48 protein-coding genes, 1 tRNA gene and 1 pseudogene (2 of these 50 running past the window's edge) are annotated in these 57,671 nt (G+C 47.6%); 30 read left to right on the plus strand and 20 right to left on the minus strand.

Features of this window, described 5'->3' with window-relative positions; genetic code table 11:
- A protein-coding gene (locus SPI9445_RS0111095) for an adenylate/guanylate cyclase domain-containing protein (protein WP_017304818.1) crosses the window boundary here: on the plus strand, window positions 1–830 show its final stretch. 1,108 nt of this gene lie to the left of the window's left edge; 830 of the gene's 1,938 nt are visible here — the last part of the coding sequence; its start codon lies off the left edge, out of view; its stop codon occupies window positions 828–830.
- Window positions 831–980: 150 nt separating this feature from the next.
- On the opposite strand, the gene SPI9445_RS0111100 is transcribed toward SPI9445_RS0111095, so the two are convergent.
- A complete protein-coding gene (locus tag SPI9445_RS0111100; RefSeq protein ID WP_017304819.1) occupies window positions 981–1,802 on the minus strand; it encodes a hypothetical protein in 822 nt (273 codons plus the stop codon).
- Between the two features lie 235 nt (window positions 1,803–2,037).
- Between SPI9445_RS0111100 and trpD the strand changes: the two genes are divergently transcribed.
- The gene (gene trpD, locus SPI9445_RS0111105) at window positions 2,038–3,090 is read left to right on the plus strand and encodes an anthranilate phosphoribosyltransferase (RefSeq protein ID WP_017304820.1); all 1,053 of its coding nucleotides are present in this window, start codon (window positions 2,038–2,040) and stop codon (window positions 3,088–3,090) included.
- 304 nt (window positions 3,091–3,394) lie between these two features.
- Here the strand turns inward: trpD and SPI9445_RS0111110 are convergent, their stop codons facing one another.
- From SPI9445_RS0111110 to SPI9445_RS0111120, 3 genes are all read right to left on the minus strand, one after another.
- Entirely contained in the window at window positions 3,395–4,009 is a 615-nt protein-coding gene (locus SPI9445_RS0111110; protein WP_026079706.1) for an alpha/beta hydrolase, read from the minus strand.
- Between the two features lie 58 nt (window positions 4,010–4,067).
- Window positions 4,068–4,697, minus strand: a complete 630-nt coding sequence (locus SPI9445_RS0111115) for a Crp/Fnr family transcriptional regulator (protein WP_017304823.1) — start codon at window positions 4,695–4,697, stop codon at window positions 4,068–4,070.
- A 149-nt stretch (window positions 4,698–4,846) separates the two neighbouring features.
- A complete protein-coding gene (locus tag SPI9445_RS0111120) occupies window positions 4,847–6,118 on the minus strand; it encodes a uracil-xanthine permease family protein (protein WP_017304824.1) in 1,272 nt (423 codons plus the stop codon).
- A 173-nt stretch (window positions 6,119–6,291) separates the two neighbouring features.
- Between SPI9445_RS0111120 and SPI9445_RS0111125 the strand changes: the two genes are divergently transcribed.
- The gene (locus tag SPI9445_RS0111125) at window positions 6,292–6,942 is read left to right on the plus strand and encodes a protein kinase domain-containing protein (protein WP_017304825.1); all 651 of its coding nucleotides are present in this window, start codon (window positions 6,292–6,294) and stop codon (window positions 6,940–6,942) included.
- A 70-nt stretch (window positions 6,943–7,012) separates the two neighbouring features.
- On the opposite strand, the gene SPI9445_RS0111130 is transcribed toward SPI9445_RS0111125, so the two are convergent.
- Window positions 7,013–10,450: a response regulator gene (locus tag SPI9445_RS0111130; RefSeq protein WP_017304826.1), complete on the minus strand. Its 3,438-nt coding sequence runs from the start codon at window positions 10,448–10,450 to the stop codon at window positions 7,013–7,015.
- Window positions 10,451–10,575: 125 nt separating this feature from the next.
- The gene (locus SPI9445_RS0111135; protein ID WP_026079707.1) at window positions 10,576–10,713 is read right to left on the minus strand and encodes a photosystem II reaction center protein K; all 138 of its coding nucleotides are present in this window, start codon (window positions 10,711–10,713) and stop codon (window positions 10,576–10,578) included.
- Window positions 10,714–10,870: 157 nt separating this feature from the next.
- On the opposite strand from SPI9445_RS0111135, the gene SPI9445_RS0111140 reads away from it, so the two are divergent.
- The 7 genes from SPI9445_RS0111140 (at window position 10,871) to SPI9445_RS0111175 (ending at window position 17,020) form a co-directional block, all read left to right on the plus strand.
- Window positions 10,871–11,347 (plus strand): SAM-dependent methyltransferase, encoded by a 477-nt coding sequence (locus SPI9445_RS0111140; RefSeq protein WP_017304828.1) that lies wholly within the window; start codon window positions 10,871–10,873, stop codon window positions 11,345–11,347.
- Between the two features lie 69 nt (window positions 11,348–11,416).
- Window positions 11,417–12,268, plus strand: a complete 852-nt coding sequence (locus tag SPI9445_RS0111145; RefSeq protein ID WP_017304829.1) for a Uma2 family endonuclease — start codon at window positions 11,417–11,419, stop codon at window positions 12,266–12,268.
- 33 nt (window positions 12,269–12,301) lie between these two features.
- On the plus strand, window positions 12,302–12,853 hold the full coding sequence (locus tag SPI9445_RS0111150; protein WP_017304830.1) for a Uma2 family endonuclease: 552 nt from the start codon (window positions 12,302–12,304) through the stop codon (window positions 12,851–12,853).
- 94 nt (window positions 12,854–12,947) lie between these two features.
- Window positions 12,948–13,361 carry a ribbon-helix-helix domain-containing protein gene (locus SPI9445_RS0111155; protein ID WP_017304831.1) on the plus strand — a complete coding sequence of 138 codons (414 nt, stop codon included), beginning with the start codon at window positions 12,948–12,950 and terminating at the stop codon, window positions 13,359–13,361.
- Entirely contained in the window at window positions 13,361–14,938 is a 1,578-nt protein-coding gene (gene lnt / locus SPI9445_RS0111160) for an apolipoprotein N-acyltransferase (protein WP_017304832.1), read from the plus strand. The genes SPI9445_RS0111155 and lnt overlap by 1 nt, the downstream gene beginning before the upstream one ends.
- 391 nt (window positions 14,939–15,329) lie before the next feature.
- Complete coding sequence (locus SPI9445_RS0111165; RefSeq protein WP_017304833.1) at window positions 15,330–15,530, plus strand: hypothetical protein; 201 nt, start codon at window positions 15,330–15,332, stop codon at window positions 15,528–15,530.
- 452 nt (window positions 15,531–15,982) lie between these two features.
- Entirely contained in the window at window positions 15,983–17,020 is a 1,038-nt protein-coding gene (locus tag SPI9445_RS0111175) for a cysteine hydrolase family protein (protein ID WP_017304835.1), read from the plus strand.
- Between the two features lie 96 nt (window positions 17,021–17,116).
- Here the strand turns inward: SPI9445_RS0111175 and SPI9445_RS0111180 are convergent, their stop codons facing one another.
- From SPI9445_RS0111180 to SPI9445_RS0111195, 4 genes are all read right to left on the minus strand, one after another.
- A complete protein-coding gene (locus SPI9445_RS0111180; RefSeq protein WP_017304836.1) occupies window positions 17,117–18,502 on the minus strand; it encodes a UDP-glucose dehydrogenase family protein in 1,386 nt (461 codons plus the stop codon).
- 77 nt (window positions 18,503–18,579) lie between these two features.
- On the minus strand, window positions 18,580–19,515 hold the full coding sequence (locus SPI9445_RS0111185) for a UDP-glucuronic acid decarboxylase family protein (protein ID WP_017304837.1): 936 nt from the start codon (window positions 19,513–19,515) through the stop codon (window positions 18,580–18,582).
- A 209-nt stretch (window positions 19,516–19,724) separates the two neighbouring features.
- Window positions 19,725–20,717: an arsenosugar biosynthesis radical SAM (seleno)protein ArsS gene (arsS, locus tag SPI9445_RS0111190; protein ID WP_017304838.1), complete on the minus strand. Its 993-nt coding sequence runs from the start codon at window positions 20,715–20,717 to the stop codon at window positions 19,725–19,727.
- Between the two features lie 110 nt (window positions 20,718–20,827).
- A complete protein-coding gene (locus SPI9445_RS0111195) occupies window positions 20,828–21,730 on the minus strand; it encodes a cell division protein FtsX (RefSeq protein ID WP_026079708.1) in 903 nt (300 codons plus the stop codon).
- A gap of 152 nt (window positions 21,731–21,882) precedes the next feature.
- Between SPI9445_RS0111195 and def the strand changes: the two genes are divergently transcribed.
- Window positions 21,883–22,443, plus strand: a complete 561-nt coding sequence (def, locus tag SPI9445_RS0111200) for a peptide deformylase (RefSeq protein WP_017304840.1) — start codon at window positions 21,883–21,885, stop codon at window positions 22,441–22,443.
- A gap of 26 nt (window positions 22,444–22,469) precedes the next feature.
- A complete protein-coding gene (locus tag SPI9445_RS0111205; protein ID WP_026079709.1) occupies window positions 22,470–22,670 on the plus strand; it encodes a hypothetical protein in 201 nt (66 codons plus the stop codon).
- 133 nt (window positions 22,671–22,803) lie between these two features.
- Here the strand turns inward: SPI9445_RS0111205 and glgB are convergent, their stop codons facing one another.
- The 5 genes from glgB to hemH form a co-directional block, all read right to left on the minus strand.
- Window positions 22,804–25,077 carry a 1,4-alpha-glucan branching enzyme gene (gene glgB, locus SPI9445_RS0111210; protein ID WP_017304842.1) on the minus strand — a complete coding sequence of 758 codons (2,274 nt, stop codon included), beginning with the start codon at window positions 25,075–25,077 and terminating at the stop codon, window positions 22,804–22,806.
- Window positions 25,078–25,306: 229 nt separating this feature from the next.
- Window positions 25,307–26,131, minus strand: coding sequence for a DUF6816 family protein (locus SPI9445_RS0111215; RefSeq protein WP_017304843.1), 825 nt, complete (start codon window positions 26,129–26,131; stop codon window positions 25,307–25,309).
- The gene (locus tag SPI9445_RS0111220; protein ID WP_026079710.1) at window positions 26,125–26,364 is read right to left on the minus strand and encodes a 2Fe-2S iron-sulfur cluster-binding protein; all 240 of its coding nucleotides are present in this window, start codon (window positions 26,362–26,364) and stop codon (window positions 26,125–26,127) included. The genes SPI9445_RS0111215 and SPI9445_RS0111220 overlap by 7 nt, the downstream gene beginning before the upstream one ends.
- Window positions 26,365–26,582: 218 nt before the next feature.
- The gene (gene dusA, locus SPI9445_RS0111225) at window positions 26,583–27,575 is read right to left on the minus strand and encodes a tRNA dihydrouridine(20/20a) synthase DusA (protein ID WP_017304845.1); all 993 of its coding nucleotides are present in this window, start codon (window positions 27,573–27,575) and stop codon (window positions 26,583–26,585) included.
- A gap of 9 nt (window positions 27,576–27,584) precedes the next feature.
- Window positions 27,585–28,748 carry a ferrochelatase gene (hemH, locus tag SPI9445_RS0111230; protein ID WP_017304846.1) on the minus strand — a complete coding sequence of 388 codons (1,164 nt, stop codon included), beginning with the start codon at window positions 28,746–28,748 and terminating at the stop codon, window positions 27,585–27,587.
- 83 nt (window positions 28,749–28,831) lie between these two features.
- Between hemH and SPI9445_RS0111235 the strand changes: the two genes are divergently transcribed.
- The 4 genes and pseudogenes from SPI9445_RS0111235 to SPI9445_RS25215 form a co-directional block, all read left to right on the plus strand.
- Window positions 28,832–29,455 carry a class I SAM-dependent methyltransferase gene (locus SPI9445_RS0111235; protein ID WP_017304847.1) on the plus strand — a complete coding sequence of 208 codons (624 nt, stop codon included), beginning with the start codon at window positions 28,832–28,834 and terminating at the stop codon, window positions 29,453–29,455.
- 635 nt (window positions 29,456–30,090) lie between these two features.
- Window positions 30,091–31,698 carry a 2-isopropylmalate synthase gene (locus SPI9445_RS0111240; RefSeq protein ID WP_017304848.1) on the plus strand — a complete coding sequence of 536 codons (1,608 nt, stop codon included), beginning with the start codon at window positions 30,091–30,093 and terminating at the stop codon, window positions 31,696–31,698.
- A 159-nt stretch (window positions 31,699–31,857) separates the two neighbouring features.
- Window positions 31,858–32,736 carry an adenine-specific DNA-methyltransferase gene (yhdJ, locus tag SPI9445_RS0111245; protein ID WP_017304849.1) on the plus strand — a complete coding sequence of 293 codons (879 nt, stop codon included), beginning with the start codon at window positions 31,858–31,860 and terminating at the stop codon, window positions 32,734–32,736.
- Between the two features lie 96 nt (window positions 32,737–32,832).
- A pseudogene (locus tag SPI9445_RS25215) lies at window positions 32,833–33,273 on the plus strand (restriction endonuclease); the annotation flags it as partial.
- A gap of 161 nt (window positions 33,274–33,434) precedes the next feature.
- On the opposite strand, the gene SPI9445_RS0111255 reads toward SPI9445_RS25215, so the two are convergent.
- On the minus strand, window positions 33,435–34,670 hold the full coding sequence (locus SPI9445_RS0111255) for an RNA-guided endonuclease InsQ/TnpB family protein (RefSeq protein WP_017304851.1): 1,236 nt from the start codon (window positions 34,668–34,670) through the stop codon (window positions 33,435–33,437).
- 213 nt (window positions 34,671–34,883) lie between these two features.
- On the opposite strand from SPI9445_RS0111255, the gene SPI9445_RS0111260 reads away from it, so the two are divergent.
- Window positions 34,884–36,320, plus strand: coding sequence for a dihydrolipoyl dehydrogenase family protein (locus SPI9445_RS0111260; protein ID WP_017304852.1), 1,437 nt, complete (start codon window positions 34,884–34,886; stop codon window positions 36,318–36,320).
- Here SPI9445_RS0111260 and SPI9445_RS0111265 read toward each other — a convergent pair whose 3' ends face one another.
- Window positions 36,321–36,710, minus strand: coding sequence for a DUF4359 domain-containing protein (locus tag SPI9445_RS0111265; RefSeq protein ID WP_017304853.1), 390 nt, complete (start codon window positions 36,708–36,710; stop codon window positions 36,321–36,323).
- Between the two features lie 101 nt (window positions 36,711–36,811).
- Here SPI9445_RS0111265 and SPI9445_RS0111270 point away from each other — a divergent pair.
- Window positions 36,812–36,884 (plus strand) — tRNA-His (locus tag SPI9445_RS0111270).
- Between the two features lie 410 nt (window positions 36,885–37,294).
- On the opposite strand, the gene SPI9445_RS31115 is transcribed toward SPI9445_RS0111270, so the two are convergent.
- The gene (locus SPI9445_RS31115; protein ID WP_017304854.1) at window positions 37,295–40,684 is read right to left on the minus strand and encodes a pentapeptide repeat-containing protein; all 3,390 of its coding nucleotides are present in this window, start codon (window positions 40,682–40,684) and stop codon (window positions 37,295–37,297) included.
- Window positions 40,685–40,799: 115 nt separating this feature from the next.
- Between SPI9445_RS31115 and SPI9445_RS0111280 the strand changes: the two genes are divergently transcribed.
- The 4 genes from SPI9445_RS0111280 to SPI9445_RS0111300 all read left to right on the plus strand — a co-directional run bounded on the left by SPI9445_RS0111280 (window position 40,800) and on the right by SPI9445_RS0111300 (window position 45,176).
- On the plus strand, window positions 40,800–41,903 hold the full coding sequence (locus tag SPI9445_RS0111280) for a hypothetical protein (protein WP_017304855.1): 1,104 nt from the start codon (window positions 40,800–40,802) through the stop codon (window positions 41,901–41,903).
- A gap of 226 nt (window positions 41,904–42,129) precedes the next feature.
- Entirely contained in the window at window positions 42,130–42,882 is a 753-nt protein-coding gene (locus SPI9445_RS25220) for a PEP-CTERM sorting domain-containing protein (protein WP_017304856.1), read from the plus strand.
- 262 nt (window positions 42,883–43,144) lie between these two features.
- Window positions 43,145–43,894 (plus strand): PEP-CTERM sorting domain-containing protein, encoded by a 750-nt coding sequence (locus tag SPI9445_RS27550; protein ID WP_052646632.1) that lies wholly within the window; start codon window positions 43,145–43,147, stop codon window positions 43,892–43,894.
- 157 nt (window positions 43,895–44,051) lie between these two features.
- On the plus strand, window positions 44,052–45,176 hold the full coding sequence (locus SPI9445_RS0111300) for a glycosyltransferase (RefSeq protein WP_017304859.1): 1,125 nt from the start codon (window positions 44,052–44,054) through the stop codon (window positions 45,174–45,176).
- A gap of 622 nt (window positions 45,177–45,798) precedes the next feature.
- Here the strand turns inward: SPI9445_RS0111300 and hpsE are convergent.
- Both hpsE and SPI9445_RS0111310 read right to left on the minus strand, forming a co-directional pair.
- On the minus strand, window positions 45,799–46,779 hold the full coding sequence (gene hpsE, locus SPI9445_RS0111305; RefSeq protein ID WP_017304860.1) for a hormogonium polysaccharide biosynthesis glycosyltransferase HpsE: 981 nt from the start codon (window positions 46,777–46,779) through the stop codon (window positions 45,799–45,801).
- 125 nt (window positions 46,780–46,904) lie between these two features.
- Window positions 46,905–47,717, minus strand: coding sequence for a radical SAM protein (locus SPI9445_RS0111310; RefSeq protein ID WP_017304861.1), 813 nt, complete (start codon window positions 47,715–47,717; stop codon window positions 46,905–46,907).
- 181 nt (window positions 47,718–47,898) lie between these two features.
- Here SPI9445_RS0111310 and SPI9445_RS0111315 point away from each other — a divergent pair, with 181 nt between their 5' ends.
- The 8 genes from SPI9445_RS0111315 to SPI9445_RS0111350 form a co-directional block, all read left to right on the plus strand.
- Entirely contained in the window at window positions 47,899–48,978 is a 1,080-nt protein-coding gene (locus tag SPI9445_RS0111315) for an amino acid ABC transporter substrate-binding protein (RefSeq protein WP_017304862.1), read from the plus strand.
- Window positions 48,979–49,060: 82 nt separating this feature from the next.
- Window positions 49,061–50,131: an amino acid ABC transporter substrate-binding protein gene (locus tag SPI9445_RS0111320; RefSeq protein WP_017304863.1), complete on the plus strand. Its 1,071-nt coding sequence runs from the start codon at window positions 49,061–49,063 to the stop codon at window positions 50,129–50,131.
- Between the two features lie 139 nt (window positions 50,132–50,270).
- A complete protein-coding gene (locus SPI9445_RS0111325; RefSeq protein WP_017304864.1) occupies window positions 50,271–51,359 on the plus strand; it encodes an amino acid ABC transporter substrate-binding protein in 1,089 nt (362 codons plus the stop codon).
- A 339-nt stretch (window positions 51,360–51,698) separates the two neighbouring features.
- The gene (locus tag SPI9445_RS0111330) at window positions 51,699–52,874 is read left to right on the plus strand and encodes an amino acid ABC transporter permease (RefSeq protein ID WP_017304865.1); all 1,176 of its coding nucleotides are present in this window, start codon (window positions 51,699–51,701) and stop codon (window positions 52,872–52,874) included.
- A 5-nt stretch (window positions 52,875–52,879) separates the two neighbouring features.
- Window positions 52,880–54,097: an amino acid ABC transporter permease gene (locus tag SPI9445_RS0111335; protein ID WP_017304866.1), complete on the plus strand. Its 1,218-nt coding sequence runs from the start codon at window positions 52,880–52,882 to the stop codon at window positions 54,095–54,097.
- Between the two features lie 119 nt (window positions 54,098–54,216).
- Complete coding sequence (locus SPI9445_RS0111340) at window positions 54,217–55,005, plus strand: ATP-binding cassette domain-containing protein (protein WP_017304867.1); 789 nt, start codon at window positions 54,217–54,219, stop codon at window positions 55,003–55,005.
- Between the two features lie 132 nt (window positions 55,006–55,137).
- Window positions 55,138–57,261 (plus strand): glycogen debranching protein GlgX, encoded by a 2,124-nt coding sequence (gene glgX / locus SPI9445_RS0111345; RefSeq protein ID WP_017304868.1) that lies wholly within the window; start codon window positions 55,138–55,140, stop codon window positions 57,259–57,261.
- A 225-nt stretch (window positions 57,262–57,486) separates the two neighbouring features.
- Window positions 57,487–57,671, plus strand: the beginning of a protein-coding gene (locus SPI9445_RS0111350; protein ID WP_017304869.1) for a mechanosensitive ion channel family protein. It continues 661 nt past the right edge of the window; the window shows 185 of its 846 coding nt (coding positions 1–185); it begins with the start codon at window positions 57,487–57,489; the stop codon falls past the right edge of the window.

A 57,671-nucleotide genomic window follows, 5' to 3' on the forward strand; every position in this document is an offset into this window, starting at 1 on the left:
AGGACTTAGCCACCCTTGAAGCGAGAAGTTATCAAGGTCTGCCATTAATTAATTCAATGGGGGAGGTTATTGGTCATCTGGCGGTATTAGATACTTACCCCATGCAGGATGATCCTATTCGGGAGTTAGTCTTGCGGATTTTTGCCGCCAGAGCAGGAGCAGAACTAGAACGGCAGCTTACAGATGCGGCGTTAAAGGAGAGTCAAGAACAATCGGAACAGTTGTTATTAAATATCCTACCCAGTGCGATCGCCCAACAATTGAAAACCAATACAGGGGTAATCGCCCAATCCTACAACGATGTGACCATTCTCTTTGCAGATTTAGTGGGTTTTACTGAGCTTGCTTGTCAAATGAAGCCCATCGAATTAGTAAATTTACTGAATGAACTTTTTTCGAGTTTCGACAGCCTCAGTGAACAATATGGCCTAGAGAAAATTAAGACCATTGGGGATGCTTATATGGTAGTCGGGGGACTTCCGACACCGCGACCCGATCACGCCCAGGCGGTAGCTGAGATGGCGTTAGAGATGCAAAAGGCGATCGCCCAGATTTCCACCCCCTACGAATCCCTACAAATCCGTATCGGCATCAATAGCGGCCCCGTCGTTGCCGGAGTTATTGGCGTGAAAAAATTTATTTATGACCTGTGGGGAGATGCGGTTAATATTGCCTCCCGCATGGAGTCTTCTGGAGAACCGGGTAAAATACAAGTCACAGACACCGTTTATGAACGCTTAAAACATCAATATCATTTTGAACAACGGGGAACCGTGGAAGTCAAAGGACGAGGAGAAATGCTCACCTATTGGCTCAACAGTAAATCGTAACAAGCCAGTTCTAATTCCTTAGCTGTGATAGTTCTATCCCTCCCCTCCATCATCCCCCTGATTCGTTACAAATTTCCTGACGCACCGTTTATCTAAAACCTGCCACAATATAATTATCCTGAACCTGTAGAATGTCAGTATTAACCAGTGTCAACCATCAGATTCATTCGACACCGATAAAGCTAAACATTCCTTTCCTCCCGGTAAATTAGCGCCCACCACATAAAAATCTTGGGGATAAATCCAATGGGTATCTAACGGCCCATGAATCTGAATCCCCGTCATAACCGCATAGTTAAACACCGAACTATCCAAAGAATTTAACAGCAGTTCCACATCCTCAGAAATCAGCCGACTCGCTAACTTCGTCATTTCAATCAGATTCGGTTTGTCCCCATATTTCAAAGCAGAAATAATCTTTTGACGAATAATAGACTGCTCAATATCCTGCATATCTGTCATTAACTTAAGAGAGCCTAATTCTAACTCATGCACAATAGCCTCCAACGCTCCACAAGCATGGGAAGCCTTGTCAATTCCAGAACGATAAACCTTGCCAATTTCTCCATTTTTAGAAATCGCAATATGGGGCATAGCATAAAATGTAAACCGTCGAATTCCATCAATAATGGGAGTATGATCTGTTGCCGCCGCTAATCCCGTTCTGCCCATCATAACAAAGCCCGCCAAACTGCAACAATTAAAGGTTTTTCCCCAATATCTAATCACTTCATCCATTAAAATATCGGTAATTTCATCTCGACAAATAGAAACCATGCCGATGGTTTTTCCTGTATCAAAACCATATTTTTTGAGTTGATTATAGGTCGTTTTAATATAATCTTTCATGGGCAAACTACCCGGGAAATGTTCCCGCATTGCTTCATGAAACCTTGGATTACTGTTGATATCATACCCATCGACCGCCTGTAAAATTTCATCTCGGAGACTGTCAAAATAATTAGGATTCATAATGATTGATGATTGTTTTTAGAACAGTTAATCCCTTGATATTTGCAAATTTCCCTGGATATCATCCCACCTGCGCTCCTCTACGGGCAAATGGACAAACGCAATGACCTTGATAGATTGGTTGCAGCGACAGCAAAACCTAATAACTCACTGTAGCAAGATATTTCCCCAACATCTAGCCGAATCGAGAATTGATTGTAGTAGGGTGGGAAAGGACATCTCAACAGAAACAACCATGACATCCGAACAACTCTCATCCACCGACTGGTCAAATTTACTGCAACAACTCCTTGATCGGCAATCTCTCAGCCAAAACCAAGCGGCTCAACTGATGACAGGATGGCTAGAGGAAGCCATTCCCCCTGTTCTCTCCGGGGCTATTTTAGCTGCTCTGCGAATGAAAGGGGTTTCTGGGTCAGAATTAGCCGGGATGGCCGAAGTTCTCAAGTGCCAATCTTTACAACAAGCCAGCTTAAACTATGAGACTCCTGTCATTGATACCTGTGGCACGGGGGGGGATGGGGCGCAAACCTTTAATATTTCTACAGCCGTGGCTTTTGTCTGTGCGGCGGCTGGGGTGAAGGTGGCGAAACATGGCAACCGTTCAGCTTCGAGTAAAGTAGGATCGGCAGATGTTCTCGAAGGCTTGGGCGTTCATCTCGGAGCCCATCCCGAAAAAGTGCAAGCGGCGCTGTCTGAGGTGGGGATTACGTTCTTGTTTGCCCCCGGTTGGCATCCGGCGATGAAGGCGGTTGTTCCCTTGCGGAAAACGCTCAAGGTGCGGACGGTGTTTAATCTGTTGGGGCCGCTGGTGAATCCTTTACAGCCTACAGGCCAGGTGATTGGGGTATTTAGCAGCGAATTTATCACCACAATGGCAGAGGCGCTGAATCAGTTGGGTGTGGGACGGGCGATGGTGTTACATGGTCGGGAAAAACTAGATGAGGCGGGATTAGGAGATTTAACGGACATTGCGCTGTTACGGGATGGGGTGGTACAGACGACGAGTTTAAATCCCCATAGTTTGGGGTTAACTCACGCGCCTTTAAGTTGGCTCAGAGGGGGGGAATTGGCGGACAATACGGCGATTTTGAGTCAGTTACTCCAAGGGAAGGGAACCCAAGCGCAGCAGGATGTGGTGGCGTTAAATGCGTCTTTGGCTCTACAAGTGGGGGAGGTTGTGCCTTGGGAAGATCATAGCCGAGGTGTTGAGATGGCTAAGGATATCCTACACAGTGGGGCGGCTTGGTCGAAGTTACAGGAGTTAGTGCGGTTTTTGGAAGGGTGAATCGGGGAATAGGGAACGGGGAGGTAATAGGTAGGACTTGCTGAATAAGTCCGAGAGTTGGGGAATCGGGAGTCGGGAGTCGGGAGTCGGGAGTCGGGAATAGGCAATCGTGCCAGTTTTAGATGATCTGTTCCCTGTTAAGAGTTCCCTGTTCCCTTGTTGAGCCTAGCATAGGCGTGTTATTCAGCAGACCCTAGGTAATAAGTCTTAATTCCTTGTCTCCCTCTCTCCCCCTCCCCCCGACTCCCTAGGGCGCAAGCATTGCGCCCCTACACCGATTCCCGACTCCCGATTCCTATTCCTATCAATTTTCAATTTCCCGATCTAAAAATTGCTGAAGGGCTTGGATAACGGGGTGTTGGATTTCATGAGCCATGTTGAATTCATGGTAGTCCAGTTTAACACCGAGTTGGGTGAGGAGGGTGCGGGCTTGTTGGGCTTGTTGGATGGGGACGACTCGATCTAAACGACCATGAGCCATGAAGACGGGGGGGAGGGGTGGGGTGACTTGTGGGGGGGCGTGGAGATAACCACTGAGGCTACAGAGGGCGGCACAGGGCAGGGCTAAACCGACATCTAAGGTCATGGCTCCTCCTTGGGAGAAGCCACAAAGGACGATGCGGGAGGGGGGAATTTGGGTGGTTTGGCTGGTTTCCTGTAACCACTCTAGAAGCTGCTGACGGCTTTCTGGGAGTCCGGTGTAGTCTTCTGCTTCTAGGTCGTACCAAGACCGCCCAGAAGGGCTGTAAGGGTGGGCATAGGGGGCGTTTGGGAAGAACATCCCATAGTGGGGGAGATGGAGGAAGGCGGCGAGGGAAACGAGGTCATGGGCGTTGGCTCCCCAGCCATGAAGGGCGATGAGGAGATGAGTGGGGGGATTGCCACTGTTGGGGGGGAGATATAGGGCTTCTAAAGACAGATTGAGAACTCCTTAAGCGAAAGGGACAGGTTTCTTAAGGATAGTGTATGGCTTGAGCTTACAACAGGGCTTGATCGAAAAATTTGGGCTGGTGAATGACTAAGTGGCGATCGCGATTAAAACAGATTTGCCCTTCTTTTTGCAGTTTGCCCATGAGTCGCGTAATGGTGACGCGGGTAGTCCCCAGAGCATTGGCCATGTTTTGATGGGTTAAACGAATGGGTAGGGTAATCCCTTCAGGGGTGGTTTCTCCCAGTTCGTCTTTAAGCAGTTTGAGGAAATAGTAAAGACGTTCTTCTACCCGTTTTTGTCCGGCAATGGCTAATAAAGCCTCACTTTGGCGGATGCGATGGGTTAATTGCTTAAAGACTAATTGGGCAAGGTGGGGGGATTGCTCAAGTTCCGACAAGAAAAACCAGCGTAAATAGACATCGGATAAAGCCCGCGCTTCACAGACTTGGAGACGACTGAGGGATTGACCAAAAAAACCGTTGGGTTGCACCCAGCCTAACATGACTTCCTCGCCACTCATTTGGGTGGCGCTGAGTTGGACATAACCCCGGTAGACCTGCCATAAACCTTGATTGTTTAGGATAATGCGATCGCCTCGATGATGGAGATGTAGCCGACGCTCTTCGGGGGAAATAATGTGAGGAGATTCGGAACGGGTGGATTGGACTAAATACATAGGAAACCAAGGGAGAGGAGGACTGGATAAACCATTTCTCCTCTAGCCTAGGGGGTGGAGGTAAAGGCGCGGTAAACATTGGGTAAATAGTGAACAGTCACGATGGCCCTAGGGGTAATTCATGAATCACCCCTACACCCCAAACCCCCTTATTCCTCCGTCTGTCCTTCAGGAATCAATAAATTCAACACCACACCCAACACGGCGGATAAACCAATCCCTTCTAAGCCGAAATTCCCGGTTTTCACGGCTAAACCCCCAACCCCTAAGACCAAAATCACCGCCATAATCACTACATTCCGGGACTTTAACAAATCTTGCCCTGACTGGGCTAGGGTATTAATCCCAATCACGACAATAGTTCCAAAAAGAATCACTACAATTCCTCCCATAACAGGGGTGGGAATGGTGCTTAAAAATGCTCCCAATTTGCCCACAAAGGCCAATAAAACCGAGCATAACGCCGCCCAGGTCATAATGGCCGGATTAAAGCTTTTGGTTAGGGCAACAGCCCCCGTCACTTCAGAATAGGTGGTATTGGGCGGCCCCCCGAAAAAGGCGGCCAAACTGGTGGCTAAACCATCTCCCAACAGGGTGCGATGGACACCGGGATCTCGAAAATACTCTTTTTTCGCCACAGCCCCAATGGCCAAGATATCGCCAAAATGTTCAATCGCAGGTGCGATCGCCACAGGGACCAGAAACAAGATGGCCGGCCCATGCACCACGGGAAAAGTAAAATTAGGCATGGCAAACCAAGGCGCCTCGGCCAAGGGGCTAAAATCCACCATACCAAGGGGTAAGGCCACTAAATATCCGGTCAAAATCCCCACCAAAATGGGAACAAGATGTAGCCATCCTCGACTAAATAAGGCCGTGATCATGGTCGCTAACAACGAAGCGGCCGCCACTCCCAAGGCCATGGTTGCCGTATAGCGATCGCCCGCTTCCGAGGCCATATTCACCGCAATGGGAGCCAAAGATAGACCGATCACCATAATCACAGGTCCGGTGACAATGGGAGGCAGTAAGCGCAATAAAAACCCTGGCCCTCGCCAAAAAATTAGCAAACTGAGGACTAAATACAACCCTCCAGCCGCCATTAATCCGGATAGAGTTTGGGGTAAGCCATATTGTTTAACCCCCAGTTGAATCGGTGCAATAAAGGCAAAGGACGAGGCTAAAAAAACGGGGACTTTTCCCCCCGTCACCAATTGAAACACTAAAGTCCCTAACCCGGCTGTAAAGAGAGCCACATTAGGATCCAATCCCGTAAGAATCGGCACTAAAACTAAAGCACCAAAGGCCACAAACAGCATTTGTAGACCTAGGACAATATCCTGCCACCGCCATTGATAGGCTGTCGGATCAGGAGTGACAGCGAGATCCGTTTCTGGATCGAGATGGGGATCTTGAGTCATAGTTTTCTGTCTTGTTTTTGCATCATTGAGGCTAATTGACGGATTATTGCTTCCCAGTTAGTATGGGACAGCGTTAATAAACGAGATGAAAAAGTTCCTAGACTGTGCTAGTGAAACAATCCTAACTCGGTTCTTGCTGTGTTAATGATCTATAGGCTACATCCCATTCAAAAATGAAAGATAATTATAAATGGTATACTCAAGTTGCAACCAATACCCCTTTAAGTTACCGTTTACAAAGAGGGCAGAACGCTGTCATCTCTCTTTACGGTGAAGAAAACGGTAAAAAGTGGCTTCTAAAAACTCCAAGAGTAGGAGAAAATCCTAACATTATTGCTAATGAAATTGAGATTATTCGGCAATTACAAGATTCAAGTATAGTCCCTGAACTGCATCCAGAGTATTTAGATGATAGTTGGGGAGAATCAGAAGAATACGCCATGTTGATGATTAACAATGCCGCTTCTCTTGGGGATTATGCTGAAGCCGCTTTGGCTGGAGAAATTCCCCTAGAAACCTTGGGAGAAATATTAAAGGTCAGTTTGGAATCTATCGACCAGCTACATAGATATAACATCATTCATAATGACCTACATGGAAATAACCTTGTTATTTCTATTAATACCCAAGGCGAATGGCAGGTTTACATCATTGACTTCGGATGGAGTTATACCCAGAATGATCTACCGAACTGGATAGCCTATGAAAGAGCTTGGATTGCCCAAGAACCAGAAGATGATATGAACTATCTAGCCAACGACCTAGAAGGTCGCAGTCAAGACGAAGCATACATCTCGTTAATCGGTAAATTCTTAAGACCTTAAATTATTCAGATGTCCTTCATGAAACTCTGCCGAAAGAAGGGGTTGCAGACTTAAAATATTCCTGCGGACTTCAATTTTCCATGATCAATTCCCCCATCTGACCACGGCTGACACGTTGGAGATAAAACTGGACTAAACCATCCTCTGGATTAATCTCTGCAATGTCTTGTAACAAAGATTCTGCTTCCGTCAAATGGCCTTGATAGAACAAAACAACGGCTTGTTCAAACTGGGTTTTGGTTTGTTTCTTCAAGTTACGCTGGGGGGGATCATCCCCATTAAACACCTCAAACACAGCGACCGGGGCATTTTTCCCTTTCACCCGCACCCGATCAACAAAACGATAATCATATTGACCAATATCCGTCAATTGACTAAAGACTGTCCCACTGATCAAAATACTGGCGTGATAGAGTTTGGTGAGTCCCTCCAAACGAGAGGCTAAATTAACGGCATCGGCGATTACCGTGCTTTCCATCCGTTGCTTTTCCCCAATTGTCCCTAACATCAATGTCCCGGTATGGACACCGACACCGATAGTAATGGGGGGGTATCCGCGATCGCACTGTTCTTGATTAAATACCTTCACTCGTCCCTGTAAGGCGATCGCACCCTGCACCGCATCATTCACCGACTGGGTAAACAGTGCCATAATTGCATCCCCAATATACTTATCAATAAACCCATTGTTATCCCGAATTGCTGGACTCACTAGACTCAAATAACGGTTAATAAAGTTAAAATTCTCCTCGGGAGACATCCCCTCAGAAAGGGTCGTAAAGGAACGAATATCCGTAAACAAAATACTCATTTCTTTTTGAATATGATCCCCTAATTTTACATCTATAATGCTTTCATACCCCAAAAAATGTAAGAAGTCATGGGGAACAAAACGACCATAAGCTGCCGTAATTTTGGCTAACTTAATATGGGTTTTAATCCGGGCGAGTAACTCATTTTTAGAAAAGGGTTTAGTCAAATAATCATTAGCACCTGCCCCAAATCCTTCCACCAAATCCGTTACTTGATTTTTGGCTGTTAACATCACGATCGGTAACTCACTAGCAGAAAACTTTTCTCGTATCTTTTGACTGACTTCATATCCCGTCATACGCGGCATCATCACATCCAATAACATTAAATCCGGCACAAAGCCATTTTCAATAATTCTTAAAGCCTCTAAACCATCCGTTGCTTGAGTAATCGAGTAACTTTGCAAGGAAAGATTATTTTTTAAAACCTGTAAATTAACTGGCTCATCATCAACAATTAAAATTTTTAGTTCTTCCTCCATTTCTTCTCTTTCATTGGTCGTGATAGATTGAATTTCAGAAACTAATAAGGACAGTTCAGAGGCCGTAACTTCTGATGATTCATTTTCCGTCAACTTAGATAAAATATTTCCCTGAGTTTTGGAAAAATTTTCACCACTGGAAGACAGTTTTTGATCCAGCGCAATAGGTAAAGTAAAGGTGAACTTTGATCCCACATTGACTTGAGAAGTAACCGTAATTTTACCCCCATGTAATTCGACTAACTGTTGCGTCACTGCTAACCCCAAACCCGTCCCCCCATAAGCCCGCGCTGTTGAACCATCCCCCTGTTCAAAGGCCTCAAAAATGCGCTCAACTTTATCCGTAGGAATACCAATCCCAGTATCAGAAATCGTAATCGCTAAACAAGAATCTGGCTGAATTAAATCAGCTAAATAGTCTTGATACTCAATGGCAATTGCTTCATCCGTCGTTAATACTTTTGCCGAAATACAGACCTCCCCTTTTTTAGTAAACTTAATAGCATTGCCGATTAAGTTATATAAAATCTGCTGTAATCGGTTCTCATCAGCCGCCGCTAAAGGCAAGTCATCTGTAATCTTATTTTGTAACTCAAGGGGCTTGCCTTGCACCAAAGGACGGGATAAATTCAAGACCATTTGAGCAATTGATTTAAGATTCACCGACCTAACTTGTAACTCAAGGCGATGATGGCGTAACTTAGAAAAATCTAACAAATCATTAACTAAATTAGACAACCGTTGACCACTGGCTGAAATCATCGCTAAATTGGTTTTAGTTTCCTCGGGTAACTCTCCCGTTGCCCCATCAATAAGGGATTCTGCCAAGCCAATAATTCCATTTAAAGGGGTGCGTAACTCATGGGATGTATTGGCTAAAAATTCATCTTTTAAACGATTTAATTGTTGTAATTCTGTGTTCTTTTCTTCCAGGACATGAAACGATTCTTGCAGTTGATGCGCCATCCGATTAAAAGCGGCGGCCAATACCCCTAATTCATCAGTACGATCTAACTCTACCGTTGGGCTAAAATCTCCCTCCGAAAGACTCGAAGCCGCTTGTTTTAAGTCTAAAATCGGTTGAGTAATCCAACGAGTGGTAATAATGCCCAAAATGACCGCAACGATTAACGCCCCCAAAGAGAGTAAAATTGTGGTGCGTCGATTGGCATTAATTTCCGCCATAAAATCGGATTCTGGTACTACTACCACAATAATCCAATTAATTCCCCGAGGATCAGAAAAGGGGACGACTTGGATATATTGGGTTTCTTGGTTTAAGGTAAAATCCAGATTTTGACTAGCTTTGATATAGCGAAGATTGCCAAAGTATTGGCTTAAAAATTCACTGGTTTTCTGGGTAACTAAATCTTGGCTTGCTTTGGCATCAAGACGTTGTGGATTTTGTTGTTCATCAATCAAAAAAGGCAATTCCTCTGTAGAAGTGGCTACTAACTCTCCCGAGGTTTCTAGGATAAAGGTTTTTCCCGATGGGGTAAGGGTTAAACTTCGTAAAAAATCACTAATATCCGCGAGGACTAAATCTGCCCCTAAAACCCCTTTTAATTCCCCTTCTGGGTTGAAATAAGGACGATTGGCACTAATGGTTAGTTTTGGCTCGGAATAATAGGCATAAATTTCACTCCAGCGCGATTGTCCGGTACTACGAGGAACTGTATACCAAGGTCGCTTTCTGGGGTCATAACTAGGGGTAATTTTAACTAATTCTTGTCGGTTTCCTTGTTCATCTGCTAGGTAAGTGTAGCCATCCCTGTTGGTGTTTTCGTCGGTCACTTCTACGCGAAAAACGCCGTCCTCCCAGCGTTCAATGCCGATATATTCCCCTTGTTCATTGCCGAAATAAATATAACTAATCTGGTCAAACTTCTGCATTTGTCGCCAAAAATGCAGTTGAAGCCCTGTTAAGTCGTTAACTTCTAATAAACCCAGATCCAAAATATCTTGATTCAGGTGATTAATGGTGTGGGGAAGTTCTAAATAATGGGTTAAGGTTTGGGCAATTTGACCACTAATTTGATTACGCAGTTGATCGGCTAAACTGGTGACAGCACTTTGTCCGTTGCGATAGGACAACCAGCCAATTAAGCCCACCGTACCAAAAATTTGGACGGTGAAGGGGACAATCAAGATCACTCGTAGGGGAATGCGACCTAGGAGGTGAGTCAGCCAACGAACGGATAACTTAACTGACATATATTTTGGGAGTCAAAGTAGAGGAGGATATTAAGGGACTGCTAATCCAGATTAACCGCTAACCACGAAAAAGGACACCTGTCAAGCAGATGCCCTTTTGCTTATTTGGTTTTTCAGGGTGGAGTTTATTTGAAACCCACGGCAGCCTGCCACACAAAGGCGAGTAACAGGAAAAACAAGGGAATCAGGGGGAGAACATCCACGAGGGGGTCGAAAATCCGGTAAGCTTCGGGTAGTTCAGCCAACAGCATTGCTATGTTCATTGATTAATTGACCTTTCCAATACAGCGTTTTCAGAATTGACAAGAATTTTAACATAACTCGTGATCCGTCTTGGCAATCCCAAAAGAGAGATAGGGTTGTGCGGGAAGGATACGTGATAATAATTGTCTATTCGCGACGGCCTATCTCCTATTCCCCATGTCTAAACGAAAACCTGATATTGCCTACATTCCCACCCCCTATGATGCGCTGGAAGTTATGCTAGAACTGGCTCAACTGAGGGGGGAAGATGTGGTTTATGATTTGGGCTGTGGGGATGGGCGCTTTTTGATTACGGCTGCCCAGCGCTATGGTTGTTCTGGGGTGGGAATTGATCTAGATGGCGATCGCATTGCCCAAGCCCAAACCCGCGCAAACCAAGCCGGAGTAGGGAATCGCGTCACTTTTATTCAACAGGATTTATTCGAGACAGATTTTCGCCAGGCCACTGTTGTAATTCTCTATTTACTCCCCCACCTCAACCTAAAACTCCGCCCCCAACTGTTCCAACAATTACAAAAAGGCGATCGCATCCTCTCCCATCAATTCGACATGGACGACTGGCCCCCCGATCAAGTGATCCATCTCCCCCACTCCGAAGAAGAATCTACTGTTTATCTCTGGGTTATCACTTAACCCCCACACCCTCCGCCCAATTCGGTACAATTGTTTTAAGCTAGTGAGAGAACAATAGCGCTTTCGTCTATGGATACCACCCGCGAAATCAGTTCACCCCCAGAAACCCTTGAATTCAAAGAATCTGAGGCTTGGAGTCCTCCCCCTCCCCCCACTGATTTAATTTTTGACGACGGAGAACCCTTGGAAAGTAATCGCCATCGCATCGCCATGAACGTCCTGATTGAAGCCGTTCACCAAGCTTATCGAGGACGAGAGGATTATTTTGTCGGTGGGAATATGTTCGTTTACTACAGTAGCGAACAAGCCCGCAACCGAGACTTTAAAGGCCCTGATTTTTTTGTCACCTTAAATGTAGACAGTACCCGAGAACGTCAAGGCTGGGTCGTTTGGGAAGAAGCGGGACGTTATCCTGATGTGATTGTTGAGTTAATGTCTCCCTCCACAGCACGCCAAGACAGAGGGGAGAAAAAACAACTCTACGAACAAACCTTTAGAACGTCTGATTATTTCATTTATGACCCTTTCACCCCCCAATCCTTGCAAGGTTGGCATTTAGGAGAAGATGGCAGCTATCACGACATTTTACCCAACCCACAAGGCCATCTGTGGTGTGCCAGATTAGGGTTATGGTTAGGACTCTGGCAGGGAAAGATTTTAAAGGAAACAGCCCCCTGGTTACGCTTTTATGATGCACAGGGTCATTTAATCCTGTTAGGGGAGGAATTAGCGCAACAAGAGCGAGAACGTGCCGAACAGGAACGGGAACGGGCCGAACAGGAACGGGAACGTGCCGAACAGGAGCGAGAACGGGCCGAACAAGAGCGAGAACGGGCCGAACAGGCCGAACGGGCATTACAGCAACTGCAAGCCCGTTTACAAGCCCTTGGGATTGACCCAGAGCAACTCTCCCCAGATTAGGGCTTTTTGCCCTACCACTCACCCTTAAAGAGTATGATTGCAACCCCCTATAAATGGACTCTAGACCACTATCATCAAGCCGTTACCGCCGGAATCTTCAACAACCAGCCCCTTGAACTGTTAAAAGGTGAACTGATCGTTATGTCGCCAGAACGTGAACCCCATGCCTACGTTAACAGCGAGATAGGGGATTTCCTGCGTCGTTGTTTAGGAGATCAGGCCAAAATCAGAGAAGCACATCCCATCACCCTCCCTAACGATTCTGAACCTATTCCCGATCTGGCTATTGTACGCCCCTTGGGGAGAACCTACTCCTCCCGCCATCCCTACCCCTCGGATATTTTCTGGCTGATTGAAATTACCTATAGCAGCCTGAATCAAGACCTGACCACAAAAGCCGCTATTTACGCCGAGGCAGGCATTGGAGAATATTGGGTAGTGGATCTCAACAGTCTGCAACTCATTGTGATGCAGCAGCCTGTAAACGGACAATACAGCCAGCCAGCAACTTATACTAAGGGAACAATCTCCCCTCTGACCTTCCCACATCTCGAAATTCCTGTTTCACAACTGCTCATCCTGTAATGGGGGTTAGGAGAGCAGGGGAGGATGTCAGTATAAGACGGGGGCAGAGATTCTAAAATAGTCCTGAATGCTTGTTCACCTTTGTTCTAAATCCATGACCTTAAAAAACATTGGGGTAAAGTTGCCAGAGGACTGGCTGGCGGAAGTGGATGATTTTGCCCAACGCCACGGACTCACCCGGAATGATGTGATGAAAATGGCGATCGCGCAGTTTTTGGGCAAAACTAAAAAATCATCCACCGACGAGAAACTGGAAAAACTAGCGAGGGCCCTCACTAAACTCAATGGTAAAATCACCTCCCTTAACGACAAAGTGAACGATTTAGAGCAACAAACCGTTGTTCATGTCCTCCCCCCGGAACCCATCTCCCCCCCCAAACAAATCCCCCCAGCCTCCAATCGTCGCCTTCCCTCCATCCCCCTAGATGCCCGGGCGCAACAAATCGGTTTAAGTCCCCAAGAGTTATTAGAACTCTGTCCTTGGTTGTCACCTTGGGAGGATCGTTAATGGGGCGCAAAAGATTTACCCGATGGGGACAAGCGTTAAAAGGCGATTTAGGCTGGGTTCTCTGTGGGGGCTTATTAATGGGCTTCACCCCCGCCCCCCTCGAAGCCTTTCCCTTCGCTTGGATTGCCCTTGCTCCCCTGTGGTGGGCGGTGGTGCGAGGAACCCCCCGACAAGCCCTCCTTTATGGTCTGGTTTGGGGCTGTGGTTATCACGGTTTAGCCCTATTTTGGATCACCGGAATCCACCCCATGACTTGGATGGGAGTCCCTTGGTTGGCCAGTTTGCTCATTGCCCTGTTTTGTTGGCTGTTTATCACCGCTTGGGGGGCTGCCCTTGTGGGGAGTTGGGCTTTCGGGATGGCGTGGTTAGACCGGGTGCATCCCTCCCCCAAAATGAGCCGATTTGCCGCAATTTTGCCCCGTTTAGCCTCGTTTAGCCGTATTTTGACCGGAATTGCCCTCTGGTGTGGTTTAGAGGCGCTCTGGCGTTCCGGGGATTTGTGGTGGTCGTCCTTAGCCTATACCCAAAGCCCCCATAATCTATTGATCCTGCATCTGGGGCAACTGTCGGGATCGGGCATGGTGACGGCGGCCATTGTTTTAGTGAATGGAATCCTCGGCGAGGGTTTACTCTCTCGTCGTTGGCAAGCCTTGGGCTGGGCGCTCAGTGCTTGTCTGTTGCTGCATGGGGTAGGATTGACGCTTTACAGTCGCCCTCTGAATAACCAAAATCCGCTCACCCTTGGCATTATTCAGGGCAATGTTCCCAACGAGATTAAACTCTATCCGGCGGGCTGGCAAAAGGCCATTGAAGGCTACACCCAAGGCTATTTAGATTTAACTCGTCAGGGGGTGGACGCGGTGTTAACCCCAGAAACGGCCTTACCCTTTATTTGGAATGAGTCCTTTCGCCAGACTCGTTCCTTTTATCAAGCGGTCTTAAACCAAGGGGTGTTAGTGTGGATGGGGGGATTTGGTCAAAACGGCGATCGCCTCACCAACAGCCTATTCACCCTCAGCGGCACAGGAGAAATCTTACACCGCTACGACAAAGTGAAATTAGTCCCCCTGGGTGAATATATCCCCTTTGAGTCCCTCTTAAGTCCCTTTATCAACCGTCTTTCCCCCCTCGACGCTCATTTAGCCTTTGGGGAACCCGATCAAATTGTCCAGACTCCTTTCGGTCAAGCCATTGTCGGTATTTGCTACGAATCCGCCTTTGCTGACCATTTCCGCCGCCAAACGCGACAAGGGGGAGAATTCATCCTCACCGCCTCCAACAACGCCCATTACAGCGAAGTCATGCCCGCCCAGCACCACGCCCAGGACGTAATGCGCGCCATTGAGAATGATCGTTGGGCAGCCCGTGCCACCAATACGGGATATTCCGCTTGGGTTGATCCCCACGGCCGCACCCTCTGGATTTCCGGCATTAACCGCTATGAAACCTACATCGGCACCTTATACCGTCGGCAAACTCAAACCCTTTATGTCCGTTGGGGGGATTGGTTAACTCCAGTGTTATTAGTTTTGATGGTTGCGTTTCAAGGGGGAAGATGGGGAATAGGGAATAGGTAGGGCTTGCTGAATAAGTCCGAGAGTTGGGGAATCGGGAGTCGGGAGTCGGGAGTCGGGAGTCGGGAATAGGCAATTGTGCCAGTTTTAGATGATCTGTTCCCTGTTAAGAGTTCCCTGTTCCCTTGTTGAGCCTAGCATAGGCGTGTTATTCAGCAGACCCTAGGTAATAGGGAATAATTCTCCCCTGCTCCCCTGCTCCCCGTTCCCCAACAAGCCCGAGGGAATAGTGACACAGATCGCCTAAAACCCTAATCTAGATCGCAGAAATCCCCAAACCTGCATCACTCCTGACGTTGATCAAGTTTACAAACCTTGACAGAAGCATATCACTGGAGAAACCGGGAAAAAAAGAGATAGTAGGAACATAGCAAACCAAGACCTCCTAAAAACAATGTTTCCCCAACTTCAACTTATCCCCGGTGCCATCTCTGAAATCCTCGCCGCTAGTGCAGAAACCAAAACTTTAACATTAGGCGATCGCTACGGCCTCCTCGCCGCCGTCACTAACGAAGAACTCGACGAAGAAGAAAGACGCGCCGTAGACCGCCTCCTGAGAGCCTACCAACGCGGACGAATTCACCTCGCCGCCTAACCCCCCCTCTTCCTTGCTCGACACATTTTAGGAGGACAAGCAAGGTTAACTTAGTTCTGAAGTTATGAAAACATATTGCTAGTAAAACAAGGGATAAAACGCCCTTGTTTTTTCTTTAGCCCTTAAATTTTCTAATTATATAAAATCCCTGTGATTCTTATCACAGCTTAATTCTATTTCAGGTCACAACAAAACTGTGTGTTAATTCACGCCTCAATAGAGATAGAGATCAATGTAAAACCCGATTATTTTTAGCATCATATTTATAGAACAAGACGATAACTCCCGACAGAGTTTCAACATCATTAAGACCTCTTTACCTCAGTTGACCCACTGAGGTTTTTTATTGGCTTGGTTGACAGTCCCCGCGAAGTAAACTCCCCCAAGGGATGGGGAATTCTCGACAATCTTGTTAAAATTTAGGGCAATTTCCACACCAACCCTGAGCCACCATGCCAGAATATCCCATCCCCTCCTTCTTCAACCCCCAAACAGTGGGCGAAGTGTGGCGCGTCCCTTACCAACAACGCGCCCTTGAAGCCCAACAGTGGGCGAAAGCCCATCAAATCACCCCCGCTCACACCGATCAAACCCGCATTTGTTTACTAATCATTGATGCACAAAATACCTTCTGTTTACCCGATTTTGAACTATTTGTCGGAGGGGCTTCCGGTCGAGGGGCGATTGAAGATAATACCCGCCTCTCTGCCTTTATTTATCGCAATTTAGGCATCATTACCAACATTACCCCCACCTTAGACACCCATAGCGCCATGCAGATTTTTCACCCTGTATTCTGGGTGAATCAGCAGGGGGAACACCCCACACCCGCCGCCACTCAGATCACCCCCTCAGACCTAGAACAAGGGATCTGGCAAGTCAACCCCGCCATTGCCCCCAGTCTGGGGTACAATCTCCTAGACTTAGAACGCTATGCCCGCCACTACGTCCAACAACTCACCGCCGATGGCAAATATCCCCTCACCATTTGGCCCTATCACTCCATGTTAGGGGGCATTGGTCACGCCCTCGTTGCCGCCATTGAAGAGGCCTGTTTTTTCCACAATATCGCCCGCCAGAGTCAGACCCATTTTGAACTGAAAGGGGGAAATCCCCTCACGGAAAATTACTCAGTCTTACGGCCGGAAGTCCTAACGGGAGCCGACGGTCAACCTATCGCCGAGAAAAACAAGGCGTTAATGCAAAGACTACTTGAATTCGATGCCGTGATTATTGCCGGACAAGCTAAGAGTCACTGTGTCGCTTGGACGATTGATGACCTATTGACGGAAATTCAAGCCCAAGACCCGAAACTTGCTCAAAAGGTCTATTTATTGGAAGACTGTACCTCTCCCGTCGTGGTGCCGGGGGTGGTAGACTTCACCGAGGCCGCGAATCAAGCCTTTAATCGGTTTGCAGGGGCTGGGATGCACCTAGTCCAATCCACTACCCCCTTGGAGACTTGGCCGGGAATTCTCTATTTGTTTTAGAAATACCTGTAGCCATTTTCTGACCTCACGGTTGAAACCGGGTTTCTGTCGAGGAAACCCGGTTATTGACATCCAAAACCGTGGAACATTCAGGACTTAATGACCAATCCCGACATAGCGGAAACCAGCCGCTTCTGCGGCCTCGCGGTCTAAATAATTCCGACCGTCGATGATGATTTTAGTGTTGACTAAACTGGCTAATTTCCCATAGTCGAGATGGGCGAATTGTTTCCAATCTGTCACCAAGACTAGCGCATCACAACCATCAGCCAAGCGTTCGGGGTCAGTTTCTACAATTACATGGGATAACCCGCTACTCATGCCAGATTGAGACACAATGGGGTCGTAGGCCTTCACTTTCGCCCCCAAACGGTTCAACTGTTCAATTAAGTCTAAAGCGGGTGCGTCGCGCATATCGTCGGTGTCGGGTTTAAAGGTTAACCCCAAGAGTCCTACGACTTTTCCTTTGAGGATTTTTAACTCATGTTGCAGTTTCTCAATGATAATCAGCCGTTGCCGTTGGTTCACACTCACGGCCGCTTTGAGTAATTCGGCATCATAACCGTAGTCGTCGGCCGTATGAATGAGGGCGGAAACGTCTTTGGGGAAACAAGATCCCCCCCAACCTAACCCCGCTTGGAGGAATTTTGTCCCAATGCGGGAGTCTAAACCAATGCCTTGGGCAACTTGGGTTACATCGGCACCGACGCGATCGCAAATATTGGCAATCTCATTGACAAAACTAATCTTAGTCGCCAGGAAGGAATTCGCCGCGTACTTAATCATCTCGGCTGAATTCAAATCCGTTAACACCACCGGAACCGGGGGTAAACTCTTATCCTCAGCAAAGCTGCGGTCTACCAAAGGCTGATAGAGTTCCTGCATCATTTCTAGGGCTTTTTGGCTATTACTGCCCAAAACAATGCGGTCGGGGTTAAATGTATCATAAACCGCCGAACCTTCCCGCAGGAATTCCGGGTTACTCACCACATCAAACTGGGCTGTAATTTCCGTGGTTTCATCCCCACCTCCCCCAGCGCCAACAAGGGTTTTCTGGCGTTCAGCCACCCCATCTAAAACAATCATCCGCACCCAGTCCCCCGACCCAATGGGAACCGTGGACTTGTTGACAATCACCTTATAACCGTCGTTGAGATGGGTTCCAATGCCCCGCGCTACCGCTTCCACATAGCGGGTGTCACTTTCCCCATTCGGTAAAGCGGGAGTTCCCACAGCGATAAAGAGAATATCGCTATTTTGTACCCCACGCTCTAAATCTACAGTAAATTCCAAACGACCCGCCGCCATACAGGACTGCATTAACTCCGAAAGTCCGGGTTCATAGATGGGGGTTTGCCCCGCTTTCATGAGTTTGACTTTATCTTCATTGTTATCTATACAAATCACATTATGGCCAATTTGAGAGAGACAGACTCCCGTCACTAAACCGACATAGCCCGTACCGATGACACAAACGCGCATAAGATTAATCCTCAAAAAAAGTGGGTAGATTTGTAAGGTTGAGTCCCCTAGAAGTGGGGCGAAAGCTCGTTTTTGGGTTAAAGGTCTTGGTTTAGGCGATCGCGGAAATAATCAATCGTCTGTTTTAAGCCCTCTTGTAGATGCACCGTCGGCTCCCAGCCCAATAAATTTTTAGCACGAGTAATATCCGGCTGACGTTGTTTAGGATCATCTTGGGGCAACGGTTCATAAATCAATTCCGCCTCCGGATTAATCATGCCCTGAATCGCTTGGGCTAACTCCAAAATGGTATACTCCCCCGGATTACCGATATTCACCGGATCCGTATAATCACTATTCATCAGTCGGATAAACCCTTCAATCAAATCCGACACATAACAAAAACTGCGAGTTTGGGAACCATCCCCATACACCGTCAGAGGTTTACCCTGTAGCGCCTGCACAATAAAATTACTCACCACCCGCCCATCATTGGGCAACATTCGCGGGCCATAGGTGTTGAAAATCCGCACCACCCGCACATCTACCCCATTTTGCCGATGATAGTCATAGGTCAGGGTTTCCGCTACCCGTTTCCCCTCATCATAACAAGCCCGGATTCCGTTACAGTTCACATTCCCCCGATAGTCCTCCGTTTGGGGGTGGACTGTGGGATCTCCGTACACTTCCGAAGTTGAAGCCAAGAAAAAGCGCGCTTTCACCCGTTTAGCCAGTCCCAACATATTCAAAGTCCCCATGACATTGGTTTTAATCGTCTTGACGGGGTTGTATTGATAATGGACTGGAGAGGCCGGACAAGCTAAGTGGTAAATCTGATCTACCTCTAACCGAATCGGTTCTGTAATATCATGGCGCACCAACTCAAAATAGGGATTGTCTAGCCAGTGCAAGATATTCCGTTTCCGCCCGGTGTAAAAATTGTCCAAGCAAATGACTTCATGACCTGCTGCCATCAGACGGTCAATGAGGTGGGATCCTAAAAAGCCAGCACCACCTGTAACAAGGATTCTCATAAGGTTGATTTTTGGGACTTTGAGTTTAATCTTAAGGCAATTTTGCCCCGGTCTACTATTTAGATTCTCTACAACGATGTAAAGTTTTTGTTAAGAATGGATGAGAAATCTAAGAAGCAGTCCTCAAGGGTCAAGACTCCAAGATAATTGATGAAGAGCTAAGGCAAGGGGAAAAGCCTTAGCCCTTGATTGATGATTGATTCTTCGCCCTACAATAACGCCCCCCCACAACTGGAACCAGATCCGGCTGTACAACCATAACAATAGGCGGCGGTTTGAATCGTTTTAATTAGGTCTAGGTTGTTCAATTCGAGAAGCTTTTGAACCGTTAATTTTTGACCGTTGCTATCCCGTGCAGGTAAATTTTCCATCTGATTAAAGTCACAGTCATAAATATTGCCCAAATAATCGATCGACAATTCATTCCGACACATCAAATTGCTAACAGTGTCTGGGTTATAATTATCCTCTAAGAATTGCACATAATCGGGGGCTAATTTACGCCGTTCTAAATATTGCTTTGTGCGACCAATCGGCAAGTTGGTAATAGTCAAAAGCTGATTAAAGTCAATAGCAAAATGTTCCTTTAAATAGGCTTTGTAATCCCGTTCTAACTTTTTTTGTTCTGGGGGTAATGTAAAGTGATTTGATTTGGGTAGGGGAGGATTATAGACTAAATCAAGGATCAGATTGGGATGAGTGCCATAGCCTTGTTCATTCAAGCGTTTTAGTGCCTCAATCGACTTTTGATAAACCCCTGCTCCCCTTTGCCCGTCTACATTGGCTTCTAAATAACAAGGCAGAGAAGCCACCACTCGCACCTGATTCTCCGCAAAATATTCTGGCAGGTCTGTAAATTCCGGTTCAAAGAAAATTGTTAAATTCGACCGTACAATAATTTCTTTCTCATATCGTCTTGCTTGTTCCACTAGAGGGCGAAAACCATAGTTCATTTCCGGTGCGCCCCCGGTTAAATCAACGGTTTGAATTTGGGGGAAGCGGGCAATGAGTTCTAGGAGTTGTTGACAAATTTCTGGGCTAAGTTCTTCTGTGCGTTGAGGCCCTGCTTCCACATGGCAATGAGTACAGGCTAAATTGCAGCGTTTGCCGAGGTTAATTTGTAAAACGGTGATGGTAGATTTTGTCAGGGGCGAGCAGAGTTTTTGCTGAAAGGGGGTAAGGGTTTTGAGAGATTGAATCATGGAGGTTTCGGTCTGTAATTTCTGGATTAGAAACGGTGATAACTTATTTTAACAAACCCAAAATATCTGAATTTTTTCTGAGTGAAAAGTAAACTGTTCCTGAACTCACTCTAGCGTAGTGCTAGACGGCGGAGGGCGAGATAACTACTGATTAAGCCAATTCCGCCCCCTAAGCTTAACAAAATGAGGGGGAGGATGGACATTTGTAGGGAGGTCAGGGTGAGTTGTTCGGTGAGAAACCGTAAAAATTCTTGGTCTGTAAAGAGAAATTGAGCGATTAATGTTCTTAAGGTTGTGATAAGGATGAGAGATAGAGTCCCCCCGGCTAATCCGAATAAAATACCTTGACAAATAAAGGGGATTATGATCCAAACTTTGGTCGCTCCAACCAGTTGCATAATTTCTAGTTCATTGCGTCGAGCAACGGCGATGAGGTGGAGGGTGGTGGTGACAACGGCGATCGCCGTAATTGATAAAATACTAATCAAAGACAGGCTGACCCAGCTTAGACCCGCTTGTAATTGTTCAAACTGTTCTCGCGCTTCATTGACATAGACACAATAATCCACTTGAGGTAATGTCGTTAAGCGTTCGACGAGATTCGGCACGGCTTGGGGGGAAAAGGCCATCACTTTTAATTCATCCACTAAGGGATTTCCTTCTAATTGTTGGGTGGCCTGTTCTGGGTCTGAGACGCGCAATTCGTAGAGTAGAGACTGCCAAGCTTCCTCCTTCGACACCACACGCACCTGTTGCACCGTGGGAAGAGCTTGGACTTGTTCTAGCACATCTTGACCGGATACATCGGGCTGAAGATAGACCGAAATCTCTAACTGACTGCCAAAATGGGCTAGGAGGGCATCCAGTTGCCAACTGGTTTGGAGGGAAAGACCAAACAGGAATAACGAGACGGTGACGGTACTAATGGCCGCCCAATTCATCCATCCCCCTCGTTTTAGACCCGAGAGGGTTTCTCGGCAAAGATAACGGAGTTTCGTGAGAAGTTGCAACATGAATGGTGGAACGCGATGGGCTAATCGTACAAGACAAGGGCGAGAAATGACCAAAATTTTAGGCCAATTGCTCCCACTGAACCGACCTCTCTCGCGAAGTAGCTGTTAAGATCGGAGAAGTTCTTAAAATACTGTCCCTGTCTGATAATTCTATGACTTCTGCTGTTCTGGTTGAAAAGAAAAAGTTAAAAAAACCCCCTTTAGAGATTCACTATCTTGGCGATCGCGTTTTACGTCAACCCGCCAAACGCATTAATCGGGTCGATGAAACAATACGACAAACGGCGCGGGAAATGCTGCAAACCATGTATAGTTCCGATGGCATTGGTTTAGCGGCCCCCCAAGTGGCGATTCACAAACAGTTAATTGTCATTGACTGTGAACCTGACAATGCCGCCACCCCTCCCCTCGTTCTCATTAATCCCCAAATTGTCGGCGCTAGTCCAGAACTCTGTACGGCGGAAGAAGGGTGTTTGAGTATTCCGGGGGTGTATTTAGAAGTGGTGCGGCCTCAAGTGATTGAAGTGAGTTATAAAGATCAACAAGGTCGCCCCCAACGGATGAAGGCCAAGGGATTGCTCTCTCGGGCGATTCAACACGAAATGGATCACCTAACAGGGGTTTTGTTCGTGGATCGAGTCCAAAATGGGTTAGTCTTAGCAGAAGCATTGAACAAGCACCATTTTTCAATGCAAGCTGTTCGTCCCATTTAGTGAGGGGAAGAGAAATTAACATGGGCATGACACCGAAAAGCGGCGTTTTTTTGATGGGGTCTTGTATTTGTGCGATCGCCGCCGTAGGTTCTATCTTTGAACTAGCCTACGGACACCCCACCTATGGCGTGGCCGCCACCACCGCCATTTTAATCGCCAGCATTCCCCTAACCGCACTCTTTTTCTGGGTCGCGGTACAAGACACCAAAGCCAATCAAAATCAATAATCAGCCTTGTTGTTCACTCTCCAATCAAAAGTGAGTCGTTAGATTGCGCTGGCACTGCACCCAACCGACAGATAACAATAGAAAGGGGTAAGGTTGAACCTTACCCCTTTTTCTACTCAACTAAATCTAGAACCTATTCAACCGAGTCTAACTTTTTCTCCCGGTCTAACTTCAGGACTAACACACCCAAAGGAGGCAGACATAAATCCAGAGAATAAGGACGGTTATGGAAAGACCAATCCTCCGACCATTTACCGCCTAAATTCCCCATATTACTGCCGCCAAATTCTCCCGAGTCACTGTTGAATAACTCCGCGTAGAAACCGGGTTCCGGGACTCCAACGCGATAGTGGCTGTGGGGTTGGGGCGTGAAGTTACAAACAGTGATTAACCAGTCACTGTCATCCTTACTGCGACGCATAAAGGACACCACACTATGGCGGTTATCGCTACAGTCAATCCACTCAAACCCAGACTCTTCATAGTCTTTTTCGTATAAAGCAGGCTGGCTCTTATACAAGGCATTTAAGGACGAGAAGAAGTGTTTCAACTGTTGGTGAGCGTCATATTGCAGTAAATGCCATTCTAAATCCGCCCAGACGTTCCATTCATTCCACTGACCAATTTCCATGCTCATGAACATGGTTTTCTTGCCGGGGTGACAGAACATATAGGTAAAGAGGGCGCGGACATTGGCATATTTTTGCCACTCGTCACCGGGCATTTTACCCAACATACTGCTCTTACAGTGAACCACTTCATCATGAGACAACGCCAACATATAGTTTTCGCTGTGGTTGTACCACATACTAAAGGTGACGTTGTTTTGATGGAACTGCCGGAACCAGGGGTCCATGTGGAAATAGTCCAGCATATCGTGCATCCAGCCCATGTTCCATTTCAGGTTAAAGCCTAACCCGCCTACATAGGTCGGCCAGGATACCATCGGCCAGTCGGTAGACTCTTCAGCAATGGAAAGGATACCCGGATAGTAGCTAAACAGAACACTGTTCACCTGACAGATAAAATCACGGGCGGCGAGGTGTTCCCGGCCGCCGTATTCGTTGGGAAGCCATTCTTCCCGGAAATAGTCGAGGTAGAGCATGGAGGCCACCGCGTCCACGCGCATTCCGTCGATGTGGTATTTATCAAACCAGAACAGGGCGTTGGCTACGAGGAAGTTCCGAACTTCGTTCCGGGCATAGTTAAAGACGAGGGTTCCCCATTCTTTGTGTTCTCCAATGCGCGGGTCGGCGTATTCGTAAAGATGGCTGCCATCAAAGAAGGCGAGGCCGTGACCATCTTTGGGGAAGTGACCGGGTACCCAGTCAATTAAAACACCAATGCCGTTCTGGTGACATTGGTCTACAAAATACATGAAGTCTTCGGGGGAACCGAAACGGGAGGTTGGGGCGTAGTACCCTGTGACTTGATAGCCCCAAGAGCCATCAAAGGGGTGTTCGGCGACAGGCAAGAGTTCAATGTGGGTGTAGCCGAGTTCTTTAACGTAGGGAATCAGTTCTTCTGCCAGTTCGTAGTAGGTCAGGAAACGCGCACCGGGTCGCAGTTCTGCGACTTGTACGGGGTCGCCTTCTCCCCGTAGATAACGGGCGGGTTCTTCATAGGCACGATGAAGCCAAGAGCCAAGATGCACCTCGTAGACGGAGATGGGTTCTTTGAGGGTTTCGGTCATGCGCCGTTTTTCCATCCAGGCTTCATCGTTCCATTGGTAGGAGTCGAGGTCAGCGACGATGGAGGCGGTTTGGGGACGGACTTCATGCTGGAAACCGTAGGGATCGGCTTTTTCGTAGATATGTCCTTCCCAGTTTTTGACTTCGTATTTATAGATGGTGCCGGGTTTGACTTCCGGGATAAAGAGTTCCCAGGTGCCGTTTTCCCGTTTGCGCATTTGGTGCTGACGACCATCCCAATCGTTAAATTGTCCAATGACGGAAACGTTGCGGGCATTGGGAGCCCAAACGGCGAAGTAAACCCCTTGAACGCCGTTCATTTCCATGGGGTGGGCGCCCATTTTCTCATAGATCCGATGGTGGTTGCCTTCGGAGAAGAGATGGAGGTCAAAATCAGTCAGGACGGGGGAACGGAAGGCGTAGGGGTCATACATGACGCGATCATGCCCTTCTCCTCGAATGCGCAGTTGATAGTTGGCGAGTTCATCGACCTCAATTTTGCACTCGAAGAAGTTGGGATGATGCACGGATTGCATGGGGTATTCTTTCCGGTTGGTGGGACAGATTACCCAAGCTTTTTCCGCTTGAGGCAGGTAAGCGCGAACAATCCAACTTTTGACTTTACCATTTTCCTCTAAAGGGTGGGGGCCTAGCACTTCAAAGGGGTCATGGTGCTGATTCCAAACGATTTTGTTAACTTGTTCAGGGGCTATCATCGTTGACTTCACTCTATAAGCTGTGCCTATTCCAACCAACTAACGACTGGCATATTTTGTTAGTCTCATTGGTAATGCCATATATTTTGACATACTCCCTCCTTTACACAACGTAACGGGCGGAAATAACTGGGATTTATTGTTTTTGGGCGCGTAGTTCCTCTACTGTGCAACGGCCTAGGACATCGGAAGACCAGGCTGTACCAACGGTTAGCGCTGGCTAGTTCGCCTACTGTTTAGCGTCTTGGGTGGGCAGGGGTTCTAGGTGCAGGTCATAACGATAGAGGGCGACGGGACGGCCTAGGGCTTCAAAGTAGTTGGGATCTTGGGGGGAGAGGTAGATGGCGGTGATTTGGGTGGCGAGGATGTCTCCGGTGGGTTGGAGGCTGTAGGCGGTGGTGGTTTCTACGTCGTTGATATAGACTTGGGAGTTGGTGCGGAAGACTTGATTGGTGAGTTCTGTGGTGACGAATTCTTGGGAGGAGGGGTGTTCGGTTGTGCGTCCGGTGACGGTGGAAATGAGTTCTCGTTCTCCTCGCAGTTGGGTAATTTGGCGGTTGGGGTTGTCGGGATCAATGTGAACGGCGAGGACGGCGCGATCGCCTAAATAAGCCTTGGCAATCTCCCAACCATTAAAGGCACGGTCGGCAATAATATTAGGAGAGGCTTGGGTGGAGAGGGGAAGGGGAGGACGGGTGAGATTGAGGGCGACGGGAATTTTGGGGGTTTGGGGAATAAAACGCACGCGGAAATAAATCGGTTCGTTGAGATATTTGCGATTGCCTTCAAATCCGGGGGTGACGATTTCGGGGGAGAGGGGGGCGACTAAATCAGTGAGGGGACTATTAACTTGCCAGAGTCCGGCCATCCAGTCGGGATAAATTAAGTCTCCTTGGGCGGTTTGGACGGGGGGTTTTCCTAACCAATTGGGATATTGGTTGATGCGATCGCGCAGCGTTCCGTGAGAACCGCGCCATTCTCCCGCTACGGCACGATCTCCCCAGCACAACCACAATAAAATCAACAAACCAACACAAAGGCAAATTTTCACCACGCCGGATCTGAGTAAAGATTGATCTTCAGGTGTTTTTGACCCGCCGGAATCGATGTGATACAAGCACAAATGGGAGTCCCATCTTCTAACTCCACCTCGCAGGCATGACACGACCCCATTAAACACCCTGTCGGTATAGTAATTCCCGCCCGCTTGGCTACTTGCAGCATCGGTTCTCCAACTGCTGCTTCTACTGTAACACCGTTGGGCAAAAACTCGACTTGTACACTCATATTGCTCAATTGAAAATTAGGGAACGGGGAACGGAGAGGGGGGGAGGGGGAGAGGGGGAGAGGGGGGGAGGGGGGGAGGGGGAGAGGCAATCTCCTGACTCCTGACTAGATTGCTTCGTACCTCGCAATGACATTACTTCCGATTCCCGACTCCCGACTCCCGACTCCCGACTCCCGATTCCCGACTCCCGACTCCCGATGCTTTGACTTCTAACTTGTTAAGGTTGGACTTTGGCTAGGGCGGCCTCTACCACATCCACCCCAGCGCCGGGGAGGTGGGCATTTTCGCTTAAATGACGTTTCCAAGCTTTGGTTCCCGGTTGTCCGGCAAAGAGTTGTAACATGGGACGGATTAGGCTATTTAATTTAACCCCTTGTCTGACCCAAGTTGCCAAATAGGGTAACATCCTTTGCACGATTTCCGAACGGGAGGGGAAAGGGTCTAGTTGTCCATAAAACATCTGATCTACTTTAGCAAATAAATAGGGGGTGTCGTAGGCGGCGCGTCCAATCATTACACCATCTACGGCTTGCAGTTGGCTTTGAACTTCGGCTAGGGTTTTGATGCCTCCGTTAATTTCAATAAACAGGTGGGGGAATTCTTGTTTTAAACGGTGAACGGTTTCGTATTGTAGGGGGGGGACTTCCCGGTTTTCTTTGGGGCTTAAACCTTGTAACCAAGCTTTGCGAGCATGGACGCTAAACTGTTGACATCCAGCCTCGGAGACGATTTGCACAAAGCGGCGGAGGTCTTGGTAGCGATCGCACTCATCCACCCCAATCCGATGTTTCACAGACACCGGAATCTGTACGGCTTCAATCATGGCCGCTACAGCGCGGGCGACTTTTTCCGGTTGCAACATCAAACAGGCCCCAAAATTGCCATCTTGCACCCGACTACTGGGACATCCCACATTGAGATTCACGCCATCATAGCCCCAATCTTGGGCAATTTGGGCGCAGGTGGCGAGGTCTTGGGGATGATCCCCCCCTAACTGCAACACGAGGGGATGTTCTTCCGGCGAGAAATCTAACAGTTTCCCCTTGTCCCCGTGCAGAATCGCCTGGGTGGTGATCATTTCCGTATAGAGCAAGGTATGGCGCGTAATTTGGCGCATAAAATAACGGAAATGGCGGTCAGTGCGTTCCATCATGGGAGCAACACTGACCGGGTGTTCTAGGCGCGTTTGGGGGACTGGGGAAAGCAACATGGGCTAGGTTTAAAGTAAACCAACGAAATGTAACGGACCATTGCCACTAATTAATTCTAACAACAGGGCTAAAAAGCCCAACATGGCCAAGCGTCCGTTCCAGACTTCGGCGGTGGTGGTGAGGCCCCATTCCCAACGTTCTTGGGGGTACATTTTGACCCCTTTTTCTAGGTGCGTGACTTCGGCGAACTGTTTTGGGGTGCTGTGTAAACTTTCAATGACTAACTCTTTCAAAGACTGAATAAAGAGGGGATGGGTATTGAGGGCTGGAACTCGTCCAAAGTGGTGGATTCCCGCTTCCTCGGCAATTTCTCGATATTCAATATCAATTTCTTGTAGGGTTTCGATGTGTTCGGAGACAAAACTAATGGGAACGACGACAATTTCCTGTATCCCTTGCTGTCCGAGTTCCTGTAAAGCGTCCTCAGTATAGGGTTTGAGCCACTCCACCGGACCGACACGGCTTTGATAGGCGAGGGTGTGGGGATTGGGACGGTTTAAGGTGCGCATAATTAAGCGGGTACAGTCTTCTATTTCCCGTTGGTAGGGGTCCCCGGCTTCGGCGACGTAGCTTAAGGGTACGCCGTGGGCGCTGAAGAAGACATGAACTTGATCGGGATGTTCAAATTTATCTAATTCCCCCGCAATTAAATCCGCCATAGCGCGGAGATAGTTGGGGTGTTGGTACCAGGAGGGAATAACGGTATATTGTAGGTTTTCTAGGCTTGGGTCTTGTTGCCAGAGACGTTCTAGGAGACGGAAGGAGGAGCCACTGGTACTAATGGAAAATTGGGGATACAGGGGGAGAATAACCAATTTTTCCACGCCATCTTGTTTGATGCGGGCGATCGCTTCTTCGGTGAAGGGGTGCCAATAACGCATCCCCACATAGACGGAGACTTGATCGAGTTCCTTCTGAAGTGCTGTTTCGAGGACTTCCGCTTGCGCTTCGGTAATCTGACGCAGAGGAGAACCTCCCCCAATTTGGCGGTAATTGTTTTGGGATGTTTTAGCGCGGCGGGTGGAAATCAGCCAAGCTAAAGGCTTTTGCAGCCAAGGGAAGGGAATACGAATAATTTCGGGATCAGCAAAAAGATTAAATAAAAAAGGACGAACATCCTCTAGGCTGTCTGGTCCCCCCAGATTGAGTAATAATACTCCTACGCGACCCATAGTGCTTTAATAGTTTCTAAATTGTTCAGATTCTTTAACTTAGTTTAACAATTAATTCGGTTAAAACAACGGGGGTTTTGCTAGTGGCTACAATTCTCAGGGACTGGAGTTATCGCTATCAGTGGCTTTATGACAGTATTTCATGGCTGGCTGCGATCGCCGTGGGGGGAGAAACTCGCTTTCGACAGTTGGCGCTCCAAGGTTTAACCCTAGAGAAGAATACAAAAGTATTGGATCTCTGTTGTGGGGCGGGGCCGGTGACGGAATATTTAGTGCGTTTTTCCGATCAGGTGACGGGATTGGATGCTTCCCCCAATGCAATTAAACGGGCGAGTCAACGAGTTCCCCAAGCGCAGTATGTGGAAGCCTTTGCGGAACGGATGCCTTTTGAGGATCAGACCTTTGATGTGGTACATACTAGCGCCGCCCTCCATGAGATGAAACCGGAGCAATTGCGGGCGATTTTAGGGGAAGTGTACCGCGTTCTGAAGCCTAACGGGGTGTTTACGTTGGTAGATTTTCACCAACCGACAAATCCGTTATTTTTCCCCGGTGTGGCGTTGTTTTTGGGCTTATTTGAAACGGAAACGGCTTGGCAATTGCTGAAAACGGACTTGGTAGGGGAGTTAAAGCAGGTGGGATTTCGTAAATGCGATCGCACGCTACACGCTGGGGGGAGTTTACAAGTCATTCAGAGTTATGTTTAGGGTGAATTGTTGGGTTGCGCTGTCGCTTCACCCAACCTACAGCTAGCGTTCTTTTTTGTGGTTTAATTCTCCAACGGTAAAAGTCCTGCACTTCATCAAGTTGGACATTGTTCGGGGTCGCAGCACACTATCATCTTCAATAATATTCGTCATCTTGCTCCTGTCTTGTTGAGGCTCTAGATCAAGTGGAAAACGATCTGATTCCGGTTTACTGATCCTTTTCGATTCTAAGGGTTTTTGGGTCTAGAATCCCCACAGGAGCCATCCAGACACCGGGTTTTCGGGCGTGTTGGGTTGCGCTTTTCCTATGCCTAACCTACGGGGGGTTGGTTTGTAGGTTGGGTGGAACGAAGTGTAACCCAACATTGGGAGGATGTAGGTAACTAAACTCCTGCTTTTTCTCGCTTTTGCTACAATATAGGCTAGTCGCCGGAAGGCATGAGGAGACTTTAAGTGACGTGAAGGCATTGTAAGACGGCTTAGGGGGAATCTACCTAGGAATCAAGACCCTAGGAATTAAGACTCTAGGGGTTAATGGTGCAGCGTCAAAACGTCCTCACACCCTGAAGACGAGCAAAACAGTTAATCGAACAACAGACACAACTTTTCCGTTTATTCATTTTGATTGATGGCCTATGAATACCGAGCAAGACCGCATCATAATTTTTGACACCACGCTGCGTGATGGGGAACAGTCCCCCGGTGCTACCCTGAATGTCGATGAAAAACTGACCATTGCTCGTTCCCTAGCTAAACTGGGTGTCGATGTTATTGAAGCGGGTTTTCCTCGGGCCAGCGCCGGGGATTTTGAAGCGGTGCAAAAAATCGCGGCGACTGTGGGCACCGAAGAGGGGCCCGTGATTTGTGGTTTAGCCCGTGCAACGCACGAAGACATCCGCCAAGCGGCCGAAGCGCTCAAACCTGCGGCGAAATGGCGCATTCACACTTTTATTGCGACTTCGGATATTCACCTAGAGTATAAGCTGAAAAAAAGCCGTAAAGAGGTGTTGGAGATTATTCCGGAGATGGTGGGATATGCCAAATCCCTCACCCCGGATGTGGAGTTTTCCCCGGAAGATGCCGGACGCAGTGACCCGGAATTTTTGTATGAGGTGTTACAAACGGCGATCGCAGCCGGAGCTACAACGGTTAATATTCCCGACACCGTGGGCTATACAACCCCCCGAGAATTCGGCGCTTTGATTCGCGGCATTAAAGAAAATGTCCCCAATATTGACCAGGCCATTATTTCGGTTCATGGTCACAATGATTTAGGGTTGGCTGTGGCGAACTTCCTCGAAGCGGTTCAAAATGGGGCAAGACAGTTAGAATGTACCATTAACGGCATTGGAGAACGGGCTGGAAATGCGGCGCTGGAAGAATTGGTGATGGCGCTTTATGTCCGTCGTCAATACTACAATCCCTTCCTTGGTCGTCCTCGGGAGTCTGATGCGCCTTTGTGCAATATTGACACCACCCAAATCTATAAAACCTCCCGCTTGGTGTCTAATCTCACAGGGATGATGGTACAACCCAATAAAGCCATTGTGGGAACCAATGCTTTTGCTCATGAATCGGGGATTCATCAGGATGGGGTGTTAAAACATCGCCTGACCTATGAAATCATGGATGCGCAGTCTATTGGATTGACCAAAAACCAGATTATTCTAGGGAAACACTCCGGCCGTCATGCGTTTCGCGATCGCCTGCAAACGTTGGGTTATGATTTATCCGAAACTGAGTTAAATAAAGCCTTCTTGCGCTTTAAAGAAGTCGCCGACAAGAAAAAAGTAATCAGCGACTTAGACTTAGAGGCCATCGTTAACGACGAAATGCAGCAAGTCCCCGAACTCTTCCACTTAGAATTAGTTCAAGTGTCCTGTGGAGATCATGCCCGTCCCACGGCTACGGTGGTGTTGCGCACTCCCGACGGCACCGAATTAACCGACGCGGCCATTGGTACCGGTCCAGTGGATGCGGTCTATAAGGCGATTAACCGGGTGGTGAATATTCCCAACGAACTCATCGAATATTCCGTTAAATCGGTGACAGAAGGCATTGATGCCATGGGAGAGGTAACAATTCGCTTACGTCATGAAGGGAAAACCTATTCCGGTCATGCGGCCAATACCGATATCATTGTGGCTTCCACTCGTGCCTATGTGAGCGCCTTAAATCGTCTGTATGCGGCGTTAGAACAGGGGAAACGGGTGCATCCTCAGCAAACGGTAGCTACCCATTAAATGGGGAATTGACCATTAATTATTGGTTGATTATTAGCAAGTAGGGGCGAAAAGTTTTCGCCCCTATCTGTTACAATACCTTTGGCTTAGTAATAGGTTATAGTTGTTTTCTGCCCGTTTGAGCAAAATTTCAGCTTGCTACTCTTTGATGAAAGAGAAATGTCAAAATACCAAAAAGATGACCATACCATTTATCATGGTGATGCGCTTGAAATATTGCGGAAGGAAATATCAGATGAATCTATAGATTTGGTATTTGTTGACCCTCCTTACAACATTGGTAAGAAGTTCGGAGATTTTCATGATAAGTGGTCATCAGATCAGGAATACGCCCAATGGTCTTATCAGTGGATTGATGAGTGCATACGAGTCCTAAAACCTACAGGGACATTGTATTTAATGAGTAGCACTCAAGCCATGCCCTACCTTGATTTGTATGTACGAGAAAGACTGGAGATTCTAAGTCGTATTATCTGGTCATACGATAGCTCAGGTGTTCAGGCTAAAAAACATTTTGGTTCAAGATATGAGCCGATTTTATATTGTGTGAAAGACGCTAAAGCCTATTGTTTTAATGCAGAAGATATTTTAGTTGAGGCTAAGACGGGCGCACAACGAAAATTAATTGACTATAGGGGCAAAGTTCCTAAGCCTTATAATACGCAAAAAGTGCCGGGAAATGTTTGGGAATTTCCGAGAGTTCGATATCGCATGAATGAGTATGAAAACCATCCATCGCAAAAGCCAGAAGCTTTGTTAGAGCGGATTATTCGTGCCAGCAGTAATGAAGGGGATATAATACTAGATCCTTTCTCAGGAACATTTACAACGGCAGCAGTGGCTAGGAATACAAAGCGGAAAAGTATTAGTATTGAGTCACAATTGGAGTATGTCAAAATTGGATTACGTCGCGTGTTAAACATGAGGGAATATTTAGGAGAAACGTTAGAAGTTATCCCTAAAAATACCAAAATCAAAAATGGTCGCGGTGTAAAGCAGAAAAATAATGTAGGAGATCGTAGTATTGTCAATTCTTAAGCATGATTTTACTGCTGAAATTATTGCTATCCTTGATCGCAATACTAATGGTCAGGGAGAAGTCCTGCTGAATACCAATGAGATTCTTCAATAGCTGACCAAAGGATATATTGGGGTTGGTCGCCTGAAGAGATTATTGAGGAGTCATTAGTTCTTTATAAAACTGGTAAAACGAATGCTAATGATGGTGGGATTGATTTTGTGATGAAACCCCTTGGGCGTTTTTTTCAAGTTACGGAAACAGTGGATGCTACGAAATATTTTCTAGATATTGAAAAAGTGCAGAGATACCCCATTACATTTGTGGTAAAAACGAATAAATCCAGCGAAGAGATACTGCATGAAATTGAACGTCAGGCTGAGGCAAAGTATCCGATTAAATCGATTGCTAATAAATATCTGGAGTCTGTAGAAGAAGTGATCAATATTCCCAGACTGCTGGAGATTTTTGAGCAAGTCCTATTATCGGGAAAAGCTGGGTCTGTGATTGAAGAAATTGTGCTGCAAAGTCGGGTTGAATTTAATGTGGAAGAATAACAGCACTAGGACAAATCGCCTAACTGGTCAGTAATGCCTATTCCCTGTCCCTACCCCCAGCCATTTTTCACCATTCCCTCATCTGGATTTCAGTCCAACGCAGTACCGTGACATCCTACCGACACCGACCCTACGGGTACGGTGCGGGCTTCCCCATATCACTATGAGGCTTTCCTGCTTCTACGGGAGGCTCTAGATGTCTTTTTAGGGACATCCCTGATAACCTCTTCCTCTACAGGCAGCTTGACCCCCAGTCCAAGGGCTGCAAGTCCACGTTGCTCAACAACCATCGCCGCAGCAACGTCCCTATCCGTTACAAACCCACAATGAGAACATTTATGCACTCGTTGAGACAAGTCTTTCTTACCAGTCACTACACCACAATTCGGACAAATTTGGCTAGTGAAATTAGCATCAACTTTCTCAAAATAAACATCTCGTTTCCAAGCCACGTGCTTTAATACCTCTAGAAAACCCCCAAAGCCAGCATCAAGGGTAGGTTTACACAACATTCCCCTAGACATGGCTTTGACGTTTAAATCTTCGGCAAAAATGATATTGGCTTGGTCACAAAGATGATGAGCGACTTGATAATGAAAGTTCTTGCGAGTGTTATAAATGTGTTCATGAAGTTTAGCTACTTTTTCCCGAGCTTTATGCCAGTTTTTTGACCCTTTCTGTTTCTTCGACAATCTCCTTTGTAGCCATTTAAGCTGACTTTGAAGTTCCAAGAAAAACTTAGGTCTAGCTATTAATTCCCCCTGAGATGTTGCCATAAACTTCTCAAGTCCCAAATCAATCCCTAGAGATTTTCCTTGAGGTTTTGGAGAAGGAATATTAACATCTGATTGAATACAGATAACAGCATACCAACCCGAAGCTTTTTTAACGATCTGAACTTGTTTAACTACAAATCCATCAGGTATAGGTCTGTGTAGATTAATGACCACAGAGCCTAGCTTAGGGAGTCTCAATTGATATCCAGTTACGGGGTTTTCCCTGAATTGAGGAAAGTTAATCGACCGAAACTGACCATATTTCTTAAACCGGGGAAAACCAAAACTTCTTTTCCAGAAAAAGTTAAACGCTTTGTCTAAACGCCCCATAACCTCTTGCAAGACCTGAGACTGAACTCGTTTTAGTTCTGGGTATTGCTGTTTGGCTTGAGTTAAAGCTTTTTTCTGTTTATAGTAGTCGGGAAAAGGTTGATCCGCAGGTATAATGTACTCAGAATGAAGGCGACAAGCGTTAACCTGACACTTGCGAGAATTTATCCACTCTTTTCGTTCTGCCAAGGCATAATTATATACCCCTCGACAGATTTCTAGCCAGTCAAGTAATTCTTTTTCTTGACTGGCATCTGGATAAATTCTGTAGCAATAGTTGAGGTTTAACACGAATAGTAGCTTATTGACATGAACCGATTATACAATATCTAGGGATAAATCGTCACTCGCTAGTAAATGATTGTTGGTTAATTTTCGGGGCATCGAACCCCTCAATTAACCGTCTTTCCTCCCGACACTGACATTTGCTACGCAACGCTTTGCGTACAGTGCGGGGCTTCCCGACGATGAGCTAACAAGAAAGATGCAATAGGAGTTAGGACAATGGCTGTAGAATATGACCTCGTGATTATTGGGGGAGGCTCCGGGGGGTTAGTGGTAGCCAGTGCGGCCGCCCAACTGAAAGCGAAAGTAGCCCTTGTGGAAAAAGACAAACTAGGCGGAGATTGTCTCTGGTATGGGTGTGTTCCGAGTAAATCTTTCATTCATGCCTCTAGAATCGCCTATGAGGTCAAGCACAGTTCACGTTTTGGGGTCTATACCCCCCCACCCCAGATCCACTTTTCCGAGGCGATGGGTCATGTGGAACGTGCGATCGCCGCCATTGAACCCCACGACTCACCGGAACGATTTCGCCGCCTCGGAGTAGAGGTCATATTCGGTTCAGGACAATTCACCAATCCCCGCACCTTCACCGTCAACGGTCGCCATCTAACCGCCCGGGCTTTTGTCATTTCCACCGGCTCCCGCCCCGCCATCCCCCCCATCCCCGGCCTCCGAGAAGCAGGTTTTCTCACCAACGAGCAGGTTTTCTCCCTGACGAAACAACCCCCATCTCTTGCCATTATCGGAGCCGGCCCCATTGGTTGTGAACTCGGCCAAGCCTTCCACCGTTTAGGAACCAATGTCACGATTTTGGCCAGTCGGGAGCATATTTTACCCAAAGAAGACCCAGAGGCGGCCGAAGTGGTGGAACAGCAATTCGAGTCTGAGGGGATTCGCATTTTAAAGAAAACTCGGGCGGAACGAGTAGAAGTGGTGGGGGGGAAAAAATGCCTCTGGTTTGGGGAAGATAAAATCATAACCGATGAAATTCTAGTTTCTGCCGGACGACAGCCCAATGTGGACAGCCTAAATCTAGAAGCGGCAGGGGTGGTCTATGATGCCAAAGGGGTCAAAGTCGATGCCAGCTTACGCACCACAAACCCCCGCATCTATGCCTGTGGGGATGTGATTGGCGGATACCAATTCACCCACGTTGCGGGCTATGAGGCCGTTTATGTCCTCACCAATGCCCTGTTTTCCCCCATTAAGCGCTTTTTCCCCAGTAAGGTGGATTATCGCGTGATTCCTTGGGCAACTTTCACAGATCCGGAATTGGCACGGGTCGGATTAACGGAGGAACAAGCCAGAAAACACTACGGGGAGGAGGTTTATGTGTTGAAACAACCTTTTGCCGGGGTAGATCGCGCCCAAGCTGAAGGCACTACGGCAGGTTTCGGCAAAATTATCACCCGCAAAAATGGACAGATTTTAGGGGCGCATTTGGTGGGGCCTCATGCTGGGGAGTTAATCCATGAGGTGGTGTTAGCGATGAATCATCACCTGCCTGTGTCTAAACTAACGGGGATTCATATTTATCCCACGTTGGCGGAGGTGAATAGTAAGGCGGGGTTATTGTTGAGTAAGCAGAAATACGCTAAAAATCAGCGTCTACAGGGCTTTCTGGGTCAGTTTTTCCGGTGGTTGCGGTCTTGGTGATTACCGCTGTTCTGCACTGTACAGAATAAAATACTGTAACACCCCAATGGTGGCGAACTCATAGGTGGGTAAGTCACTATGGATGGCTAAGTTGGTGCGATAGACACTAAAAAATAAGTAGTTTTCCCGTTCGGTCTGTTCTCCGATTAGTTCTTGCAGTTGTGGCCGCCCGATATCCACTAAAACCCCCCCCAGAAACTGACATTGACTAGCGAATTGCTGGAATTGGGCGGGCAATTGATTACACATATTTTCTTTGAGGTATTCGCTGAGGCGTAGTGTGGCGTAGCGTTCATAGTCTATCGGGGAAGGATTGGTGACCAACATTGCCCCCCCTAATAAGCTTGCTGCGATCGCACTCCCTCCTACCACTTGTTGCCAGATTTTCATTGCTAATTGAAATAAGAATAAAGATTATTTTTTTTTATTGGACTAAGACATTTTCTGCTGGATCAATTCCTGATTACAATGCTATAATAACCAAGGACAAGGCGGGCGTAGCCAAGTGGTTAAGGCAGTGGATTGTGGTTCCACCATTCGTGGGTTCAAGTCCCATCGTTCGCCCTTTTTTCTGTAAATAAAGAAGCTGATCTTCTATTGCTTGCAATCCGTATCGGGTGATTGCTTTATGTTATCGGCTTCTTAGCGCAACCCTGACCACACACAGGTTTAAGTTATCAGGGTTGGGCCTAGGGGTATTAATCAGGGCTGGCTGAATAACTCGGAGAGTCGGGAATCAGGAATTGGTCTGGTGTTGTTCAGCAGACCCTAATTAGGGTCTGCTGAATATCCCTCTAATCACTTTTAATAGGGCTTTCGATTGGGAGCGAAAAACTGCAAGGTTTTAGTGATAAAGAATCAAAAAGGCTTGCCTTTTTCCGACTCCCCCTGTTCCCAGATCCGGTGTTCCCCGTTTCCCACTCGGAGCAAAGTTATTCAGCAAGCCCTAATTCGTTGGTCTGCCAGAATTTTGGTCAATCCACATCGGCTAAGGTAGCATCATAATCTTGATCATCCATATCGTTCATGGAGGCTGCCCAAGTTTCATCATCACTACTGATAGGAGGACGACCGAGAGGGGCAGGGAGAGTGGCATCATTGGAGGGGGGGGCAGCGATAGTTTCATTATCACTGCTAGCCGCCGGAGCATAAACTTCTAAATCCGGAGAGTAGACATCTTGGGACGTGTACCAAGCATCGGGCATGAACGGTTCTCCTTCGGCAATTTCGATTTGAATTTCCCCGTCGAAGAAATCACTATCTACTAAGTCCCCTAGCTGCATTTTCGGTGCTAACGATTGACTATAATCTTGGAACTCTTCCCAAGTAAAGAACGCCCCACTAGAACGGGCTTTTTGTTCATTGTCTGGGTCAAGTTTAGCCTCAAATAAACAGGCATTATGGAGATTAGCACTGCTTAAATTAACCCCCACTAAGTTGGCACGGGAGAGGTCAGCCCCTTCTAAATTGGCTTGATTCAAATTGCTATTGACTAAATTAGCACTAGCTAAAGTCGCCCAAGATAAATTAACCCCAGTGAGATTAGCCCCCACTAAGTTGGCTCGACTTAATTCGGCGATCGCCAAATTGGTCCCCTCTAGATTGGCATTGGTCAACATCGCCCGACTCAAACAAGCTCCCGGCAATTGTAAATGATGCAAACTGTGACGCGCCCGAACAAAAAAACTGGTCGGCGATAATACCGTTGTCCGGGACATCAAAATTAAGAACCGATCGGCATCAAAATCTTGAGGTTGATTAGGATCTCCACAGGGATAAAACGGAATATTCGCCCGTTGGGAAATCCCACAGAGTAGGAGAAACACATTTAACCCCACCGCCCCATCAACTTGTAGGGCATTGAGGGGATTTTTTAACTGTTGAAGTTGAGCATGAGCTTGATGGGTTAACCCTTCATCAAACCACCGTCCTTGACAGTAGGAGCGATAAAACTTGTAGAGGCGTTTAAATAAAAGGGGAAAAGAAAACTGATGGGGGTTGCGTTCTTCGGCTTGTTGGAGATTTTCCATCAAAAATTCCTCCATCTCCAACGACAAAAATCCATAGCCCAAAAAAGAATAGAGATGCTGGGCTACTGCCCAATCTGAGGCCACCCTAAAACTCATATCCCCATAACGATCATGGACTTGCTGGGTTAAGAGTTGCAATTGTTTCGAGATTTCCGTAGCCGCTAGATAAGACCCTAAATTAGGGTGAGAAAAGGTTAACTGTTCCAACCCATTTTTCTGAGCCACTTGTAGGGTAGAGAGGGAAGAACAGAGTACAGGAGACGGCACAGAGAAAAAGAGGGCGGCCGTGCGAATTTGCCGATTAAAGTGTTGTTGCCAGGGGTTGAGTAGCTCAGGAGTCGGTTCTGAGGCGGGGGAATTCTCCGGGGGAGGGGTTGGTTGAGGGGGATTCGTGCCGCGCTCTGTACGGCTGAGAGCCTCCCAAGGGGGCGTTTTCAAGACCCAGCTTCCCGTTTGAAAGACCCGCAGGGCGATTTCCTGCATAAAACGGCGAGGTTCTTGGGGGGCTTGTCCGGCTAATAAATTGGCGATCGCCTCCGTGGAACGACTGGCATGAGCCATGCCCTCCTTAACCATTTCCGGCAAATGGGAATAGCCTTGATGTTCCCCCAATAACCAGCGCGTCATCCGTTCGTAAATCTCATAACGGGCTTGGGGGGATTCCAGTTGAAATAAACCCCGATCTACTAGGCCATCCCGGTGGAGAATCCCCAATAAATACAACATCAAGGGCTGATGAACCAAATCCGCCACCGGGAGATGGCGCTTGCGGGTAAATAACCCCTCCTCCTTGAGGAACGTAAAGTAACGGTAAGAGATATTTTTCGATTGCAGTTTTCCCCACTGTTTGAACCATTGGCGCAGGGAGTCCTGATCCATCGGTTGCAAGCGGATTTGTTTCATTTGGGTTTGTAGGGGGAAAATACTGCCCACCCGATAGGTGCGGATCACCCCTTCAAACATTCCCTGACGACAGGTTAAAACAATTTTGTGACGGTGGGCTTTTTTGCGACTGAGTTGTTGGGCGTGAAACTGCATCACTTGGTCGAGAAAGGCTCGAATGTGACGTAATTTATAGGGCGATCGCGGCAACTCGTCCAAACCATCCAAAATCAACAAAGACGGCGGCGCATTATGAGATAACCAACCATCGGCATCACTAAACCGTCCCAGAGGGAAAGCACTATCTAAAGTTTCCTCTAAATTTTGTCCTAAATGGGCATCCCGTAGACGAATCCAAATCGGCATCCAAGTCGGATATACTCTCCGGGCAATCTGAGCCGCCCACATTTGACAAAAACTGGTTTTCCCGAAACCCGCCTCACCTTCAATCACACTAATACTGGTCCAATCGTCCAACTGCCCGGCCGCCCAAGTCGCCAAATCCACCGACTGCTCCGCAGAAGTGTTCATGGGGGGGTGGGGGTTCGACTCATGATTAGGCATGGGTCGAATATTCGCATCGGAAATGGGAACCCCCCGAGGCGGCACATAAATATCTTGTAGGGAAAAGGTTTCCCCAAAAATTGGCTCACCCAAGGTTTTTAATAACTGCGCCCGGTAATGTTCCCGCCCCAAATCAATCACATAATCATTTTCAATTTCCGTCACCGTGCCACTGGTGCCTTCTGTGAGTGTTGTCGAGCGTGCGGTGAGGCCGCCTAAACGGACAAATTTCTGTAATTGGGCTAAGGGCAGGGCATTATCAACAATTACCTCTAATAAATGTCCCGGCAGGCCATTCACCAAGCGTTGAATGAGTAACCCAGCCTCCGTTTCCTCCGCCCCATTGGCCACTAACCAGGCTAAGGCCAGATTGTTCATCTGTTGGACTAAGAGGGACTCCCCAACCAAAGTTAGGGCTTGTTCGGCTTGGGAATCACTTAATTTTCCCGGTCGTAGGGTGCGCAGAAAGCCATGAAGACGAGCATCCACAATGCCTTCCTGTACCATTTCTCCTACTGGAACCATCGCCCGATTAATCCAAGGGCGACGCAGTTCTAGTTCTTGGTCTAAAACCGTTTCGAGGGCTTTGAGGTAGGCAATTTGAAACGTTAACCAAGTCCCCTCGGCTCGTTTGAGGGGCTTTTTGCGACTGAGGAGACGCAGGAGAGCCGTGGTCAATTGGGCAATGGGTTTAGCCACTTGCCGACTGGCCACTAAGGGCGACTCTAGGACATCTGCTAAGGAACAGACATCAAAGGGGGTAAGGCTCTTAACCTCCATATCTTGGGCGAGTCGAAAGGCCACACCGGACACTTCCGCTCCCAAGGTCTGAAGTTGTTCAAGCTCAATTTTTCGTTCTATCAGCCACTGCCGGATGCTCAGGCTCATTTGGGATTTATCTTAAGGTCGCACTGCTCTTTTCTACCAATGGTTTGCTACTCTTAGGGGGTATCTATCAAGTCTAACAACCACTGGAAAACTCGATTGCCAGTTGGACATGACAATGGGTCTTAATACTATTTTCCCAGAAATTGCTAGAGAATCAGGGGTAAACTCACAATTGGTTAAGCGATTAGACTACAAAACAGCTATTCTAACGAAGCCCCCGCGGGATCGGCAAATTATCCGCCTTAGCACTCCCCCCGGATTTTCTAGAGCTAAGGTTTCGGTCAATCGCCAAGGGGGATGGCGTTTGGGGGTCTTTTGGCTGATTATGGCGGTGACGCTGTTGGGCGGGGCCGGGATTAGTGGGCTGTGGTTGGTGCAGCGTGTGCCGGAGCGGACTTGTGATGAGCTAACTCCCATGACTCCGGCTAGTGAGCGGTTATGGTGTGGGCAAGTGGCGGCTCAAACGGGGGATTTTGAGGGGGTATTTCAGGCGATCGCAGAAATTAATCAATGGCCTGAAGATCATCCTTTATATACCGATGCTCAGGAACTTATTGAGGACTGGACTCGTCTGGTTTTGACAACCGCCGCCCAACAACTAGACCAAGGGGACTTAGGGGGCGCTCTCGAACTCGCTCGGCAATTACCCCATTCCGCCTCTGTGGCTCGACTCACTCAAAAAACCCTAACGGACTGGGAAAGCCAATGGCAAGAAGGAGAAGAACTCGCAGAACAGTTTGAAATGGCCATCCAACAACAGGCTTGGTCAAAAGCCGAACAGGTGAACTTGTCCCTAGCACAACACCCCCTAGACTACTGGCGCGTGGAACGTCGGGGGGAATTTCAAGCCCGTTTACAGGAAGAACGAAGGGGGGCGCAGTTGCTCGTCCAAGCGCAACAATTAGCGGAAGAGGGAACGGTGCAGTCTTTAGATCAGGCGATTCAGTTGGTTAACCAAATTGAGGGAAGGACTTACATCAAGGGACAAGCCCAGGTGCAACAGTCCTTTTGGAGTCGTTGGTTTTTAGAACAGGCCTTATTGTATTTGCAACAGGGGGGGGTGGCTGAGGCGATCGCCCTAGTGGAACGAATTCCCCCGGAAAGTCTGGTCTATCCCCAAGCTCAAGATTGTTTAAACGGGATTCGCGCTCTGCAAAGTAGCCTCGGGAGAGGCAGAAGCTTGCCACCGACTTTACTCCAATTGTGTCAAGGGCGCTAAATGGAGTAAAAGCTAGATACAACAAAGGTTGTAGGGTTTTTATTGCGTTTTTTTCCTTAACAAGAGCTTTAATCTCCGTCGTGAGTGTAAAGATAAGAACAAGAATGAGCCACTTGTGATCTCGATCTCTTGGCATTTCCAGAATATGCGACACAATGGCAAGTATAGAGTGAGTCAGCCGAAGAATCGAACTTAAAAACTTGTCTAGCTGTTGAGGTAATCTACCATGAAACTTAATTCTACCGCCCTGATTTCTAGTCTTGCTGCTGCTGGTGCGATCGCCGCTACTGGAATGCCCGCCCAAGCCGCCTCGTTTACCGCCAGTGACGCTGCTGGTTGTGCTGGATTAACTAGCTGTGTCGTGAACGACTTCTTCACCCTCACCGCAGGCGACGGAAAATATTTGACCTACAAAGAATTTGCCTTAGTTGATGGCGTTGGGGTTTCTGCGACCGAAGATATTAAAAAAGACCCCAGTTGGGGAGAAATCGACAGCAACGGAGAACGCTTAATCGTAGACTTTGCCAAAGCCACCGCTCTCAGATCCATTGACTTAAGCTTCCTCTATAAAGACGGTGTTAACAGTGACCGTGTGAATGAAGTGGCTAAAGTGACCGCCACCCTGTTGGATGGTTCTTTGGTGACTCATACCCTCTCGGTTTTAGGGGATACCCTCGCCGGATGGTCTGGTAACTATGACGGGACTGCGGTTAAAAATATGTCTCCTTCCATTGCCTTTGATGGAGTGAACCATGCAGGCGGTTGGTACAGCATCCTCAATCCTTTTGGTGATTTAGAAGTCGCATCCTTAGAATTCACGGCCGTCCGCCTGAATGACAGTTTAGCCCGCCAAAGCTGGGATTCTGACTATGCGCTCAAAGGGATTAAAACCGTTCCCGAACCCGCTACCGTTCTGGGTTTAATGGGTGTGGCAACCTTAGCCGGATTCACGGCTCGTCGTCGCCGCGTGGACAGCTAATAAGTCCAACACCACAGAGCCCTAACAAGATCACCGAATCTTCATAAACAACTCAAGCCAAGGGACTACAGTGAATGTGGTCTTTTGGCTTAATAATTGTGCCGTAAGTTGCTTAATAAATGTAAAGATTAGAACAAGTATCAGCCAATTGTGATCTTGATCCCTGCGCTTTGGCTGATTCTGCCACATAATAAGAACTATAGAGTGAGTCAGCCAAAGAAATAATTCAAAAACTTGTCTAGCTGTTGAGGTAATCAAAATTATGAAACTTAATCCTACTGCTTTAATCTCTGGTCTTGCTGCTGCTGGTGCGATCGCTGCTAGTGGAATGACTGCCCAAGCCGCATCTTTTACCGCTCGTGACGCTGAAGCAGCTGCTTGTGCCAATCAACAAGTCTGTGTCGTGAACGACTTCTTCACCCTGACGGCCGGGAATGATATGTACTTAACCCATAAATCTTTTGAGGGGTTCTATGGACTAGGTATTGCAGAAAATCCCGATCCAAATCTGCAATGGAAAGATGACCCCAGTTGGGGTGAAATTGACAGCAATGGCGAATTCTTGCGGGTTGATTTAGCTGTGACTAAAGCCCTAAGATCCATTGATTTAAACTTCCTCTATCAACCCGGTGTTAACTCTGACCGCGTGTTTGAAGTGGCAGAAATAACCGCCACCTTACTGGATGGTTCTTTCCTCACCCATACCTTAACCGTAACGGGTGATACCAGTGCTTCCTGGAGTGGTACCGGTTCTGTGGTGAATGTTTCTCCCTCCACTGCCGGGGGTGGTGGATGGTACAGCATCCTCAATCCCTTTGGTGATTTAGAAGTGGCTTCTTTATCCTTCGCCGCCGTTCGGGTTAATGATAGTTTAACTCGCCAAAGCTGGGATTCTGACTATACTCTGAAAGGGATTGCCACAGTTCCCGAACCTGCCACCGTTCTCGGTTTAGTGGGTGTGGCGGCTTTAGCGGGCTTCGGTGTACGCCGTCGTCAAAACAGCGAACAATAAAACCCTGAAAACTCAAGCAGTGAAGCGTCAAACACAGAAAACACGAGTTTAGACTGTAAGTTTACTCGCTTTGCTGCCTAAACTCAGCAAAAAGGGCTACATTTGAATGTAGCCCTTTTGATTATCATGGGGATAAGTCTTTCAATGCCGATCAGCCATGAAGCAACCGCAGCATTTAGCTTGTTTATTACCCAATTTAGCGGGAGGGGGACAAGAACGAGTCACCCTGAACTTATTGCGCGGCCTGAGTGGTAAGGGGATGCAATTAGATTTAGTGGTTGCTCAGGCCAAAGGGCCTTATTTGGATCAAATTCCCCCCGAGGTGCATCTAGTGGATTTAGGGGTGTCGATGGAGGATCGCCTGCAAAGTGCCGTTAAGCTGATTCTGCCCCTTGCCCAGTATTTACGCCAAGCTAAACCGGATGTTTTACTGTCTCACTTAGTCTGGACGAATGAAATTGCGGTGATTGCCTATTGGTTCGCCCGCACACCTTTACAATTAGTCCTCTGGGAACAGATGCCCGCATCTCTACAACCCAGTCATCCTTTGATGCAACGGGTGAAGTTGTGGTTAATGCGATCGCTCTACCCAAAAGCCAGCGCCATTGTTGCCCCTTCCCAAGGAGTCGCCCAAGCGTTTGAACAATCCTTAAAACTCAAAGCCAATTCCGTGCAGGTGGTTTATAACGCCGTTGTGGATGATACCTTACTGCAAAAAGCCCAAGCGCCCTTAAATCATCCTTGGTTTTTTGCCTATCAACCCCCGGTTATTGTAGCCATTGGGCGACTGAGTGAGCAGAAAGATTTTCCAACCCTGATTAAGGCCTTTGCCCAAGTGCGAAAAAACCGCCTCTTACGCTTAATTATTTTAGGGGAAGGGGGATTACGTCGTTCTCTGGAAAACTTGGTGCGAGAATTGGGGGTGGGGGAAGATGTCCAGTTACCGGGTTTTGTGCCGAATCCTTACGCTTATCTCAGTCGGGCGGCCATGTTTGTCTTATCGTCTAAGTTTGAAGGATTGCCCACGGTGGTGATTGAGGCCTTAGCTTGTGGGTGTCCGGTGGTATCGACGGATTGCCCTTATGGTCCGCGAGAAATCTTGGCCGATGGGCAGTATGGGCGATTGGTGGCCGTGGGGGATGTGCTGGGGTTAGTCCGGGGGATTTATGAGACGTTAAACGCTCCTATCTCGCGGGATTTGTTAAAAGTGCGATCGCAAGCCTTTACAGTACAAGAGGCCACGCAAAGTTATTTAAAGTTATTATCAAATTCAGTTGAATAACGGCTTGTTTGTTTCCCAGTGTTTCATCTGTGATTGCCCTCAGTCTGGGTTAAGTTTAATAAGGCTTCAACTTTTTCTAAATGGGGAATACGAGAGGATAAAGTTCTAAAGATTTGTTCTAAACGCTGGGGATGTTGTTCTTGTGAACTACCCCACCCTGCCTAGGCGCGAGGATGGAGCTTCCTGATTCAATGGGAAGTGCTTTCTATACCGAAATATAGCCAGTCTTATCTTCCCTCCCCAGGCAGAAGTCCTAGTTCCTAAGACCCAAATTTTCTCTTGCAACACAGCCCTTTTTAGCTTGGTTTTCGCTTTGGGAGTTAGTGGTCAAGATATATTTAGGGTCTGCTGAATAACACCAGATGCTAGGCTCAACAAGGGAACAGGGAACTCTTAACAGGAAACAGATCATCTAAAACTGGCACGATTGCCTATTCCCGACTCCCGACTCCCGACTCCCGATTCCCCAACTCTCGGACTTATTCAGCAAGCCCTATTTATCTTAGCATGGATTCGCTAATGTTTTTGGGTCTATAGCCAACCTACCTGAGTCGTGCAAAAAAGACTCGCCTGCAATCGAGATAGGACAATAGCCCTTCACGTCTCATGAGGACTAGCTATCTTATTTTTGGGAACTCTCTCCATAAATTGCCCCTTGACTCCATAAATAAAAAGGACTCATTAAACTACTGCGTAGCCATTCCCATTGACAAGTTGTGACTAAATCTTGATGAATTTGACTAGAATTTTTTAGCCAAAAGAGCAATAGACAGCGCAAATCATTGCAGAAATATATTAAAAAAGCTAAAGGGCGTTGCCAAGGGGTGAGGCGAGTCATTCGGATATGATGACGGGCTAAACCAGTGCCTCGGATTAGGGTGAGTAAATAATCCAGTTGTAAGCGACTTTCGGGGATTTTGTGGGAAATTTCCATTTGGGGATTATGCCAAATTTCCCATCCTTTTTGTTGAATCAAGGAAACAGCCTCTAAGTCTTCACTGGCTAACTTAACTTCACCAATACGCCCCTTTAAGAATAGTTGCTTTGGGACACTCGACAGCCAAGCGTCTTTCCGCACGACTAAACCCGCCCCCGGCGGTAATAGTCCGGTTTTGAGTTGATACTGAAAGGCGACGTTGCCCCGTTCCACAATGGCTAAAAAGGACTGAATGCGCTCAATGCCGGGGGGCGGAGTGTCTTCAAAGGCGGCTTTGACTAATCCACCAAAGGCTCCGGCTTGGGGGTATTCTCGTCCAAATTCGTAGGCGCTGACAATCCAGTTTTCAGTGGGTAGGTTGTCGTCATCGAGAAAGCCAATCCATTCCCCTTGGGCTTGTTCTACAGCGCATTGTCGGGCAAAAGCTAAACCCTGTTGGGCTTCAAAGTGGGTATAGATTGGCACATCTGGGGTCCACTGGGTTTGATACTGCTCGATGACTTGCTGGGTTTCATCGGTGCTGTTGTTGTTGATGATACGAATTTCCCAAGTCAGGGTAGGGTGCGATCGCCTTCCTGACTCGATACAGGCTTTTAACTTATCTAACACATCCGGTAAGCGTTTTGCCCCGTTATAGGTACAAATTGCCACTGTAAAATCAACCATAGTGGGAAAACCAGTGATCTGTTATTGACACTCCCCCTTCAATTTTGCCTCAAGAATCATCCTTTCTACTCCAATCTGTTAATCAATACTTATGTACTACAAAATACATCCCCATGCAATGGGAACTACACTCCTAGGCGCTGATCACTGTATTGTTTCACCGGAATATTGGTCAGAGTGGCAATTTGAGAGGCGATCGCACTTAAAATTTCTGGCGGCACACATTTCAACCGTTGCACCGGATAGCCACAATCCTCTAAACGTTGATTTCCTCGACCTTCGAGTTGGCGCTGTTGGGGTTTCGGACGGGTTGGGGTATTCAGTTGAATCTCATCGGGACAAAGTGCCTTCATCCATTGACTATACTCCTCAATCATACTCGCCGACCAAGGCATTAAGACCATCGTTTGAACGCCCAATTTCCCCCGATACACCTCCCGAAACCCCTGTAAATTGGTTACAAAATCCTGAAACTTAAACCCAGCCACCGGACGATTCACCCGTTGGATAGCTTCATCAGTCAGACCATCCACTTTAACCGAAACCTGATCCGCTTGGCCCAACGCCTCACAAACCTCCGGATCTCCCAATAAAGTCCCATTAGTTAAAACCAGTGTTGGACAATGAGTTAAAGCCTTAATTCCTCCTAAAATATCCCCCAAATTGCTCGCTAAGGTGGGTTCTCCACTGCCACTTAAGGTAATCACATCCACTGACCAAGGGGCATAATGTTCTAAATCGGCTAGAATTTCCCTCGTCGGCACATAAACCCCTCGTTGTACCGTGTGATTTTCAATTTCTCCCAACTGACAATAGACACAATTAAACGAACAGGTAGACTGTAAACCAATGGGATCAATCCCCAAAGAAGTCCCGTAACGCCATGAAGTCACGGGTCCGTAAACTGGACTAAAAGGGTGCATCGTTTGACTTGGCATAAGTCCCTCCCAAACCGAAACAAATTCACTTTTTTAGTCTAGGGTTTTTCCGGAGTGATCCCCCATTTCACCCCTGTAGATTTTACATTTCCCCAGAGAAATATCGACCTAGGAAAATTCCCCCCCATCTTCCTAGAACAGTGTTAGATTGAGAACAAAATTTCCCTGTCCCCTAAACCTGATGACTCGGCAATTCGTCCCCATTTTAACGGCCATTGTGGCGATCGCAACCGCTTGTACCAATTCCGCCCCCCTTGCCCCCAACAATACCGAGTTAAGCACCATAACCGAATCAGAATCCCCCACCCCCCCCAGTGTTCTAAACGCCGTTCAAGAACGAGGGTTTCTCATCTGTGGGGTAGATGGGGGGATTCCGGGGTTTAGTTTTGTGGATGAGACAGGTCAATACTCCGGATTAGATGTAGATATTTGTAAAGCGATCGCCGCCGCCGTGTTAGGCAACCCCGAAGCCGTAGAATATCAGCAACTTGACCCCATCTTACGCTTCATTGCCGTCTCCGAGAGAGAAGTAGATATCCTCTCCCGCAGCACCACCTGGACCCTGAGCCGAGATACCCAACTTGGTGTAGAATTTGCCCCCACCACCTTCTACGACACACAAGGGATGATGGTTCGTGCTGATAGTGGCATTACCTCCCTAGAAGACTTTCAGGACAAATCCGTTTGCGTCGAAGCCGGAACCACCACCGAGTTAAACCTCATGGACAGCATGAGAAAAGCCGGAGTCGCCTTTGAAACCCTCACCTTTGAACAACCCGATCCCGCCTATGGAGCCTATGCTCAGGGGTTTTGTCAAGGCATCACCTCAGACCACTTCATCTTAGAAGCCCGTCGGCAGAGTCTACCCAATCCCGAAGAACATATTCTCTTAGAGATAACCCTCTCCAAAGAACCCTTAGCGCCAGCCACCGTTCAGAATGACCCCGCTTGGTTTGATGTGGTCAAATGGGTCACATTTGGCTTAATGGAGGCCGAAGAATTAGGCATTACTCAAGCCAATATTGAGGAAAAACTACAATCCCCCGACCCCAGAATCCGGCTTTTTCTCGGCATTGAAGGCAATCTCGGCGAAGACATGGGCTTAAGCCATGATTTTATGGTCAATGTTGTTAAAGCCGTCGGCAACTACGGAGAAATTTATGAGCGCAACCTCGGCCGGGATTCCCCCTTTAACTTACCTCGGGGCTACAATGCCCTGTGGAAAGACGGCGGCTTGATGTACTCCCCCCCCTTCCGATAAATTTTGCTAAACTCCTTCCAGAATCGCCACAAAAAAGCTGGTAGACCTAAAAGAGAAACTCTATTACCCTTCCACAATCATCATGCGCACATGGCAATCCCTTTTCGTTTCTACAACCCTGCTCACCCTCATGGCGGGCTGTGGAAACCCTCCTGCCCCCACCAACACCACTTTAAGCCCGAACTCCACCTCAGCCGCGAATACCAGTCGTCTAGATATGGTTAAGGAACGAGGATATCTGATTTGTGGTGTTGATGGGGGGGTATTGGGCTTTAGTTTTGTCGATGATGCCGGAGAATATTCCGGGTTAGATGTAGATGTGTGTAAAGCGATCGCCGCCGCCGTGTTAGGAGATCCCAATCAAGTGGAATATCGTAACCTAGACTCCGCCGAACGCTTCCCCGCCCTCGTTGCAGGCGAAATTGATGTACTCTCCCGCAATACCACCTGGACTATTAGCCGGGATACAGAACTGGGTGTAGAATTTGCCCCCACCACCTTTTATGATGGGCAAGGGATCATGGTACGCGCCGATAGTGGTATTACTTCCCTCCAGGATTTTCAGGGAAAATCTATTTGTGTCGAAGCCGCCACCACCACCGAGTTAAACCTCATGGACACCATGAGGAAAGTTGGCGTATCCTTTGAAACCGTCACCTTTGAACAGGCCGATCCCGCCTATGCCGCCTATGCTGAAAACCGTTGTCAGGGCATTACCTCCGACAAATCCCAACTGATCGCCCGTCGTGATACACTCCCCAATCCCAACGAGCATATTTTGTTAGATGTCACCCTCTCCAAAGAACCTTTAGGGCCAGCCACATTGAATAATGATTCGGCTTGGTTTGATGTGGTGAAATGGGTCACATTTGGTTTAATTGAAGCCGAAGAATTGGGCATTACTCAAAGCAATGTGACGGAAAAATTACAGGCTACAGATCCCAACACTCGCCGCTTTTTAGGCGTAGAAGGAAATCTAGGAGAAGGAATGGGCTTGAGTAATGATTTTATGGTGAATGTCATTCAAGCTGTGGGAAATTATGGGGAAATTTACGAAGAGAATCTAGGCGCACAATCCCGTTTCAACCTGCCTCGCGGCCAAAATGCTCTATGGCAAGATGGGGGGTTAATGTACTCCCCTCCCTTTCGCTAAATTTTCCTTACCATATTATTCTTTTTTTGTCAAATAACATAATCAAGACTCATTAAAAGTCAAGATTTCGTTACATTTTGTATCGCCTTACACCCCATCGGGAAAGGGAGTGGCTAAATATTAAGCAGGAAATTTAGCGATGGTGTGTGAATTAGTGATGCGTAAATGGCAATCTTTGGTTTTATCTGCGGCAGTGTTAGCTGTGACAGCAGCTTGTGCCACTCCCCCAGAACAAACCACTGGGGGTACAGGTCAAACCGGAACAACTGCCGCAGGCAGAAGTCGCCTTGATGTCGTCAAAGAACGGGGAATGCTCATCTGTGGTGTGGATGGCGGGATTCCGGGTTTTAGTTTTGTCGATGAATCTGGGGAATATTCCGGTTTAGATGTGGATGTTTGTAAAGCTGTGGCGGCCGCTGTTTTAGGCGACCCGGAGAAAGTGGAATATCGGAACTTAGACTCCACAGAACGCTTTACGGCTTTATCCGGAGGAGAGGTAGATATGCTCTCTCGGAACACCACTTGGACGATTAGCCGGGATACGTCCGTTGGCTTAGAATTTGCCCCGACGACCTTTTATGATGGTCAAGGGATGATGGTTCGTGCTGATAGTGGAATTACATCCCTAGCAGATTTCCAAGGTAAAGCTGTGTGTGTGGAAGCGGGGACTACGACCGAATTAAACCTGACAGACAATATGCGCAAGGCTGGGGTAGAGTTTGAAACGGTGACATTCCAGCAAGCAGACCCGGCCTATGCGGCCTATGCAGAAGGCCGTTGTGAGGGGATGACTTCTGATAAGTCTCAGTTAATTGCTCGGCGTAGCACGTTACCGAACCCGGATGATCATATTCTGTTAGATGTTACGATGTCTAAAGAACCTTTGGGGCCTGTCACCATTAACAATGATTCAGCGTGGTTTGATGTGGTTAAATGGGTGACATTTGGCTTATTTGAAGCGGAAGAAATGGGCATTACTCAAGCCAATATTGAGGAACAGTTAGAGAGCGAAGATCCCAATATTCGCCGTTTCTTAGGTGTGGAAGGCGATTTAGGCCAAGGAATGGGTTTGAGCAATGATTTCATGGTGAATGTGATCAAAGCGGTGGGGAACTATGGCGAGGTTTACGACCGCAATTTAGGGGCTGGTTCTGAATTTAATCTGCCTCGTGGTCAGAATGCGCTCTGGACTGAGGGCGGTTTACTATATTCTCCCCCATTCCGTTAAACCCAGTTGACCTGAAAAATGCTCCGTTTTTAGGGATTTTGGGGTGGATTGTGATTCAGATCAATAAGTGGATCAAAATCAGTTAATCAAAGTTCGATTTTAGGATGATTTAAAACAGTTTTTTCTCCAGTTCCCTAGCGGAGCATTTTTCCAAAGATTTAAGCAAGAGATCCTCCCCAGAATTCTGTTTTCTACTTCATGTTAGTTTTGTAAATTGTCATGGCGGGGAATGTTCTAACATGATTGGGGGGTGAGAGTTGCTACTACACAAATTCTCTTTTTTAGCCTAGCCAAAGAGGGCTAAAATAAAGATTTTAGAACCAAATATTTTAAACATTCATGACCACGGAAAACGAGGCAAAAATTCCAATTTGGCGAGATGAGCGTTTCTGGAAGATTGCCGTCCAATTAATTGTTTTAGCAGTTGTGGTGGTAATCGGTTCCGTGCTTGTCCATAACGTTAGCGTGAATATGCAACGGTCTGGCGTTGTGTTTGGATTCCGCTTTTTAGATAGTCAAGCGTCTTTTGCCATTGGTGAAAGTATTATTCCCTATAATCCGGCTGTAGATAGTTACCGTCAGGTGATGTTGGCGGGGTTAGTGAATACGCTGCGGGTGATTGTAGTGGGGATTGTTCTCACCACGCTACTGGGGATTCTGGCGGGAGTCGCCAGTTTTTCGGAAAACTGGCTTCTGCGCAAGGGGAGCCAGGTTTATGTGGAGGTGATTCGCAATACCCCCCTGTTGTTGCAATTATATTTTTGGTATCGTGCGGTTTTTACCAAGTTGCCGCGGCCGGCGGATCGTTTGGAGTTTTTGAATCGTGTTTATTTGAGTAATCGGGGGGTGTTTCTCCCGTGGCCGACGGTGAGTTGGAATCTGGCGATTTGGGCGGGGGGGGTGGTTGCGATCGCCATTGGAGCCTTTTTCCTCTGGCGTTGGCGAACTTACTTGATTGTAGAGCGCGGCCAATCGGGTCAAAATCAACTCTATATCCTCTGGGGTTTAGGCATTATCGCCTTATTAATTATTATCTTCCCCTTTAACTGGCAAGTTCCCCAAGAAGTAGACCCCGGCACGGGTAGCATTCAGGGAGGATTGCGTTTAACCATTGAATACAGCGCCCTGGTAACGGGTTTAGTCGTTTATACCGGAGCCTATATCTCCGAAATTGTGCGCGCTGGTATTCAATCGGTGGCAAAAGGTCAATGGGAAGCCGCCCGCGCTTTAGGGATTCATTCCGGCTTAACCATGCGTTTAGTCGTCTTTCCCCAAGCCTTACGGGTGATGATTCCCCCCTTAAACAGTCAGTACATGAACTTGGCGAAAAACTCCAGTTTAGCCATTGCCATTGGTTATGCAGACATCTACTCTGTGGCCAATACAACCTATAACCAAACAGGTCGCCCGGTGGAAGTGATGATCATTATCATGGTCACTTACTTAATCATCAACCTGTTAATTTCTGTGGTGATGAACCAATTTAACCGCCTTGCTCAACTACGGGAAAGATAAGACCCATGACCACTTTAAGTTCTCCTCCGGGGGATTTAGCCCCCCCTCCTGAGATGCGGGACACTCCCGCCAATTGGATTAAAAATAATCTATTTACGCCTTGGTATAACGGTTTAATTACCGTCATCATTGCCTTGATTTTGGGGTACTTTGCCTATACCTTCCTGAGTTGGTCATTCACCGAGGCGCAATGGGATGTCATTCCCCGCAATATTCAACTGTTTAATGTGGGACGGTATCCGCGATCGCAATATTGGCGCTTGTGGGTTCTCTTCGGTCTAATTTGTACCCTCTCCGGTTTATCTTGGGGAGCCATTGCCCGCAATGTAGCGAAACTCTATAGTCGCAATATCTTAATCGGCATTGGCGGCGCCGTTGTCGTCTGTCTCCTCTTCCCGGTCCCCCTCCCCAATCGTCTCCTTTTAGTCGGGATGACCGGATTAGTCGTGGGATTTAGTTGGGTGGGACAACAAGCGGGACGAAAAAACCCAAAATTCGGGATTTGGGTATCGTCCACCTGGCTTTTGTTGTTTTTTGTCGCCCTCTGGTTAATTGGCGGCGGTTTATTCCTCCGTCCCGTCTCCAGCAACGAATGGCAAGGCCTCATGTTAACGGTTTTAACCGCCGTCGTGAGTATTGTCATCTGTTTCCCCTTGGGGGTACTTTTAGCCCTAGGCCGTCGGAGTCCTCTCCCGGTGTTTCAGGGTCTATCCATTGCCTACATTGAACTGGTGCGCGGAGTTCCCCTGATTACCCTGTTGTTTATGGGACAGGTGATGATTCCCCTCTTCCTTCCCGATGGAATGCGACCGGATCGGGTGATTCGCGCTATTGTGGGGTTAACTTTATTTAGTGCGGCCTACCTCGCGGAAAATGTGCGAGGGGGTCTACAAGCGGTTCCCCGAGGACAATCAGAAGCGGCCAGCGCCTTGGGACTCAGTACCCCTTTAGTGGTCATTCTCATTGTGTTGCCCCAAGCGTTAAAAGCGGTCATTCCCGCTATTGTGGGTCAGTTTATTAGTTTGTTCCAAGACACAACGTTATTAGCCATTGTGGGTCTAGTGGAATTATTAGGAATTAGTAATTCTGTTCTGGCAAACCCCCTATTTCTAGGACGTTTTTCCGAAGTGTATTTATACAACGGTTTGCTGTTTTGGGTTTTTTGTTACGCCATGTCTGCCAGCAGTCGGTGGGTGGAAAAGAAAGTCAATACTGAACATTAGGGAACAGGGAATAGGGAATGGGTAATAGGTAATAGGTAATAAGTCTTAATGCCTCGTCTCCCCCTCTCCCCCTGCTCCCCTGCTCCCCCGTTCCCCGTTCCCTTAAGGAGTAAAATAAAATGACCAGTCAACAACCAAGTACAATGTCGAATCAAATGGTAGATAATTCACCCGACGCGGTGATTGTCGCCAAGGATGTCCATAAATGGTATGCCAGCAACAAGTTTCATGTGTTGCGTGGGGTCAGTTTAACGGTGAATAAAGGGGAAGTGGTGGTCGTGATGGGGCCATCGGGTTCCGGGAAATCCACCTTTATTCGTACCTTTAACGCACTGGAAGACTACCAAAAGGGAAGCATTACCATTGATGGGATTGAACTGTCCCACGACTTGAAAAATATTGATGCTATCCGTCAGGAAGTGGGGATGGTGTTCCAACAATTTAATTTATTCCCCCATTTAACGGTGCTGCAAAACGTGACCTTAGCTCCCATTTGGGTACGACGGAAGAAGAAGGCCGAAGCGGAAGCTATTGCCATGCAGTTGTTGGAAAAAGTGGGAATTTTGGAACAGGCGAAAAAGTTTCCCGGCCAACTTTCTGGGGGACAACAGCAACGGGTGGCCATTGCTCGTGCTTTAGCCATGCAGCCTAAAATTATGTTATTCGATGAACCCACCTCCGCCTTAGATCCGGAAATGGTGCGGGAGGTATTGGATACCATGCGTTCCCTCGCCAAAGAGGGGATGACCATGGTCTGTGTGACCCATGAGGTGGGTTTTGCGCGGGAAGTGGCGGATCGAGTGGTTTTGATGGCCGATGGTTTATTAGTGGAAGAAGCCACTCCCAAAGAGTTTTTCAACAATCCCCAACATGAGCGGAGTAAACAATTTTTATCCCAAATTTTGTAAGCTGGCCTGTTTTGTACCCCTTAGAACTCTCCTCGGTGTCTCTGAGGGGAGTTCTGTCCGGTATTCGATGAGAGGGTTTAATCGCGTTATCCTATAGGCTGTTACCCTCTCAATGCACCAAATAATAACGCTATGGACTTAAAAATTTGGCCGGGAAAATCTTATCCTTTGGGAGCGACTTGGGACGGGGAAGGGACAAATTTTTCCCTGTTTAGCGAAAATGCAACGGGTGTTGAACTGTGTCTGTTTGATGAGCAGAATCAGGAAACTCGTCTCCCCCTGACTGAGGTCAACCATTTTGTCTGGCATGGTTATGTTCCTAATGTAAAACCGGGTCAGCGTTATGGCTACCGGGTTTATGGGCCGTTTTTGCCCAGTTATGGTCATCGTTTCAATGGCAATAAATTACTGATTGATCCCTATGCGAAGGCGATCGCAGGAGTGATTCAACACGACGAGGCGATCTTTGGCTACCCTTGGGAAATGGCCGATGAAGATATGGGCTTTTCGGAATACAATGATGCCCACCTGATGCCCAAGGGAATTGTTATTGATGATGATTTTGACTGGGAAGAGGATGATCTCCTACGCATTCCCACCCATGAATCGGTGATTTATGAGGTTCATGTGAAAGGGTTTACGCAACAACACCCGGACATCCCTCCCGCACTACGGGGGACTTATGCCGGACTTGCTCATCCGGCGGCGATCGCCCATCTTAAATCCCTCGGAGTCACGGCCGTGGAACTCCTCCCCGTTCACCACTTCCTAGCCCGTCCCGGCCACCTCGTCCCCAAAGGTCTAACCAATTACTGGGGCTACGATACTATTAATTTCTTCTCTCCCTATTCCGGCTATAGTGCCAGTGGGAAGAATGGGGAACAAGTGACCGAATTTAAGGAAATGGTCAAAACTCTCCACAAAGCTGGGATTGAGGTCATTTTAGATGTGGTCTATAACCACACCGGAGAAGGGAATCAAATGGGGCCGACCCTCTCCCTCCGAGGCATTGATAACGCCTCCTACTACCGCCTCGTGGAAGAGAATCCCCGCTATTATATGGACTTCACAGGTTGCGGAAACTCCCTCAATGTCCGCCATCCCCAAGTTCTCAAACTCATTACCGACAGTCTCCGCTACTGGGTGCTAGAAATGCACGTTGACGGTTTCCGCTTTGACCTTGCCGCCGCCCTAGCACGAGAACTGTATGATGTCAATAACTTAGCCGCATTTTTTAACATTATTCATCAAGATCCCGTCCTTTCCACCGTGAAACTGATTGCAGAACCTTGGGATGTGGGAGAGGGAGGGTATCAAATCGGCAATTTCCCCCTGTTGTGGTCGGAGTGGAATGGCAAGTATCGGGACACCATCCGGGATTTTTGGGCTGGGAAGGATAGCAGTTTAGGGGAGTTTGCCTCCCGCTTTACCGGGAGTTCTGACCTTTACGAGTCCAACGGCCGCAAACCGAGCGCCAGTATTAACTTTATCACCGCTCATGATGGCTTCACTTTAAACGATTTGGTGAGTTATAACGACCGTCACAATGAGGACAACGGGGAAGATAACGAAGACGGCCATAAAGATAATCGCTCTTGGAATTGTGGGGAAGAGGGAGAAACTGATGATCCCGAAATCCTGGCCTTGCGTCATCGTCAGCGCCGCAATTTCCTTGTCACCCTGATGTTATCCCAAGGGGTGCCGATGTTGTTGGGGGGTGACGAAATGGGACGCACCCAGAAGGGGAACAATAACGCTTATTGCCAAGATAATGAGATTTCGTGGTTAAATTGGCAACTTACCCCAGAAAACCGGGATTTATTGGAATTTACGAAACAACTTATTGAGTTCCGCCATAAAAACCCTCTATTCCAACGCCGGAATTGGTTCCAGGGTCGAGAAATTCACGGTTCTGGGGTGCATGATATTGCTTGGTTTAACCCCGATGGGGGGGAGATGAGTGAGCATCAATGGAATGAGGGGTATATTCAGGCGATCGCAATTTTCCTCAATGGAGAAGAACTTGATGCCTGCGATGAACACGGGGAACGGATTATCGGAGATAGTTTTCTCCTGCTATTTAATGCTCACCACGAACCCCTTGATTTTGCCATCCCCGAAGGACTACAAAATTGGCGCTGGCAAGTCGTCATTGACACCGAATTAACCCAACTGGTCAAACTGGGGAAAATTTACCAAGGAGAAGACGAACTGACTCTAGTAGACCGTTCTTTAGTCGTTTTACGTCGTCTTTAGCAGTAAGTCATTCGTAGGTTGGGTGTAGCGAAAGCGAAACCCAACAAAACCCCATCCCTAACATTTAGGAAACCCAAAGTCATGCGTAGGTTGGGTGTAGCGAAAGCGAAACCCAACAGAACCCCATCGCTAACATTTAGGAAACTCAAAGGAATTCCGGCAAAATTGACTTTTCTCCGGTTAGCTTGTATAGTGCAGTTGCTGATTTTCGCTTGGTGAATTCTGATGAATCCCGATATTAATACAATGCTTCAAGGGGATGCTCTCCAGCAATTATGGCTACAAGTCCAAAGTATTCTAACAACATTTGGGATTAAGTTATTAGTTGCCATTCTTGTTCTGTTCATCGGTTTGCGCATTGCTAAACTTATTCAAAAGGCAACTAGACGCGCTCTCCGCAAAGCGGAAGT

The sequence above is a fragment of the Spirulina subsalsa PCC 9445 genome (assembly GCF_000314005.1).
Classification (GTDB): domain Bacteria; phylum Cyanobacteriota; class Cyanobacteriia; order Cyanobacteriales; family Spirulinaceae; genus Spirulina_A; species Spirulina_A subsalsa.

What these genes read in the sequence shown, in the direction of transcription:
- def (WP_017304840.1), top strand. Translation starts at nt 21,883, where the DNA reads ATGACTTCTGCTGTTCTGGTTGAAAAGAAAAAGTTAAAAAAACCCCCT.
- SPI9445_RS25220 (WP_017304856.1), top strand. Translation starts at nt 42,130, where the DNA reads ATGAAACTTAATTCTACCGCCCTGATTTCTAGTCTTGCTGCTGCTGGT.
- SPI9445_RS0111220 (WP_026079710.1), bottom strand. Translation starts at nt 26,364, where the DNA reads ATGAGTGTACAAGTCGAGTTTTTGCCCAACGGTGTTACAGTAGAAGCA.
- SPI9445_RS0111125 (WP_017304825.1), top strand. Translation starts at nt 6,292, where the DNA reads ATGAAAGATAATTATAAATGGTATACTCAAGTTGCAACCAATACCCCT.
- SPI9445_RS0111135 (WP_026079707.1), bottom strand. Translation starts at nt 10,713, where the DNA reads ATGAACATAGCAATGCTGTTGGCTGAACTACCCGAAGCTTACCGGATT.
- trpD (WP_017304820.1), top strand. Translation starts at nt 2,038, where the DNA reads ATGACATCCGAACAACTCTCATCCACCGACTGGTCAAATTTACTGCAA.
- SPI9445_RS0111155 (WP_017304831.1), top strand. Translation starts at nt 12,948, where the DNA reads ATGACCTTAAAAAACATTGGGGTAAAGTTGCCAGAGGACTGGCTGGCG.
- SPI9445_RS0111100 (WP_017304819.1), bottom strand. Translation starts at nt 1,802, where the DNA reads ATGAATCCTAATTATTTTGACAGTCTCCGAGATGAAATTTTACAGGCG.
- hpsE (WP_017304860.1), bottom strand. Translation starts at nt 46,779, where the DNA reads ATGGTTGATTTTACAGTGGCAATTTGTACCTATAACGGGGCAAAACGC.
- SPI9445_RS0111325 (WP_017304864.1), top strand. Translation starts at nt 50,271, where the DNA reads ATGGTGTGTGAATTAGTGATGCGTAAATGGCAATCTTTGGTTTTATCT.
- dusA (WP_017304845.1), bottom strand. Translation starts at nt 27,575, where the DNA reads ATGTTGCTTTCCCCAGTCCCCCAAACGCGCCTAGAACACCCGGTCAGT.
- SPI9445_RS0111145 (WP_017304829.1), top strand. Translation starts at nt 11,417, where the DNA reads ATGGATACCACCCGCGAAATCAGTTCACCCCCAGAAACCCTTGAATTC.
- SPI9445_RS0111265 (WP_017304853.1), bottom strand. Translation starts at nt 36,710, where the DNA reads ATGAAAATCTGGCAACAAGTGGTAGGAGGGAGTGCGATCGCAGCAAGC.
- SPI9445_RS0111260 (WP_017304852.1), top strand. Translation starts at nt 34,884, where the DNA reads ATGGCTGTAGAATATGACCTCGTGATTATTGGGGGAGGCTCCGGGGGG.
- SPI9445_RS31115 (WP_017304854.1), bottom strand. Translation starts at nt 40,684, where the DNA reads ATGAGCCTGAGCATCCGGCAGTGGCTGATAGAACGAAAAATTGAGCTT.
- SPI9445_RS0111195 (WP_026079708.1), bottom strand. Translation starts at nt 21,730, where the DNA reads ATGTTGCAACTTCTCACGAAACTCCGTTATCTTTGCCGAGAAACCCTC.
- SPI9445_RS0111180 (WP_017304836.1), bottom strand. Translation starts at nt 18,502, where the DNA reads ATGCGCGTTTGTGTCATCGGTACGGGCTATGTCGGTTTAGTGACGGGA.
- glgB (WP_017304842.1), bottom strand. Translation starts at nt 25,077, where the DNA reads ATGATAGCCCCTGAACAAGTTAACAAAATCGTTTGGAATCAGCACCAT.
- glgX (WP_017304868.1), top strand. Translation starts at nt 55,138, where the DNA reads ATGGACTTAAAAATTTGGCCGGGAAAATCTTATCCTTTGGGAGCGACT.
- SPI9445_RS0111300 (WP_017304859.1), top strand. Translation starts at nt 44,052, where the DNA reads ATGAAGCAACCGCAGCATTTAGCTTGTTTATTACCCAATTTAGCGGGA.
- SPI9445_RS0111175 (WP_017304835.1), top strand. Translation starts at nt 15,983, where the DNA reads ATGCCAGAATATCCCATCCCCTCCTTCTTCAACCCCCAAACAGTGGGC.
- yhdJ (WP_017304849.1), top strand. Translation starts at nt 31,858, where the DNA reads ATGTCAAAATACCAAAAAGATGACCATACCATTTATCATGGTGATGCG.
- SPI9445_RS0111240 (WP_017304848.1), top strand. Translation starts at nt 30,091, where the DNA reads ATGAATACCGAGCAAGACCGCATCATAATTTTTGACACCACGCTGCGT.
- SPI9445_RS0111330 (WP_017304865.1), top strand. Translation starts at nt 51,699, where the DNA reads ATGACCACGGAAAACGAGGCAAAAATTCCAATTTGGCGAGATGAGCGT.
- SPI9445_RS0111315 (WP_017304862.1), top strand. Translation starts at nt 47,899, where the DNA reads ATGACTCGGCAATTCGTCCCCATTTTAACGGCCATTGTGGCGATCGCA.
- SPI9445_RS0111115 (WP_017304823.1), bottom strand. Translation starts at nt 4,697, where the DNA reads ATGTATTTAGTCCAATCCACCCGTTCCGAATCTCCTCACATTATTTCC.
- hemH (WP_017304846.1), bottom strand. Translation starts at nt 28,748, where the DNA reads ATGGGTCGCGTAGGAGTATTATTACTCAATCTGGGGGGACCAGACAGC.
- SPI9445_RS0111340 (WP_017304867.1), top strand. Translation starts at nt 54,217, where the DNA reads ATGACCAGTCAACAACCAAGTACAATGTCGAATCAAATGGTAGATAAT.
- SPI9445_RS0111205 (WP_026079709.1), top strand. Translation starts at nt 22,470, where the DNA reads ATGACACCGAAAAGCGGCGTTTTTTTGATGGGGTCTTGTATTTGTGCG.
- SPI9445_RS0111335 (WP_017304866.1), top strand. Translation starts at nt 52,880, where the DNA reads ATGACCACTTTAAGTTCTCCTCCGGGGGATTTAGCCCCCCCTCCTGAG.
- SPI9445_RS27550 (WP_052646632.1), top strand. Translation starts at nt 43,145, where the DNA reads ATGAAACTTAATCCTACTGCTTTAATCTCTGGTCTTGCTGCTGCTGGT.
- SPI9445_RS0111310 (WP_017304861.1), bottom strand. Translation starts at nt 47,717, where the DNA reads ATGCCAAGTCAAACGATGCACCCTTTTAGTCCAGTTTACGGACCCGTG.
- SPI9445_RS0111130 (WP_017304826.1), bottom strand. Translation starts at nt 10,450, where the DNA reads ATGTCAGTTAAGTTATCCGTTCGTTGGCTGACTCACCTCCTAGGTCGC.
- SPI9445_RS0111185 (WP_017304837.1), bottom strand. Translation starts at nt 19,515, where the DNA reads ATGAGAATCCTTGTTACAGGTGGTGCTGGCTTTTTAGGATCCCACCTC.
- SPI9445_RS0111140 (WP_017304828.1), top strand. Translation starts at nt 10,871, where the DNA reads ATGTCTAAACGAAAACCTGATATTGCCTACATTCCCACCCCCTATGAT.
- SPI9445_RS0111320 (WP_017304863.1), top strand. Translation starts at nt 49,061, where the DNA reads ATGCGCACATGGCAATCCCTTTTCGTTTCTACAACCCTGCTCACCCTC.
- SPI9445_RS0111150 (WP_017304830.1), top strand. Translation starts at nt 12,302, where the DNA reads ATGATTGCAACCCCCTATAAATGGACTCTAGACCACTATCATCAAGCC.
- SPI9445_RS0111120 (WP_017304824.1), bottom strand. Translation starts at nt 6,118, where the DNA reads ATGACTCAAGATCCCCATCTCGATCCAGAAACGGATCTCGCTGTCACT.
- SPI9445_RS0111165 (WP_017304833.1), top strand. Translation starts at nt 15,330, where the DNA reads ATGTTTCCCCAACTTCAACTTATCCCCGGTGCCATCTCTGAAATCCTC.
- SPI9445_RS0111280 (WP_017304855.1), top strand. Translation starts at nt 40,800, where the DNA reads ATGGGTCTTAATACTATTTTCCCAGAAATTGCTAGAGAATCAGGGGTA.
- arsS (WP_017304838.1), bottom strand. Translation starts at nt 20,717, where the DNA reads ATGATTCAATCTCTCAAAACCCTTACCCCCTTTCAGCAAAAACTCTGC.
- lnt (WP_017304832.1), top strand. Translation starts at nt 13,361, where the DNA reads ATGGGGCGCAAAAGATTTACCCGATGGGGACAAGCGTTAAAAGGCGAT.